The organism is Nocardia kruczakiae NBRC 101016 (assembly GCF_001612965.1).
GTDB lineage: Bacteria > Actinomycetota > Actinomycetes > Mycobacteriales > Mycobacteriaceae > Nocardia > Nocardia kruczakiae.
The window spans coordinates 1-56,838 of the sequence record NZ_BDBL01000008.1 but is presented as its reverse complement, the minus strand read 5'-3'; the positions used below and the strand labels follow the sequence as shown (position 1 = coordinate 56,838).

The window sequence follows — 56,838 nt, the reverse complement described above, 5'->3', positions numbered from 1 at the left end:
ATCACGGCGAGCGGATCGGACGACTGCCCGATGTCGTGCACGGCGAGGCGGCGTGCCTGCAGTACATAGGCCTCGCGCCGCCACCTCCCGTTGATCGCCCGATGGGCGGCGGTGCCGCGGTGCGGAACGGAACTACCCTGGCGTGCAGAATTTTTCAGCTCACGAACGCAGTCGTCGTGGCTCGAGGTTACCGGTTCGCTCGCGGGCGACCGATCGGATCCGGTGACAGGTGCGAGACCCCGTGCCAGGTGCACTCCCGCCGCCGCTGTCACCCGAAGTGATTCGTCGAGCAGCGCCCACGGTGCGCAACTCCGGGCGATCTCCTCGGTCACCAGTTCCGGGATCGTGGGCAGGTCCGAGCGCTCGGTGGAGGCCTGCAACACCGTGAAAACACGTTCGTAGACAGTGCGGTCGAACGGCAGTGCGAGTGTCGCGGTCGACGCCCCGGTTCCGAGCGCGGGGGCGACCGGCAGGCGGTGCACGGTCAGGCCCAGTTCCTGTGCCGAGTCTCCCGAAGCGTTGTGCCACAGCGTAATTCCTGAATGGGTGCCCGCTCGCTCCGTGATCAAGGTGCGCAGTTCGCGGGCGGCGTCATCGGCTCGGGCGGTGGCGCACGAATCGAGTAGTGCGGCGATGGCGGTGGTGTGGTCGGCGGCCGCGCGCGCGGATTGGGGTCGCCGGAGCCACGCGGTATCGATCAGCGCCGCGAGTTCGCCGGCCGTGGAGCGATCGGTGAGATGGTCCTTCAACGCCTGCGTGGTGCGCCCGGCCGCGAGGTGATGGATGTCGTGCAATGTGGCTGTGGCAGTGGGCCGGTCGCGTACCGGGTCCGGTGCTCCGGACACCGTCGCGAGTTCGAAACAGCGCTGGAAATACAGGTCCTGCGGATTGCCGTCGGTGATGCGCAGTGCCCGTCGGACCTGTTTGAGGAGGGTGAACCACGCCGCGGTCGCCCGCAGGACGTCGGCGGCGGCATGGACGCGGGCCGCGAGCAGCGTGGCGCCGTCCGCGGTGAGTATCGGCCCCGCGCAGGCGGGATGCTGGACAGGCCGGATCACCAGCGGGTCGAGGATCAGTTTCACGGTGCGGCGCAGCGGTCCGCCTTGGGCGCCGCTGAGCGCCTCGACGCCCTCGATACCGCGCCACACCTCGTCGAGCACCATGGCGCGCGGTCGTCGCATTCGGTCAGATTAACCGACTGCCGCCCCCGTGGCCGGGCTCGAATACCACCACCATGGCCAGGGCTCGAATACCACCACCATGGCCGGGCTCGATGCCACCCCGGCGGCCTGGGCCCGGACGCCACCCCGCGGCCTGGGCCCGAATGCCGCCGCGTCGGCGCCCGTAAACCTGGGATCGGTAGGCGGCGAACCGTTCCTACCTTGTGAACAACGGCCCGATCCCAGGGCCGGACTCACCGAGAACGAAGGAACGAACACCATGCGCACCAAGCAGATCCGGATCGCCGCCGCCACCCTCGCCGCCGCCGGCCTGACCCTGGCCCTCGGCGCCTGCGGCGACGACTCCGGTACCGCCGCCCCGGCATCGACCACCGCGGCACCGGCGACCCAGACCCCGGGCGGCAAGTCGGCGGCCCTCGTCGATGGCAAGGCGCTGAGCGCGAACTTCGACACCACCTGCGCCGAACACGCCGGAACCCTCGCGCTGGCCTTGACCGACACCGCCAACCCCACCTACGGCCAGCTGAGCGTCAGTGCCACCCTCACCGCCCAGGGAGGCACCGTGCAGGCGGTCGCCATCGGCGGCAGCAAGGGCGGCGCCTCCGGTATGCCGTATGCCGTCGGCTTCGGCAACGGCCAGCCCGGCGGCTCGGCCACCGTGTCCAAGGACGGCAAGACCTACAAGGTCACCGGTGAGGGTGTCGCCGCCCCGGATATGACGAACCCGATGGCCGGCCCCGCCACCGCGAAGTTCGAGATCACCTTCGCCTGCCCCACCATCGTCAACGGCTGAGCAAGGAGGAATCATCGTGCGCAGCACAGTACGGGCCGGTGCCCTCGCCTTCGCCGCCTTCGCGGTCGGCTTCTATCTCTGGCACGGCTTCACCTACCGGACGGCCGGCCCTTGGGAGCCCGGTTTCGTGGCCTGGCTCAACGGTTTTCTCGCACTGCCGATCATCGCGCTCACCACGGTGGTGATGGTCTTCGCGTTCACCGGCGAGGGCGTGCTGTCTGCCCTCACCGGCCGCAACAGCGCCGAGTTCCGCAACGGCCTGCTCGGCCTCGGGACCGTCAAGTCGGCTCGCGAAACCGGGCTCACCGTCAACGATCAGCCGCAGCTGCGCATCGAGTTCAGTGTCGAGGGTGCTCACGGCGAGGTCTTCGATTCGACCGCCAAGATGATCGTGCCCCTCGCCGAACTGGCCCTGCTGCGCCCCGGCGTCGTACTTCCGGTGCGCTATCTCCCAGGACGGACCGACAAGGTGGAAGTCGACCGATCCGGCGACAGCGCGTCGGCGCAGCAGGCGATGAACGAATCGCTGATCCGCAAGGGAGTGACCACCCGGGCCAAGCTCGATATCGCCGGCCGCGGCGTGGCCGCGCAGGCGGTGGTGCAGTCGCTGTCGGTGCCCGGCGAAATTCGCAACGGCTACGCGAAGATCGACCTCGGGCTCGCGATCACCCGGCCCGACGGCAGTACCTTCAGCACCCACGCGGAGAAGTTCCTCCCACCAGCGAGCGTCTCGAACGTGCAGGTCGGGCGAATCGTGCAGGTGCATTACCTTCCGGAGAACGAGCAGGAGGTGGTCATCGCGATCCCGCTCAACGCATGAACCACACGGAGTTGCCGCCCTTCGCCGAACCGTCGCTGCGAAGGGCGGCACAGTCTTGCCGGCGGCAGGCGGATCGCGTTGTTCGCCAAATCGTTGCCGCCGACGCGCGCCGGGGCAAAACTTGGTGCATGACGAAAACAGTGGCCGACCCCGTCCCTGGCGAACCCGTCTCCACCGGGCGTGCGGTGCGTGCCACCGTTCCCCGCTCGTCGCTCGGTGAATTCCGTCCCGCCCCCGATCGCGATCCCATCGCGATCCTGGAGCGGCAGGCCGCGACCCGGATTCCCGACCTGGTCCCGATTCGCTATGCCCGAATGGCCGCGGGGCAGTTCTCGTTCCTGCGCGGCGCTCCCGCGATCATGGCGGCCGACCTCGCCACGATCCCGCACACCGGGTTGACCGTTCAGCTGTGCGGGGACGCGCACCTGTCGAATTTCGGGATCTTCGCCTCAGCGGAACGGTCACTGGTGTTCGACCTCAACGATTTCGACGAAACCCTGTCCGGCCCCTTCGAGTGGGACGTCAAACGGCTGGTGGCGAGTGTTGTCGTGGCGGCCAGGGAAAAGGGCTCGACCGACGAAGAGGCCACCGCCGCGGCCCGGATAGCCGCGACGGCCTACCGGGAATGTATGCGGCGCCTGGCCGGCATGGACTCCCTCGATGTCTGGTACGAGCAGGTCGACGAGGACACGGTGGCGAATATGGTGAGCCGAGCCAAGTTTCGCGAGGGTGTGGACCGGGCCTTCGAAGCGGCCCGCAAACGCACCAGCCTCGGGGCGCTGAGCAAACTCACCTACACCGACGCGCAGGGAGCGCTGCGCATCCGCCATCGGCCGCCGCTGCTGACACCGGTCGACTACGTCGACGCGCAGACCGTCGAAGAGGTGTTCACCGCCTACCGGCGATCACTACCGGAGGAACGGCGGGTGCTGGCCGATCGCTACCGCATCGTCGACTACGCGCACAAGGTGGTCGGGGTGGGCAGCGTCGGCACCCGCTGCTACGTGATCCTGACCGTCGATCGTGACACCGGCGGCCCGCTGTTCCTGCAGATGAAGGAGGCCGGAAAGTCGGTTCTCGAGCCGTATCTCGCGCCGAGCCGCTTCCAGCACCAGGGCCACCGCGTCGTGCACGGTCAGCGTCTGCTGCAGACCTCCGGCGACATCTTCCTCGGCTGGGTCTCCGGCCCGAACGACCGCAACTACTACTTCCGGCAGTTGCGCGATATGAAGGGCGGCGCCGACATCACGCAGATGGCGAAGACCGCCCTGCGCGACTACGCCGGAATCTGCGGCCACACCCTCGCGCGGGCACACGCCCGTTCCGGCGACCGCATCGCCATCGCCGACTACCTCGGCGGGGGAGGGGCCTTCGACAAGGCGATGACGCGGTTCGCCCTGACCTACGCCGATCAAACCGCCGCCGATCATCGAGAACTGTTGCGCGCCATAGACTCCGGACGGGTGCGAGCGGCGGCGAACCCGTATTGAGACGGCTCGCCCGGCTGCGTTGATCGGGGGTTGTTCGGGGTCCCGGCGCGGCCGACGTGGGCCGTCGGGGTGTGTTTCGCCTGGGAAGCCGGTTACTCGCCCGTATGGCATGTGGCCTCTACTGTGCTCCAGGACAACGGTGTCAGCGAATCGACCGCATATCCCCGAACGGAATTGTCGCTGTGCCCGACACACTCACCGCTCCCGCTCCCGCCGCCCACTCGCTCGGATCTCGCGCCGAGGTCATCCACCGCTTCCTGGTCAAACCCGCCGACGCCGGCATCGTCGGCACGGTGGACGGCGGCAAGCTGCTCGAATGGATCGACAAGGTCGCCTACGCGGGCGCTGCCCAGTGGAGCGGTCACTACTGCGTCACCGCCTACGTCGGCAATATCCATCTCGACCGCCCCATCGAGGTCGGCGAACTGGTCGAACTGCACGCCAACCTGGTCCACACCGGCCGCACCAGCATGCACATCCTGGTCACCGTCTACTCGACCGACCCGACCCGCGTGAAGCCGGTCCAGAGCGCCCAATGCCTGACCATCTTCGTCGCCGTCGATGGCGATCGCCGCACTGTCGAAGTGCCGCAATGGAATCCGGCCACGCCCCTGGAATTGCGGCGGCACCGCCAGGCGAAGGTCAGAATCGCCGTCCGCAAGGAAATCGAAGCCGCGATGGCCGCCCAGCGCTACACCGCGGAAGGGACCGCGCCCAGCGCGACCCTGCGCTTCCTCGCCGCTCCCTCCGACATCAACTGGGGCGGCAAGGTCCACGGCGGCCGCACCATGCAATGGATCGACGAAGCGGCCTACGTCTGCGGCGCGAAGTGGGCCGGCCAGCACGTCCTGACGTCGTACTTCGGCGGTATCCGCTTCTACCGGCCGATCGTCATCGGCCACGCCGTGGAGGCGACGGCCCGGCTGATCCACACCGGACCCCGCAGCATGCATATCAGCGTGCACGTCACCTCCACGGACCCGCACTCCGGCGGACCGGAACTGGCCGCCCACGGCCTGGCCGTGGTCGTCGCCTTGGACCCGGACGCCAAAGCGCGCTCGATCCGGCAGTGGATCCCGGCTTCCGACGAGGACATCGCCCTGGACGCCCACGCCCGTCACCTGATCGGATTACGTTCGCTGGTCGAGGATTTCACGCCGGCGGATGCTGTTCCGGAAGACGCCGAGCCGAACCACTTCCGGATCACGGCGAACCAGCGCTGAGTCCGGGAACGCCGATGCGGTAGCCCCGTGTCGCCGTTGCACATCGGTGAACTTTTCGTGCAAACCTCGGCGAAAATGGCGGAAAACTCGCAATAGTTCCGAGGTTTGCACGATTAGTGCGGGGCAGCACCGTCCAGGACAACGCATAGCTGGGTTACAACATCAGTCTTTCCGGACGCCGTCTGGTTCGATCTCGGACGTGGCCTCAACAGCCGGTGAGCGCCCCGTTCTCAGGCGCACGTCAAGAATGGGGCTTTCGCCGGTTCACAATGGGCGCCAACGGAACTCGTCCCCGTCGCGGAACGCGCCGAACGATTCCGCGAGCTCCCCGGTGGCGCTGCACATCACCTGCGTCCGGTTCTCGATGTCGAGGGCATGGCGCAGGCTCGGCGCATCCACCGTCTGCCACATCGTCTCCTTGGTCATCCACACCGCGAGCGGAGAGTTGGTGGCGATCTCCTCCGCCTTGGCGATCGCCCGGTTCAGCAGCTCGTCCTCGCCGACGACCTCGAGGACCAATCCGATCCGCTCGGCCTCGTCGGCATCGAAAACCCTTCCGGTGAGCAGCAATTCGGCCGACCGAGACGCGCCCACCAATCGTGGCAGGTGATAGCTGGTACCCATATCGCAGGCCGAGATCCCGTGCCGGATGAACACCGCCCCGAAGCGGGCACTACGACTCGCGTACCGGATATCGCAGGCCAGCGCGAGCGCGAACCCGCCACCGACCGCGGCCCCGTTCACCGCCGCGATCACCGGCTGCCGCAGCCGATGGATCTTCTCGAACGCCGAGGCCATCAACTCCTGGCTCGCGTAGATCTGCGCGACCGGCGACTGCACCGCACCCAGCAGCGCCGCGGTCGGACTCGCATCGGTGGCCGTGAAGTCCTCCGGTTTCGACTTCAGATCGGCACCGGAGGAGAACCCGGCTCCCGCGCCGGTGATGACCAGCGCCCGCACCTCCGGTTTCCCGTTGATCTCGTCGAGCACCCGATGCAATTCGGCGACGGTCTGATTGTCCAGCGCATTGCGCCGGTGCGGCCGGTCGATGGTCAACACCACCACACCCGAGGACCGATAGTCGATATTCAGCGCGGACATGCCTGCCTCCTTCGCGAGTCAGCGCGGAACCGTGCCGCCGTCGATGACGAACGTCTGCCCGGTGATGAAACTGCCTGCGTCCGAACACAACAGCAGCGCGGGCCCGACCAGTTCGTCCGGCTCACCGAGCCGCCGCAGCAACGGTGCCGCCGCCATCGCGTCCACCACTTCCTGCGGATTGTTGCGCACCATATCGGTATCCACCGCACCCGGAGCGATGGCATTCACCCGAATCCCGTCGCCGGCGAATTCGGCGGCCATCGAGCGAGTGAACGACAGCAACGCCGCCTTCCCCGCCGAATACATCGCCAGCCCGCCCGAGAACCCGAACGCCCCGATCGACGCGAAGTTCAACACCGCCGCATGCTTGCTCGCCCGCAGATACGGCAACGCCGCCTGCACCAGAAACAACGGCCCCTGCACATTCACCGCGAACGACTTGTCCACCGCCGCCTTCTGCATGACCTCCAACGGCTGAGCCAGCGCATTGGCGGCATTGTTGATCACGATGTCGATCCCGCCGAACGTCTCCACCGTCTTCGCGACCAATGCTTGCAACTGGTCGATCTCACCGAGATGTGTGGGCACCCCGATCGCCTCGGCCCCGAGTTCCCGTAGCCGCTCGGTGGCTTTCTCGCAGGCCTCCGGCTTCCGACTTGCCACAACCACATTGGCCCCCGCACACGCCATCCCCTCGGCCAGCGCCAGCCCGATACCCCGCGTACCGCCGGTGACGATCGCGGTCCGCCCGCTGAGATCGAAAAGTTCCTGGAATGCGCTGCGGTCCACTGAGCCGGCCTCTCTCGCGGGTAACACGGTGTGCCCGACGCTGAACTGACGACGGACGCTGTCAGTTCTACCAGCGCACCTCACGCCGACGTCGCCGTTATCCGAATTCCGCATCGAAACAGAAGCTGATCTGCGCCGTCACACAGGCGATCCCCATCCGGCTCTGCGCGACGGCCGTCCGCTGAACTACGGTGGAGTCCGACCGAACGCCCCGTCACCGGGAGGCGCCTTGCGCTCCACCGCCCGCACACTGCCGATCCTGCTCGTCCTCTTCGCGGCCGCCCTCCTGCTGCCGGTACGCGCAGGCGCCGACGCTGCCATCGACGACACCACCTCCCACCGCATCGACGAACTCGTCGCGTTGCGCTCCGGCGCGACCGGAGTGAGCAAAGGCGAACTACTCGACCTACTGTCCCAACAATTCCTGGGCACCCCCTACGCCGCGAACACCCTCATCGGCTCGCCAACCCAGCCCGAACAGCTGGTAGCCGACTTCCGCCAGGTGGACTGCTTCACCTTCCTCGACTACGTAGAAGCCCTGAGCCGAACCACCGACCGAAACCGCTTCGAAGCCAACCTGATCGACACCCGCTACGCGGGAGCCCAAGTCGACTACACCCACCGCAAACATTTCTTCACCGACTGGGCGCAGGTTGTTGACGTCGCCGCCACCGACATCACCGCGAGTCTGTCACCCGCCGCAGTCACGGTTCCCAAACACCTCAATGCCACGGGAGACGACAGTGTCTACCTACCAGGCATCCCGGTGGTAGACCGCGACATCACCTACATCCCAAGTGGGGCAGTAGACCGGGGCGTCATCAACGGGCTCCGAACCGGCGACTACATCGGCGCGTACGCCGACCAGCCCGGACTCGACGTCACCCACGTCGGAATCCTCATCAGCACACCGAGCGGCCCCGTCTTCCGAAACGCGTCGTCACTTGCCGCCAACAACAAGGTGGTGGACACCCCGCTGGGCGATTACCTGCAGACCGTTCCCGGCATCGTCGTACTGCGACCGCGGCCAGCGTAGAACTCGGCTCGGACCGGCGACCGGCATACCTTGGCCCTATGTCCACGCCGCGGATCGAACCCCCAGACCTCCTGAGGCACATGACGTGGTAGGAATTGGAGCAATTGCGCGAGGAGATTGCGGATCAAATCGAGCTGTAGGATGGACGAGTGTTGTGAGTGCGGCGCGGGCTTGTCGAGCACCAGGCTTTCACCCGACGCGTGACGAGTGCTTTCGAACGTTGCGCCCGAAAAGAGATGTCGAACCAGTCCGATACCTGCTGGTGCGTCGAATCGCAAACCAACGTATTCCTCTCTGCCGCCACGGTTCGTGCCGACGCCTCGAAACGGACATGGAAAGCTCCCGCAGGCGTGCGTCCGCTCCGCTCGGTCAACTACCTCCTCGCAGGAGAGTGGACAGCAGAAGACGAGGAGGGGAGTCAATCGAATTCGCTTCCCGGTCAGCATCCCGTGGTCCGAACGCGAGTACGCAGCCGAGTTGCATATCGGGGCACCGGTCTGGCGCGATGACGTGGCCGTTGGCGAGACACCCGGCATCGGCACGCTTGCGATGAAGGGCACTAGCTGGGCCCTTTCTGTGTCGACGTGGGGGTGGCCCGGATAAGATTCGGCCATGCAATTGCGTTGCGCATCAGCGAAATTCGCTCCCAAGCTGAGCCGGTCTAAAGCGTTGACAAGGTCGGCGTTCGGAGGCTTCTCAAAGCCCATTCTCGCCGTCCGAAGGTCCGAAAGCGCCTGCTATGGTGAGTGACGATGAACTGCGTAGGCGCTTCAAGTCAGGCGCGTCGAGCCCACGGATCACCTCGATCCGGTTCCCGCATTTCAAGGCCCTTGAACCCAACCTGCAGATCGACTTCACTTTTCCCATAACGGCATTGGTTGGTCAGAATGGATCAAACAAGTCTTCGATACTGCATGCGTTGGATTCAGCGCCGGAAGGGCGAAGTCTCGCCAATCATTGGTTCTCGACGAAGCTGGATCCAATCGGACGCCTCGATAGTAAGTCGCAACACCGATTCGTTTATACGTACGATATTCGAATCGGCTCCGAGGAGCACATCGCTGAAGTGCGAAAGTCGCGAGTGACAAAACCCTTCCGGAATGAATGGGTGCCGAAGTTATTGCTGGGACAGCGCGATCCTGATTATTGGGAGCCGACGAAGCGTGTAGATGTGGACGGTATGCGTGAGCTTCCGGCGGATAAAAGATTGCAGCCATATCTAACGAGAGATCGTTGGAATGCAATCAAGAAGAATGTAGTCTACATCGATTTTCGCGGTGAGCTGTCGGCATATGATAAGTTCGTGCACCATGCCGCGCCTGACAAATGGACGCAGAACCCGACCGGTCGGCGATATCGCGTTATAACCCGATCTGCTGAATTGGCTTTAGCGTTCAAAGAGTTGAAGCTGACAAGCGATAAAATTATCTCTCCGCCGAGGTTGATAGATGCCGCCTGCGTTGCGGTCATTTCCCAAATTCTCGGCAAGAAGTTTTCGGAGATTCGGGTCGTTAAACATCGCTGCTACGGTGTGATAGGGCATTCGGCGCAGATGAAATTTGGAGACCGCAGCTACTCCGAGGCGCACGCCGGGAGTGGAGAATTCGCAATAATTAGATTGGTTGACGAGATCTCCCAGGCGCCGAACAAAACCTTAATCCTTCTTGATGAGCCGGAAGTATCGCTTCATCCCGGCGCTCAGGTGGCATTGATGGAGTATTTGCGCCATGTTTGTCGAACCCGGGGACATCAGGTTGTCTTGTCTACGCATTCGCCGACAATTGTGGACGGGTTGCCGCCCGAGGCAGTGAAACTCCTGGGAACGAACGGGAGAGACAGTACAGTCAGGCTCCTCAGTCAGAGTACGCCGTCACATCATGCCTTCTTTAATTTGGGTTATGTGACAAACCGTCCGTCTGGAAAAGTCCTTGTCGAAGATGCGTTCGTTGTTGAGGTAGTCAAATCAGCGATGCGCGCATTCGACGCGAGTTCGCTTCCCTATGTCGATCCCGTGGCGCTACCAGGCGGCGCAAGTCGGATTATTCAGACTACCATTCCGAGCTTTGCGGCGGCAGGCGCTACGGGCGTCTGCGTGTTGCTTGATGGTGATCAGTTTCCGGACGAGTGCAACGACGACGAGTCGACTCCGGCGTATTCCGTACGGCTGCCGGATTGGAACCGGATCGATTCGATGGCAACCAAGGCCGACTCGGCGGATGAAGCAGCGATTCTGGTCGAAAAATGGCGTGCACTGGTAACTGAGCTATTGGGTCCCAAAGTGCATTTCGATATTCATGGCCGTACGGACGACAAATATCGCTCGGATCTCAACGAGATAGAGGAGATACATCGAAATCTAAAGTGGTGCGCGAAGCACATGAAATTTCTTGCAGGAAAGGTTCCAGAGGCTGCGCTCTTGCATGAGCTAGACAGTGCGTACGATCCGCATACGCCGACGAAGGAAGCAAAGGGTCATTTTGTGGACCTTACTGTGAAAGAGCTAGGAAAGGAATCTGATTATGAAGCACCTACGTCTGCCGACATCTTAGCAACTCAGCAGCGCAGACTGGCTGAATTGGTCAAGTCGCGAGGCAAAGAGAGTCTATTGTTGGCGTCAGCGTTCAGAGCAGTCGAGGCGGTCTTGTCTCCCGGGCATGGATGATGTATTGATGCTTCGGCCGGCACAGAAGTAGTTGAACGTGGCTTGAGTTAACGGGCACGCAGTAGCGCTGACTGGTGGTGCCCGGCGCACGGGAAGGGGCCTCGCACGGATGACCGAAGTTTTCAAATGAGGTTCAGCCTCAGTCGCGCTGTGTAGTGTTTGGATTCAAGCGGCGAGGTAGGTCAGAATTCAGAGGAATCGATTAGCCGCGCTCAGGAGGGGCAGATGGTCGACGCTGTCGACGACGCGTATGAGACGTTCGAGATGCTTCTCGATCGGAACACTCCTGAGGAGGCGGTCAAACGGCTGGTGAGGCTCGGGACACCTGCGGAGATAGTCAAGCAGGTTCGGGAGCGGCATGAGCAGCGTCTCCTTGCTATTCGTGAGATGGAGGAGCCGCGCTCGGTTGTTCTGGGCAATCGGTACACCTGGTACACCGGTCCGCAGGCAGGAGACAAGTTCTGGCCGGCCTTGCAGCGCATACTTCAGCGACAAGGGTGGAGTGACGGCTCGATCGACAGTCTGGACAAGTCTTCGAATCGGATCGTGTCGTTGCTCAATCATCCCCTGGAGCCGCGGTTCTCGGCTCGCGGACTGGTCGTCGGCTACGTCCAGTCAGGGAAGACGACGAGCTTTACTGCAGTGATGGCGAAGGCCGCTGATCGGGGCTACAAATTGTTCATTGTGCTGGCCGGGATTCACAACGGGTTGCGCCGGCAGACGCAGGTACGGCTTGTCCAGCAGCTCATTCAGCCTAATCCGGCCTCCTGGACTCAAATCACCTCCCCCGAACACGATTTCGTGCCCCCGGCGAATCCAGCGAGCTTCTTCGGCGCTGCGAACAGAACACACGTGCTGTGCGTGGTGAAGAAGAACGCGCCCGTCCTACGGAAGTTGGTGCGATGGTTGCGGGATGCGCAGGACTACCTTGGTGATACGCCCGCTCTGATCATCGACGATGAAGCGGACCAGGCCACAGTCGCTACGGATGCCATCAATCCGTTGATCATGGACATGATCAGTACGCTGCCGAAGGCCGCGTACGTGGGATACACGGCGTCGCCTTTCGCGAATCTTCTGATCAATCCCGTCGACGAGAACGATCTCTACCCGCGAGACTTCGTCGTCAACCTGCCCAAACCTGACGGGCACTTCGGTACCGAGGTGCTCTTCGGTCGATATGCACTCGACGGCGAAGACCCGAACGAGGTCTTCGACGGGTACGACATGGTCCGTACGGTGCCGGACGAAGATGTCCCTTTGGTCCGGCCGAAGACCAGAGCGGAGACCGAGGGTTTTGTGCCGGTACTGACCGACTCGCTGCGGAATGCGGTGCGGTACTTCTGGCTGGCAACGGCCGCGCGCCGAGTACGAGGAACAGGAAATCCTCACTCCACCATGCTCATTCACACCAGTGTGCGGACTTCGGTTCATGACAGTTTTCGCGGTCCGTTGGAAGCGTTCCGGGAGAAGGTTGCTTGCAATCTCGACGATTCAGCGTTGCGTTCTGAGTTGAGGGCGTTATGGGACTCCGAAACAGCGCTGGTACCCGCGAAGGAGTTCGGCGAAACCAAAGTCGAATTCGATGAGCTGATTCAGCAGTTGCCTGGAGTGCTCGAGGACTGTCGAATCATCATGGACAACTCCGGCAGCACCGACCGGCTTGACTATGAGAACGGGCCAGTGGTGGCGATCGCGGTCGGGGGAAATACGTTGTCCCGCGGCCTCACACTGGAGGGTCTACTGGTCAGCTACTTCGTTCGGGCTGTATCGGTGTACGACACGCTGCTGCAGATGGGGCGCTGGTTCGGCTACCGCCATGGATATGAAGATTTGCCTCGTATCTGGATGACCGAGGAACTCGAGGACTGGTTCCGGCATCTGGCGACGGTAGAGGCAGAGATGCGGCGGGACATCGACATCTATATGACCGAGGACAAGACGCCATTGACGTTCGCTGTGCGGCTGCGGACACATCCGGCGCTACGGGTGACAGCAGCAGCGAAGATGCAGGATGCGGTGACCGCTGCCGCAGGCTATGGCGGTCAGCGTGTCCAAACCCGGTACTTCCGGAAGGACCGCGATTGGTTGTTGGGCAACCAGAAAGCTGCCCGAAATCTCGTTTCCGCGGCCGTGGCGGCCCGCAGGTCGGTCGAAGGTTCGTCGGAAACCGGCCGATTCCTCTACCGAGGAGTATCCAGTGATTACGTTCTCGAGTTCTTAGCCAGCTACAAGTTTCACGAGAAGTCTCAGGAGTGCAATGCGGCGATGATGTCCCGCTACATCAAGGCGCGCATCCGGAACGGTCACTCTTTGGGCCGCTGGAACGTTGCGATCATGGGTACCCCGCTCACCGGCTCCGATGCTGCGTTTGTCTTTGCCGACGGTGTGGAGGTTGGCCGAGTAGTCCGTTCAGCCTTCAAGAGCGAGCCAGACCTCTGTGATATCAAGACATTGATGAGCCGTAAGGACGCCGCCCTCGATCTGGAGGGCGATATTCATAAATGGTCGGAGAAGGAAATCCGTGCGGAGCGCCTCAAGCAGCTTCCCGATACCGGCCTTATCGTTCTGTATCCGATCGACAAGATCTCGCATCCTGACCGAAATCAAAGTCGGCGTACGTCATTGGACGCACCTGAGCACGTTATCGGTGTCGGGTTCATGTTTCCGGAACCTCGAAACGCGGATTCGACAGTGCCCTGGGAGGTCGACTACATCTCGGCTGATCTGTCTGCGGTCCCTGGTGGTGCAGAGGTCGAGGACGAGGACTTCAGTCTGGTCGTCGCCGAGGCGCAGGCGTGAGCGGAGATCTCCGCCAGACCCTTGAAGATCACTGGGCGATGCTTGCTGTTGCTCGGTTGAGTTCTCCGACAGCAATGCGAGTGTCAGACCTGCCAGTGGAGACCAGCCGAGGTCATGTCGCCGCAGGAGTCGATCCTGACGGCCACCGCCATCTCCTCGTGCCGATCGACTCCCGTCAGTCGGTGCGGAAAGGCCTGGATGGCCCGGTATTGCGCTTGTCAAGGAAGCCGCTGGAGACCGACAGTTCCTATCAGGTCTATGCCGATCTCGCATGTTTGGACACGGAGTTCGACGACGTGTTCGCGACCTTCTGCGCGGTCTCGCTTGATGAGATCGCAGCGGTGCCGCGGTATCCGACCAAAGGGCTGTACCGTGCGCTGGATAAGTGGCGGATGCTGTTCCAGCGCTCGGGGACACTACTCGGACCTGAGCAGATCGCCGGACTGTTCGGTGAGCTCGTGGTGCTGTGCCGCCTACTGGAACTGGACCCGAGCGCGTACCGCTGGTGGGCAGGCCCGGCCGGCCATCGGCACGATTTTGTCGCGGGCGCTACGGCGGTAGAGGTCAAGGCCTCGTTGCGGCCGGGCGGACGTAATGTCCGAATCCATGGATTGGATCAGCTGGATCCGCCTGCCGGAGGCGAGTTGCTGCTTGCGTATTTCAAGTTGGAACCGGCTCCCGAGGCAGCTTCGCTGCAGGATCTGGTAGAGCAAGCAATCGACTTGGCCGACGACGAAGGCGCCCTCTTCGGCCTGTTGTCGCTTGCGGGGTACCAGCGTGCCGATGCTGATCACTACCGAGACAGGCGCTTTCGGATTGCCGAGCAGCGCTGGTACAGAGTTGACGGTAACTTTCCGAGGCTGACGGCCGACATGCTGGTAGCAGCGGCGGTCCCCATCACCGTTAAAGACGTCGAGTACACGATCGACCTGGGTGGAGAGCCGCCTTTTCCGTCGGAGGAGGGTGCGGTTTTGCGGTACGTGCAGCGGATGGCTGAGGAGCCAGAGTGAGTCTGCCGGAGTGGTATTCCCAGCCGTTCCCGCCCGAAGGTGCGAGTGCGGCCGAGGGGATTCGCAACCAGCTCGGAAAGCCAGAATTGGACTACCTCACCATCCTGGTTCGAGAGGCGGCGCAGAACAGTTGGGACGCTCGTATCGATGATGGAACGACGGTCGAGTTCCGTATGGATCTGCAGACCATCAGTGCCGCCAACGCCGAGGCATGGCGTCAGAACCTGCTTCGCGGGGCCCCCGCGGATTCGTACCTTCCCCTCCGTAAGTCATTGCAGGCTCCGGTAATCCGAGTGCTGTCCATTTCGGACAGGGGCACGGAGGGCCTGGGCGGACCAACCCGTGCCGACGATGTCGTCGACGATCAGGATCGAGACTTCGTATCCTTCTTGCGCAACATCGGCGAACCGCGAGACAAGGTGCTCGGCGGAGGGACGTATGGGTTCGGGAAAGGGATTCTGTATCTGGTCTCGAGGCCGGGGACCATTTTGATCCATACGCGATGCAATTACGAAGGCCGTTTCGAAACCCGGCTCATGGGCGCTTCGCTCTGGAAGAGTTATCAAGCGTCCACCGTGGACGGGCACAAACGGTTCACCGGAAGGCATTGGTGGGGAGACGGTTCCGGGGAAGTGATCGAGCCACTGGTCGGTGCGGAGGCAGATAGCGTCGCCCGACAGCTAGGTCTGCTCCCATTCGGTGAGACTGAGACCGGAACAACGATAACGATCGTCGACCCGGAGCTTGACGATCGGGAGCCCAGTCTTGTGGCGGAATACTTGGCGGAAACCATCGCGTGGCAGCTATGGCCGAAACTACTTTCGCGCGAGGTCAGGAATGGTCGTCCGCCGATGCGGTTCACGGTGACCTGCGACGGGATCGAGTATCCGGTTCCCGACCCGGCTGGTCGTCATCCGTTACGGCTGTTCGTCGCAGCGTATGAGCAGATGATCGGTTCGAGCGGTCGCGAAATACGGAGCCTGCGACCGAAGCGACTACTCGGGAGACTTGGGCTCGAACAGCGAACTGTCCCTCCGTTTCAGCCAACCGCGGCAGCGGAAGCAGCCGGTATCGAAGGGCATATCCATCATGTGTGTTTGATGCGTCCGGCCGAGCTGGTCGTGACCTACTGGGCGGGCCCGAAACCGTCGAGTGAACTGAGCTCCTATGCAGGAGTTTTTCGTGCAGATTCGTCGATGGACCATGTTTACGCGGAGGCGGAACCACCAACCCACGATGGGTGGAATTTTCAGTCGCTCGAGGATCGAGATCATCGGTCCTTCGTGCGTACGACCTTCACACGGTTGAAGGAAGCTACCGACGCGATCGTCAATGCCGCGGTCGGAAATCGTGCTGATGTGGCAGACGTGTCGCTCGGAGCTGCCAGCGACCGGTTCTCACCGCTTATCGGAGGTGTCTGGGGAGTTGGTGGGGCGACTGATTATGGTCGACCGGGAGAGACCCGTGCACCTGCCGGCCCGAAGGAACGCGGAAGCCGCGGCAATCGCGACGAACGAGAAAACCCAGACAACCGGGCTGATGAGGACAGTGCGGCCGAAGGCCGACACTCTTCGCATCCGAGCGGCGAGGTGACCGGAACAGGTAACGGATCTGATGGCGGTGCACCGCGCGGGCCGACTCGGCGGCCGAGAGTCGACTACGTCGGGTCACCGTATCTGGACGAGTTCGCGGGAATGGCCGTAGTAGTTCAGGACTTTCGGCTGCCGACCCCAACGCTTCAGCGTGTATCGGCTGAGCTAGCGGTGGCGCTGACTGCCGACGGAGGTCGGGAAACCGAACCGCCCGAAGGCGCACCACAGCCCGAACTGATCGGCTGGGAGGACGAAGACGGAACGCTTCGTCGGGCAGAGAGCTTCATGGCCGGTGGTGGCGACATCCGAGTGTGGAAGGCGATAATCAAGCCTGCGCCGGACACCATGACCGATATCAAGATTCGAGTGGCGGCGGTGAGCAGCTGATGCGGGTATTGCCGTACCGAATTCCGGCTGATCACGTTGTTCGACCTGAAGCGTGGCAGTTGGTGCTCGATGGTGCTGAGGTCCCGATGCCCGAGGCCTTTCCCCACTGGGACTATCAGACCGCGGTAGAGCTGCGCCGCACAGTGTCGGTCGATCTCGAAAGTACTTGGAGCGAATCAGGATTGGCGCCCGGCACGCCGTTGGCGCTGGCTGTTGTGTGGACCTCGACGGGTTCCAAACTGCGGGGTACGGCAGACCGACGCCTGCTGACAGCGTCAGGAGCAGTCGAGTTGCGGGTGCAACTCGCCGGTGCGGACCTGGGCGGAGTTCTGCTGCTGGATACCGCCCTGATTCTGGGGCGGCGCAGGGACGGAGAAAGTCGTCCGACAGCAGCTCGGCGAGCCGGGTCCGTGCTGTGGAGCGACAGGGCAGCGCTCCGGTTACAAGGCGATGCGCCTCAATTCCCGATGGCCATAATCGATTTCGAGAAAACGATCTACCCTGTCGATGCTGCCTGGCATCTGGAACTCTATGCGCTCGACTCCGCGACGATGGGTTCGTTGCTCCTGCTGGTCAACGAAAAGAAGACTGTCGTCGCCGATGCGCTCAAGAACGCAGCGAAGCCACGCCAGCAGGACAAAATTGTCCTCGCGGTGCTCTATGCCGACGTCGCGCGAATGATGATCGAGCACGCACTCCGGAACCCGGACTTCACCGACGACTCTACATTTCCCGACGAAACCTTGGGTGCCACAATCCAATCACTGTTCGGTCGCCTGTTCCCTGAACGTTCGGTTCGTGACGTACGAGCGCAGATCGAGCGAGCCCCCAGTTGGTTGTCGACCGAGGTACAAGCTTCGCTCAACTTGTTCGAGGGGGTCGCATGAGCCTGTTGTATCCACGGTTGCTGCGGGCGCGAGCGATAGAGTTGACGCAGGAGTACCGAGATCTGGATCTCAAGTCGCTTGCTGCCAGATGGTCCCCTTCGGACGATTCCGCGGTGTATGTCGCAACCGGAGGAGCACGAGCTCAGCCGGACCAATTGGTGGAGCTTCGTCGAACTGTGCTGGAGCTGGCTGAGAGTTCCGGGTTTCCCAATCCGCCTTCGCCGGAGCAGAAGACCACCTTCGACCTGGCGTTGGCCGAGGCGCTACACCGAGGCATGCGTTTGGCGCCTGCTGAAGCCGCGTCCGGAGACATCTGGGCATTCCTCGCGCTGATCTTGATGCCCGACATTGCCCACTGGCGCTATCCGAAGCCGCCGGCCGACCGTGTGCGCGGTTCAGACCTCACGCGGCATGTTTTCGGACGCCTGTGGTGGCGAGCCCAACTCGTACACAGCCCGGGCGACCCGAATCCATATGGGGCACTGAAGGTATTGGGGGAGTCTGCGTTCGATCAGATCTACGCCCGACGTTCAGCACTGGGTGGAAGTCCGCACCTGATCAAGTCGATTCTTCGGGTTTGGAACAATCTCGATCTTGCGGCGCTGAGTGAGCGAAATGTCCTGCGCGAGTTTCTGAAACGGCTCCTGCGGCTCGCGCCGTTCGTGCTCTTCGATGGCTTGACCGACGACGCACTGGATGGCGAGCTCCGCGTTGTCGCCTACGAGACGGTGCTAGGGATGCAAATAATCGCTGGTCTGTCCGAAGAAGAGGCCGCGGACCGTGCTAGCGCTGTCGTTGCGAGCTGTGTACTGGACGAGGATCAGCTGCAGGAGCTAGGTGACGCGGAGGCTGTCGGGTACGAACGCTGGCTGAACGAGGCACTCGAGCGTGCCGGCATAACGGGCGCCGACCTGGCAGCGAAAATCGGGGTTACCTCCGCGGCGGTCTCCGCGTGGCTCAACGGGCGGTCGACACCAGCGGGCCGTGCGCGCAACCAGATCGCTGCGATATTAGGTGAAGAGCTGACGACAGACTAGGCGTCCGCCCACAGCGGCAGAGGATTTTCAGCTGGTACGTCGGAATCGATCAAGCGCACGATCCCGTTTGTCGAACTCGGGTTATCGACGTCCCACGGCTCATCGACGGCCGCGTCCAGTTCAGCTGTGTCGATTCTTTTGCCCAGAGCGGCAGCAAGGACATGAACTGCCAACCGTGGAGGGATTGCGTTGCCGATCTGCTGCGACCTGTCTTTTCCGGCCCAGGGGTAGCGCTTCGGGAATGTCTGCAGCATCCCGGCTTCTTCAAGTTTGAAGCGCCGTTTGAGGTCTGAGTCGGTATTCGCCCTTACCAGGCGGTTTCGTGAGATTTTGCCGGTGACGGTCGCAGACGGAAGGTTGCAGTTGCGCCGTCCACGAAGTTTCGGGTCGCCACCAGTGCCATAATTCGAGACCACGTCAAAGTCCCCCAGGTCTTCAGGAAGTACATCGCGCATCGACCGCCATTCCAGCAGAGCCGGGTCACCGTCCTCCTTGGCGACGCCCTTCGTGTAGCGGCGGTGGGTCGCTTTCGGCAGTTCGGCTGCACCGGAGAGGCGAGCGATCAGGATCGCCCGTCGGCGGGTCTGGGGTACTCCGTACTCCTCGGTCCTGAGGATCCCATGTGCCACTGAGTATCCAAGACTCGTCAGGGCGCGTCCGACCTGTTCCCAGATCGGTAGGACCTGTGGGACTTGCTCCAGAACGATGGCGTCATAGGGTCGGTCGGCAGCGTACGCCTCCAACGCCCACCGCAGCGGTTGCAGCACAAGTCCGGTCCGCTCGTCGCCGGTATCCGTGTTGAGCTGCCATAAAGCCTCATCTATGTCCCGCATCGCGATCATGTCGTCGATCATGTCGATGATTGGACCGATCCATTGTCGGCCGACTCCGCTTCCGGCGACGGTGTACGTCTGACACGGAGGGCCGCCGGTCAAAATCCGCGTTACCGCAGCGTCTTTCGGCGCAAAGTCCTTGTCCGAATGCTTGGCCACATCACCTTGTTCGGTTTTCAGCCCCGCTGCCGCCCGCGTGGCGCAGGCGTTGTCGTCCCACTCGATGCCTATAGCGTCGATCCCAAGCCACCGCGCTGCTACGTCCAGCCCTCCCGGGCCTGCGAAAAGATCGACCATGTGGAACTGAGAACTAGTGGTCGGCCGTTCGGAGGACATGAGGGAATCCTATCGGCGATGTGCGGGCGAGGACAAAGATCGGTTCGACTCCAGCGTGGCTCTGATCGCTTGACCGAGCGCGCGACCGACCGGCGGTGGGGTGGCGTGTCCGATCTGCCGATATCGGGCGGTCTTTTTGCCCGCGAACTGCCAGCTGGTAGGGGAGAAGCCCTGCAGAATTGCGGTCTGTTCAACTGTGAGCTGAAGCATACCTGTCCGTCCCTGGGACGGGACCCATCGAAAGTCCGGTGTCGGTACCTCGTTCGCGAGACTGCCTGCGTAGACGCCCATACGCTCCCAAGCCTTCTTGGTGCCGCTCGGCCCGAGGTCTGCGCCACCCCGATTCATCGACCCGCCAACAACGGTGGGTGCGATAGCAGTCGCCTGGTCCGCCCATTCATCGGCTCCAAGCCAGCCGCCGGCCGACATCGAGTCCCGTAGAGCTTCGCCCACCGAGACACGGCGCAGCGAGGTCGTTGGCGCGGGAACTTTGATCCGCTCGACGGGAACGCCTTTGACGGCAAGGAGAACCCCTTGCTTCCGGTCTTGGGGAACGCCGAAATCGGCGGCATTCAGCACTATCCAACGCAAGCCATAGCCCAGATGTTGAAGCTCTTCGCCGATGAAATTTCGGATCGGCTCATACTGGGGAGCGGTGACCATCTCTGAAACATTCTCGATGACAATCGATTTCGGCTGGATACCGTGTACCAGCCAAACGGTCGCCTTGAGTAGTTCCAATTCATGGTGAGAGCCACGGCTGCGGCCGACAGTTGCTGCCGCCTGGACGCGTGGCAGTCCGGCCGAGAGCAGGTCGACGTCATAGGTCTGCTCGTGCTCGGACGGATCGAAGTGGAGAAGGTCCATCTGCCATACGTCCCAGGTGGGCCGATTCAACCGGAGCGACTCGCATGCCACGGGCAGGTTATCGAGAAGTAGGGTTGGCGAGAACCCGGCTCTTTCGAGACCCGATGCGAGTCCCCCCGCACCGGCGCATACATCAACGAAAGTCAATGGTGTGACGGCGCCTGCAGACGTGGTTGTTTGTGTCGGGGCAGGCGACTGCACAATCTCCTCCTGGGAAGGACTTCATGAGACAAACCAAGTCGACATTATCTCGTAAACTGTTGGGGTTCTAGATGTTTGGTGCGCTCATCCTACCGCTCTAGTCGTCTGCACAACGATCGACGCGGCGTCCGAGGTCTCTGGGGCCTCCACTCCGGCGATGCCGTGGAAGATCCGTTATGGCCTAGTCGGGGGTGCGCACGAAACTACTGCGGCCTCGAGCGCTCCTGCAGTGGTGGCAACATCCGATAATGTCGTCTGACATGAGTCGTTGGCTGCGTTGGGCCCGAGAACAAGACCGGAACTCCGGGAGTTGAGGTGATTCGCTCAGTTGTCTTCGACGTAGGTGAGACCCTCCTCGACGACACTCGCGAGTTCGGTCGGTGGGCTGACTGGATTGAGGTCCCCCGGCACACCTTCTCTGCGGTGCTGGGAGCGGTGACTGCAGCTGGGCGGAACAACGCCGAGACGTTCCAGTACTTTCGGCCGGGGTTCGATCTCGAACATGAACGCTGGCTGCGTGAGGCCGCGGGCCGTGGAGAGGATATCGAGGAAGGCGATCTGTATCCGGACGTGCGATCTGCGTTGTCTGCCTTGCAGAAGCGTGGGATTTGGGTCGGTATCGCCGGCAATCAGACTGCTCGAGCGGCGCAGCTGCTGCGCTCGCTGAATCTTCCGTGCGACGAGATCGCCACGTCAGGGGAGTGGGGAGTCGCTAAGCCTGACTCGAGTTTCTTCGACCGCGTTGCCGAGTTCGCGCCCGGCTGCCGGGACGAGATCCTGTACGTCGGTGATCATCGGGACAACGACCTGATCCCGGCACGTCGGGCCGGCATGCGGTGTGCCCTGATACGGCGCGGGCCATGGGGATATCTGTGGGCGGATGATGTCATCGCGGCGGGGGAGGCCGACTGGGTTGTCGGCTCCCTCACCGAGTTGGTGGAAGCGATCAGCTAAACACTCAGGCGCGCAAGCATTTCCTTCACGCGGGGATGCCAGTTGGTGTGTTGGGGTGCGATGGAGCGGGCTGTGTGGATGGACTGCATGGCGCCGTCCCGATCTCCAGCTTGGATGCGCGCCCGTGCTAGGTCGATGTGGAAGTGCGAGCGACGCTCGGCGGGGATGTCGTCGGGCGGCGTCCAGTTCTGAGCGGCTGTGAGCGCTCCACCGATGTCCCCGAGTTCCACGCCCAAGGAGACCTGGTGAATACGGACGGACGAGCGGCCGAACGCTGTGCCCAGATAGGTCGATTCCGGGACCATTCGCGCAGCGCGGGTTGCTTCCGCGATGTGGTCGTGAGCCGTGTCTGCGCGGAACTCGCAGCCGGCGACGACAGCGGCGCGCATGTGTAGTGAGCCGTAGGTTGCGGCGGCGCGGAACGATTGGGACGGGTCGATTCGATCTGCTGCCCGTTCGAGTAGCTTCCGGCCGGTCGCGAGGTCCATGTTGTTGAAGAACAGTTCGGTGCGGACGTAGGCGGTCGTCGCAGCGAGTAGTGGGTCGTCGCTGTCCCGCGCGGTGGTCTCCATCATGCCGATGATGCGGGCGGACAGATCAGCGAATCCATACTTGTCCGCGATCGCGTCGGCCGCTCGATAAGCCTGGATGAGAAGATTATTCACATAGTTTCGGAGTAGTTCTGGGGAGAGGCGGGCTCGGTGCAGCTCGTCCAGCAGGGACGGGAGCTCGATGGCTAGGCGGAGATAGTTCGAATCGAGGCGGTCGCGGACAGCCGACGCCACAGCCGCGTGCAGCAGATCGAGCGAACGGATCGGTCCATCGGGCGGGGCGTCGTGAGTGTCGAGCGCCTTCCGTAGATCAGGAAGGCGGATTTGTACCGCTGTTGCCGCAGTGTCTGTCGTTCCGACAACGGTCGAATGTGGTTGCAGCGCTTCGTGGAAGCGTGCGACTTGGTTGGCATCGAGACGCCGATAGCTGGTGTCCATGGCGTCTGCGAACTGCCGGACGAGAGTGATTGTCTCTCCGCGGCTTTCCCACTTCCGGACGACGGCCTCACTGAATCCCAGCCGCTCGGCGAATTCGCGCTGAGTTATACGCAGCGCCTCGGTACGCAGCGCGCGTACCTCCCGTCCGGTCCACTTCGTCACGCTCATTGCGATCCCCCTCGCTTTGGCTCGACGGTCCGTACTTGCAGCGTAGCGGCGCCGTAGCGGTTCCGTGCCTTCGGTTTCTGGCGTTGCTCCGTGAAGCTCGAATCGGCCCCGCCGCCGGGTCGATGTCCGGAGATCTGTGACGCCATCCACAACCGGCGGTGATCCTCGGCGGCGGGTGCTTACCAACGAAAACCGAAGGAGCCGAATGTATCTCATCGTGATTGCCGGGAGGCCGGTATGACGCTTCCTACCGCTTATGTTGCGGCAGCTGAACTGCCGAAGGGGCCGCCTCGGGCGCTCGGTTATATCGATCGGACGTTGCCGGGGTGGCCGGCGAATGAGCAGCGGGTGCTCGGGCATGCGGTGAAGTTGGGGTACTCGTTGGTGCGGGTGGTGTTTCGGACCGCGGGGGATATCGATGATCCGATCATGCGGCTGCTCGATCGGATCGGTGGGTACAACGTTGCGGCGGTCGTGGTTCCGAGTGTGGAGCATCTCGGGGTGCGGCTTCGAATTGTCTGCGCGGCATGCGATGTGGAGGCGGTTGAACCGGAGGTTACCTATGCACGGGTGCGGCCGACGATCTCTTCGGCGCCGGCCTCGGCTCAGCGTGATTCGCAGCCCGAGGTGGGCGATTGAGATGTCGGGGTTGATCGCTTCGGTTGTGACGGTTGTCGGTGTGGCGGCGTTGGTGGCTGCCGGGGTTTCCTGTGCTTGGCCGGATGTCGGGGGCGATCGGAGGTTCGGCGAAGCCACCCGTCTCGCGGTGAAAGTCGTTGTGCGCCCTGACATCCTGTGGTTCTCGTTGACGCACGCCGCTCGGTCGCCGGTGCCGACGGTGGTGGAGGCGCACGAGGATATGCAACTGCACGTGGAATGTGATCCTGCCTTGTGCGCCGCGAAGGCGGTGGCGATGAGGACTCTGGTGGCTGCTGGGCGAGTGCGGCCGGACCGATCGCGGCGGCTGTGAGCGTCAGCGCCTTGCTTCGCGCACGGCGGATTGCCCGGCCGGTGGTCGGGTGTCAGGCCGCGCTGGTGTCGGGTGGTCGCGAGCGCGATTGCAACCAACGCTGGTGCTGTTCGCGTTCGCGTTGGCGGCGTTGCTCCCGTGCGCGTTCGTCGCGCAGGTGGATGCGCGTGAGTATCGCGGCCAGGAGTTCGTCGGGGTGGTGGCGATGGTTGATGCGGGGCGTTCGGCTGGGGTCGATGTGTTCGGGGGCGATCCATGCGGTGCGGCCCGGGAACGGGGAAAGCTCGTCCTGTGCAATGGTTTTCCAGCCGCCGGGGCCGTCGTGGATCAACGAGTGGCAGGCGTCGCAGGCCAGGACGAGGTTGGTGATGTCGGTGGGGCCGCCCTTGGCGTAGTCGCGGATGTGGTGGGCGGCGCAGAGGCCGGCGGGGGCGTCGCATCCGGGGCGGGAGCAGCCGCGCAGGGCGGCGATCAGTGCAAGGCGCTGGGTGCGGGAGGCGAGTCGTTTCATGCGGCCCAGATGCAGGGGGAGTCCGGCGTGGTCGAAGATCGCCAGGTACGGGCGGGATCGTTCGGCCAGTCGCAGTGCTTCGCGGATCGGGACGACGCCGCCGGTGGCGGTGGTCGCGGCGCCCGAATCCTTCTCCAGGTCTTCGAGTTTCATCGTCAGCACGGTGGTCACGGGCATGCCGCGGTGGCGGCCGAGGTCTTCGGCAACCAAGCCGGAGCGCAGGACCGCTGCGAGGGCGTCGTGGTTGCGCTGGGCGGCAGTGCGGTGATCGGCTCGCGCTGCCTCGGCCAGCGCCGCAGGGTCGGCGGTGTCGATATCGACGGCGGGGCTGTTCGGGTCCTCCGGGTTGCAGACACCGGGGCGGGCATACTTGGCCAGCAGTGGATCCAGGAGGGCGCGCAGCACGGGATCGATGTCGCCGCGTATGGGGGACATGCCGTCCGGGCGTTGCCGGCCTACGACGATGCCTCGCATTCGGGCGCGGTCCAGGTCGGTGGTGAGGCGGCCGTCGGGGTCAAGGTAGGCCAGGATTCGGTCGCCGACCTTGCCGATGTCGTCCGGCGAGCCGGATCGTGCGAATTCGGCCAGCAGATGTTCCGCGGCTTCGCGATCCGGGTCGGATACGCCTCGGGGTACGCGGTTCATGACCTGCGCGATCCCGCGCACATGATCGGCGGAGATGTCGCCGTGTGTCAAAGCGGCTGCGGTGCAGGGCAATTGCGGGTCTCGCAGTTCGCCGTCGAGATCGTGGAAGGTTCCTACCCAGCGGGCCGAGTTCACGCGGCTGCCCGCGTCCGCGCTCGATACCCGCAGCGTCTCCATCAGGAACCGCTTCACCGTCTTCGCGCCGGTCCGTGACGGCAGGGATCGCTCCTCGGCTTCGATCAGCAGGCGATGCTGCAGCGCTGTCAGCCGGCGCGCGCAGCTCTCCACATCTCGCATCGCCTGGATCAGTTGTTCATCCGACAGCGGCATCAGCGATCGTTCGAACAGATCGGAAACCGCGGCGAGCAGCGGTCTCGCGACCTGCTCGTCGACGTCCCCCGTGTTCGAATGCATGTTCGAATTCTACCAAGAAGGGCGGAGGTGTGCACCCCCTCGGCCTGTGTGGATTTCGAAGTCCATTCTGAACAAGTGACCGAAAAGTCCTGTGTTGCAGCGAGTTTCACTGGCGCACACGGCGCACCGCGCTGCGGAGCCGACACTCAGGCAATCTGCGTCAACAACACCACCCCCAGGACGAACATCGTCGCCGCGACGAAGACGTCGAGCACTCGCCACGCCGCGGGCAGCGACAGGACCGGCGCGAGCAGCCGAGCCCCGTATCCCAGCCCGGCGAACCACACTCCGCTGGCCGCCATCGCGCCGACGCCGAAGGCCCAGCGCAGCGATCCGTGTCCGGCGGCGACCGAGCCGAGCAGCAGCACGGTGTCGAGGTAGACGTGCGGGTTGAGCCAGGTCATCGCCAGGCAGACCAGGATCGCGGTGCGGATGGACGCGGTGGAATCGCCGGTGGTCGCGAGGGCAGCAGTCGCGGGGCGCAGTGCGCGGCGGGCTGCGACGGCGCCGCAGGCGATCAGGAAGCAGCCGCCGGCGAGTCCGACGACGGTCAGGGCGGCGGGATAGGCGCCGACCAGTGCGCCGAGACCGCCGACCCCGCACATGATCAGAATGGCGTCGCTGGCGATGCAGATGGCGACCACCGCGGCAACGGCTTGCCCGCGTGCGCCTTGGCGCAGGACGAAGGCGTTCTGCGCGCCGATGGCGACGATCAGGGATAAGCCGGCACCGAATCCGGCCAGGGCTGCCGAGAAGATACCGCTGTTCACGCCGCCGACGGTATGGGTCCTGACATGATCAGTACAGCTAAAGTTTCTTAACTATCATTAGCGACCGTGATGTCCGAGCTTCCGGTCGATCAGGTCCGCACGCTGCTCGCGGTCGTCGACGAAGGCACATTCGACGCCGCCGCGGCCGTGATGCATCTGACGCCCTCGGCGGTGAGTCAGCGCATCAAGGCACTCGAACAACGCACCGGCCGCGTTCTGCTGATGCGCACGAAACCCGTCCGGCCCACCGAATCCGGCCAGGCGGTCGTGCGTTTCGCGCGTCAACTTGCCGCATTGCAGGAGGCGGCGCAACGAGAGCTGGGGATCGCCGGAGATCCCGAGTCCACCACGCTGTCCATCGCGGTCAACGCCGATTCGCTGGCGACCTGGTTTCTGCCCGCGCTGTCGCGGGTGCCGCAGGATCCGCCGGTCTGTTTCGATCTGCATCGCGAGGACGAATCCCACACCGCCACGCTGCTCCGGGAGGGCACGGTGATGGCGGCGGTGACATCGCTGGCCGAGCCGGTGACCGGATGTACCGCACGGTTGCTGGGCCTGGCGCGGTACCTGCCGGTGGCGAGTCCGGAATTCGTCGAGCGTCATTTCGAGGCCGGACCTCTGGAGCAGTCGCTTCCCGACGCTCCGGTCATCGTTTTCGATCGCCGGGACGAATTGCAGGATCGCTACGTCCGCACCGTCACCTCCGGCAGGGCGGTGGCGAGCCGGCTCCGCCATTACGTACCCACCTCGGAAGGGTTCCGCGACACCATCGTCGCCGGGCTCGGGTGGGGGCTCGTGCCCGAAACGCACGCCGACCCATTGCTGCGGACGGGCGCGTTGCGGAATTTCGCGCCGGGGCAGTGGGTCGATGTGCCGCTCTACTGGCAACAGTGGAAGTTGGATGTACCGGCCCTCGCGCTCGTCGCGCAGACGATCGGTGTTGCGGCGGCCGACTATCTCCGGCAGTGAAAAAGTGTCTCTGATGTGCCGCTGGTTTCGTCAGTCGATCAACTGTGGTGCCACCGCCCGGGAACTGCCGGGAACCGCTCGCGGCGATGCGGAGGTGAGCAGCGCGGTTCCCGCCGCGAGCAACCAGATGATCGTGAACCCGGAAACCGTTGCGGTAGTGCCCCATCCGTTCGCCGCGTAGAAGTTCGCCGGAGTGTTCCCGAAGAACATCGACGGTGCGAACGCGACGTTCACCACCGCCAGGGCCGCGGCCGAACGCCCCGCCCACGCGGGCAGAATCCGTGTGCGCAGGATCGTGACAGCGGCCGTGGTCATGAACAGGGCGGTCAGGAGCCGGGTGACCGTTCCGTACAGCACATAGGTGCCGGACACGGTGACAGTGGGATCGATCGGCTCCGGCGCCTGGATCGTGGCGCCGATCTCGAGGCCCATGGAGACGAAAGCGACTGTCACCCACATCAAACCGGCGGTCGAGGCCAGTGAACCGAGCCATTCGTAGCGTCGGTCGGCGGCCTTCACCAGGTGCCCGAAGGCCGACATGAACACCACCGCCCCGATCAGCCCGACGAGACCGATCAGGCCGCGCGTCAGGATGTTCCAGTCCGGGGGCGGGCCCTCGTAGACGAAGTAGAGCGGCAGTTCGACGAGCATGAGCGCGGCGCCACAGACCGCGGCGATACCCGCGGTGCGGCGGAGGGTTTCGGTGTGCACGGATCGTCCTTCCGATCGGCGGCGATAGTAAATATATGCCTTATACTATATCGACCATACTAAACTCCCGAAGGAAGAATTGTCGACGACGGGATGCGTGCTGATGACCGATCGGGAGGTGCCCGACCATCTGGCCCGGCTCTGGCGGCTGCCGGTGGACGCCAAACTGGGCCGTCCGGCCGCACTCGATGTCGATCGGGTGGTCGCGACGGCGGTGGAGCTGGCCGACCGGGACGGTCTCGCCGCCGCCACACTGCCGAAAATCGCTGCTGCTCTGCGGGTTACACCGATGTCGCTCTACCGCCACATCGGATCGAAGGACGAACTACTCGTACTGATGGCCGATGCCGGAATGGGTGCCCCGCCCGAATTGCCCAGCGGCTCATGGCGTTCGATGCTGCGCGCCTGGGCACTCGCACAACTCGATGTGCATCGAGCCCGCCCCTGGCTGACCCAGCTGCCGATCACCGGGCCGCCGAATGGACCGAACACCGTGGCCTGGATGGACGCGGGGCTGCGCGCAGTGCGGGAAACCCCCCTGGACTGGCCGGCGAAGGTCGGGGCCATCATGGTGGTCAGCGGATACGTCCGCGAGGCGTTCGTCACCGCCCGCCAACTCGAACACGCCATGGCGGCAGCCGATCTCGACCCTGCCAGTGCCCTGCACGACTACAGCCGTCAGCTGCGTGCGCTGGTGGATCGAGAGCGGCTGCCGGATATGGCCGCATTGCTGGCCTCGGGACTGTTCGACGCCATCGGACCCGCCGAGGCAGAGCCGGACTCGGACTTCGCCTTCGGCCTCGACCTGATCCTCGACGGCGTGGCGGCGACGATTGCCGGAAGCGGCCGGTAATGACAAGCGGCCCGGCGCCGTGGAGGCGCCGGGCCGCGAACAGCGTCGGATCAGCTGCTGCCGAACCAGCCCGGAGGAACGACCTGGCGGAAACCGTTCCAGCCGTTGCCGTGCCGGTCCCACGGGTTGCAGTCGTTGCCGTGGCGGTGACGGTCCCAGTCGCCACGACGGTCCCAGTCGCCTCGGTGGTCGGGCCGGTCCCAGTCGCCGAGGCCGCCGAACGGGCCGTGCCCGTGACCCGGGTGTGCGATGTCGGTGGCCGCCGGGGCGCCTACCACGTCGGCCTGGGCCGGAATGGCAAGCGCGGCAAGTGGCGCCGTGACGATGGCGCCGGCGACGGCGAGGCGCGCCGCCGTGCGCTTGGTGCGATGTTCGGTTCTGGCAATCACGGTGAATCCTTCCAATCAGTTACACCGAACGCAGTCTCTCCTAAATCGGACACCGCGTCACGGGTGGTGGCACGAGATTCAGGGCCGAATCGGCCGCGGGGATGACGGGAACTCGGGGTTGCCCCCGAGTCCTGCGATTCAGCTGCTGCCGAACCACCCCGGCGGGTAAACCGGCCTATACCAGGAGTAGTACGGCCGATACCACGGATTCCAGCCGTACCAGAGCTCCATCGGCATCGGATCGAACGGTGTGATTCCCGGGTAGTACCAGCCGACCGAGCTCGGCTCGCTCGCCGGCACCTGCGCCGAACTCTGCCCGGCGGTCGCGGTGACCATCCCGATCAGGATCAGTCCCGCTATCGCCGTCCTCGCCAGGATTCGGCGTACCCGGACGGATGCGGCAGTCGCGAACACGACCAGCCCCTTTCAACTCGCCTGTCCCGCAACCCTCGCCGATTTCGGCGCGGACGTCACGGCCGCGATACGCCCAGGGCTGAGAAGAGGCTCAGCTCACATCCCGCGCCTCGCCGTCCGGATTCGCCGGATCGATGTGCCAGCTGCGGATCCGCCGCGGATGGATGCGAATGACGGTGTGCGCGAACCAGTCCGGCGCCACCGGAGGCGCATCGACATCGAGAATCTCGCCGACGCCGCGGATTTCGACCCCGCGCCCCCAGCCGGGCTTCACCTCGGCCGGATCGTCCGGCGTCATATCGTCCACAACCAGGCTCACATTCGGATTACCTCGCACATTGCGGTACCGCTGGGCGCTCGGGCTCGGCCCGCCGATATCGATCGTGCCGTCCTCGTTCACCCGGAACCCGACCGGCACCAACTGGGGCCGCCCGTCCGCCGTCACAGTGGCCAGCCGGCCCAGCGATTGGGAAGTCAGATACGCGTGTTCGGCCGCGGTGAAAGTCATGCCGCTACGCTAAGAGCTCGAGTGCGGTTGAGGTCAAGGGTGCCGCGCCGTCCGGTCAGTCGGCCACTTTCGTGAGATGAATGTGGGTGACGTCGTCGCCCGGCCTGGCGGGGGAGACGGCGTACTCGGGGAGGTCGCCGAGGTCGTCGTAGAGGCGCTCGCCCGTGCCGAGGAGGGTAGGGACGAGGGCCAAGTGGAGGTCGTCGACGAGGCCGGCGCGGAGGAAGCTGCGGACGGTCGTGGCTCCGCCGCCGAGGCGGACGTCCTTGCCTTCGGCGGCGGAGAAGGCTTGTTCGAGAACGTTTTCGGACGTGTCGTCGACGAAGTGGAAGGTGGTGCCGCCCTCCATCTCGAGCGCCGGGCGCGGGTGATGGGTGAGCACGAAGACCGGGTGGTGGTAGGGCGGGTTGGATCCCCACCAGCCGGTCCAGGACTGGTCGGGGCCATTCCCCGCGCACGGGCCCGAACATGTTGCGGCCCATGATGGTCGCGCCGATATTCGCCGCACCGGCGGCGAGGTGTTCGTCGTCGATTCCGGTGCTGCCGCCCTCCCGGCCGATCATCCGCCGGCCGAGTCGGGTGGCGAAAACCCATTCGTGCAGGCGCTCACCGCCGACGCCGAGCGGATGATCGGGACTTTGGCCGGGACCCGCGACGTACCCGCCGTGTGCTGGCCCGCCGACCAGGCGAATGCGGTCAGGGTGGGATCCAACGGGGCCGCGGTGAGTCGGTTGCCCAGCGTGGACAGCGTGTAGGTGCCGATACCCAGCACCACCTCGAGGGCTTGTTCGGGGGTGTATCCGTGGGACAGGAAGTCGCTCGCACGCTCGTCGGGGACGTTGCCGGCGGTGTCGACCACGGTGAGGGTGAACTCCTGAAGTGCGGCCAAGCGGGGGTCGGGGAGGGGGCGCTGGTCGCGCAGCGCGGCGATCAATTCCGGGTCGGCGCCGATCGAGGTCAGCCTCGCAGTGTGCATGGCGACGCACAGATGGCATTCGTTGCGCGTGGCCATCGTCATGACCAGTACTTCGCGCGACAGTTCGTCGAGTGTGCCGCCTTCGAACAGGGCGTTGAGTTTCATGAAGCCGTCGAGCAGTCGGGGTGAGGTCGCCATCTTCGCCACCGCGGCCGGGAGGTAGCCGAGGTGTGCGGCGCTCGCGGTCATCGTGCGACGGGCCTCGGCGGGTGCGGAGTCGAGGGTGTGAGTGGGGAAATGCATGGTGCGATCCGTTCGAGGTAGACAACCAAGTTGTCTAAACAGTAAACCTGGTTGTCGAATAGGGCAAGCCTCGGACCGGTCGGGTGACGCCGGTCAGCCCCCGAACCACCCCGCGACATCGAGCCGGAACGATTCCGGCGGAACCATCGTGCGCAACGCGCTTTCCATATCCCGCACGCGCTGGGCGCCGAGCTCTTTCACCCAGCGGCGTCGCAGCCGCTCGAAAATCTCGGCCGACTGCCGGAGTGCGTCGATCCCGCGCGGGGTCAGGCAGACGATCTTGCGTCGGGCGTCCTCGGGATCCTCGACGCGTTCGGCATAGCCCAGCGCGGTCAGCCGCTCGACCGTCTTACCCGCCGCCTGTTTGGATACGCCCAGCTTGCGGCCGATATCGCTGGCCGTCGCACCCTGCACGCCGATCGCCTGCATCGCGAATCCGTGGGCCGGACGCATGTCGGGGTGCCCCTGCTGCGCCAGTTCGGCGTGCAATTCGTCGATGAGCGAGCGAAACCCCGCGAACAGCAGTAACGGCAGCTCGAATCCGGGGCTGTCGATCGGGGCCCTCCCGCGCTTTCCGACAACCATGTTGACGAGAGTAGTCCAGCGGCGGAGACCGATACACCGACGCCGCCGGTGGGCGCGTGTCACCGGTCGCGGCCGGTCCGGTGGTGTTCAATACACCTGGAGCGCTCGGAAAACGAGCCCCTTGTTCTGTCGAATGCCCGGAGGCGCGATGACCACACGGCCACACCGGATTCCCGACCAACCTCGCGCGCCGCGCCGTCGTCGCGGTCTCGTGCATCGGCTCGCGCCGTGGCTGGCTCTCACCGCGATGCTTGCGGCGTGCAGTGGCCCCGGCGCCGATGTCACCGAATCACACGCTCCCGCAACGATTTCGACCGCTCCGCTGAACTCGGTCGCCGTGGTCACACACGGCAGCCCGGGCGACGCGTTCTGGAATGTGGTGAAGAACGGTGCCGAGGCGGCCGGGAAGGATCTGGGAATCCGGGTCGACTACAACTCCTCGGGCGACCCGGGGGAGCAGGCCAAGCTGGTGGACAACGCGGTCGCGCAGCATGTGGACGGACTCGTGGTGTCGATGGCCAATCCGCAGGCGCTGCGCCCGTCCATCGAGCACGCCGTCGCGGCGGGGATCCCGGTCGTCACGATCAATTCCGGCGAAGCCGACAGCGCGGCCGCCGGCGCGATCGGGCACGTCGGGCAGAGTGAGCGTCAGGCCGGGACGGCCGCCGGCAAGCGCCTGCGCGATGCCGGCAAGACCAGGATGCTTTGCGTCATTCACGAGGCGGGCAATATCGGCGCCAACGACCGCTGCGCCGGCGCGATCGGCGGATTCGGCGGCAACGCCACCACGCTGCAGGTCGACATCAACAACCCGGCCGATGCGCAGTCGCGGATCAAGGGAGCCCTGCAGGCCGATCGCTCGATCGACGCCGTGCTGACCCTCAATTCGCAGATCGCCGCCCGCGCGGTCGACGGGGTTCGCGAATCCCACTCTCGCGCCGCCGTCGCCACCTTCGACCTCAATCCCGATGTGGTGGAGGCGATTCGGGCCGGCACCCTGCTGTTCGCGGTCGACCAGCAGCAGTACGAACAGGGATATCTACCGGTGGTGATGCTGCGGCTGTATCGGCGCAATCTCAATACGGTCGGTGGCGGGATGCCGGTGCAGACCGGGCCGGCCTTCGTGGACAAGAACAACGTCGACGCCATCGCCGCCCTGGTGGCGCAGGGCACGCGCTGAGCAGGGAGCTGTCATGACCGAGACCGCAACGGTTTCCGAACCCGCCGCGCCGATCGGGCCGTCACTGCTCAACCGGCTGATCGTCCGGCCCGAGATCGGCGCCGGTCTGGGCGCGCTGGTGGTTTTCGTCTTCTTCGCCGTGATCACCGACCAGTTCATCAGCCCACTCGGGGTGGCCACCTGGCTCGACGACGCCTCGACACTCGGCATCATGGCCGTCGCGGTGGCACTGCTGATGATCGGCGGCGAATTCGACCTGTCCGCGGGGGTGATGACCGCGTCGACGGCGTTGGTGACCGCCATGCTCGCGGTGCACGCCGGATGGAACGTGTGGTTCGCGCTGGGCGTCTCGCTGCTGTTCGCCCTCTCGGTCGGCGCGCTGAACGGCTGGCTGGTGATGCGGACGGGCCTGCCCAGCTTCATCGTCACGCTGGGCACATTCCTGGCTCTGCAAGGTCTCAACCTCGGCGTCACACGGCTGGTGACGGGGACCGTGCAGGTGTCGGGTCTCCGGTCGGCGCCTGGATACGCCTCGGCCGGTTGGGTTTTCGCGGCGACGACGAATCTCGGTGACGCCCGCATCCAGGCCTCGGTGCTGTGGTGGATCGCGGTCACCGCGGTGGCGACGCTCGTGCTGGTGCGCACCCGCTTCGGCAACTGGATCTACGCGGTCGGCGGTTCGCTGCCCAGCGCTCGTGCCGTCGGCGTACCGGCGGCACGGACCAAGATCCTGCTGTTCATGGGCACCGCCTTCGCCGGCTGGATCGTCGGCTCCTGCAATCTGCTGCGGTTCGCGAGCGTGCAGGCGAATCAGGGCGTGGGGCTGGAATTCCAGTACATCATCGCCGCGGTCGTCGGCGGTTGCCTGCTCACCGGCGGATTCGGATCGGTGCTGGGTGCTGCCATCGGCGCGCTGATCTTCGGCATGGCCAGGCAGGGGATCGTGTTCGCGCGCTGGGACAGCGACTGGTTCATGCTGTTCCTCGGTGTGCTGTTGCTCGCCGCGGTACTGGTCAACAACGCCTTCGCCAAGCGCGCGGAAAGGTTGCGCCGATGACCACTCGACACAGCGACATCGAACAGCCGGCCTCCGCGCCGCTGATCGAGACGGTCGGCATCGGAAAGAGCTACGGCGGCGTCGTCGCCCTCGCCGACATCTCGATGGTCGTCCGGGCGGGGGAGGTCACCTGCGTGCTCGGCGACAACGGCGCCGGGAAGTCGACGCTGATCAAGATCCTCGCCGGAGTTCACCGCCACGACGCCGGTGAACTGCGCATCGACGGTGAACCGACCCGGTTCTCCTCGCCACGCGAGGCATTGGACCGCGGTATCGCCACCGTCTACCAGGATCTGGCGGTCGTACCGCTGATGAGTGTGTGGCGCAATTTCGTGCTCGGCTCGGAACCGACCAGGGGCGCCGGCCCCTTGCGCCTGCTGGACCGTGCGACCGCGCGTGACATCGCGCGGACGGCGTTGTCGGACATGGGAATCGAGATTAGCGATCTGGAACAGCCCGTCGGCACACTGTCGGGTGGGCAGCGCCAATGTGTCGCGATCGCCCGCGCGGTCCACTACGGCGCGAAGGTCCTCATTCTCGACGAACCGACCGCCGCGCTCGGTGTCAAACAGTCCGGCGTGGTGCTGCGTTACGTCGCGCAGGCCCGGGATCGTGGCCTCGGAGTCGTGTTGATCACGCACAATCCGCATCACGCCTACCCCGTCGGCGACCGATTCCTGCTGCTGCGGCGGGGCCGCGCACTCGGCGGCTACGACAAGTCGCAGATCGATCTTCCCGAGCTCACCCGGCAGATGGCCGGCGGCGCGGAACTGGAAGCGCTGCAACATGAATTACGTCGCCCGCCGCCCGGGTGAACGCTGTCGCACGGACGGCCGCCGGCGCTGGACTGATGGTGGTGCTCCGGTTACCCTCTGCCTGCCCCGACGTCGAGAAGTGAGTGAGAAGCGTAGTTGAACGGCACGGTGAAGTGGTTCGACAGTGAGAAAGGCTTCGGTTTCATAATCCCGGATGGTGGCGGAGACGACGTTTTCGTCGAATACACCGAGGTTCACGGCGACGGTTTCCGGCGATTGGTCCAGGGCCAGCGGGTCGAGTTCGACGTACGCCATACCAAGGCGGGCCCGGAAGCCAAGGGCGTCCGAATCGAGCAGATGCGCCGACTGTGGCCCGACCCACATGAACTGTGACCTGTCGGGCAGATCACTTTTCCGGAAATCGGGTTAACGCACCTTCAAAGGCCCTCGATATGTTGATCGTCAGTTTGTACGACTGAATTGAAACAACGAAGAGGTATTTATGATCCCCGTTATCATCGACACCGGTAGTGCTGCTGTGAACGGCCTGTTCGACACCCTGGGTGCGGCCTTCCACGGCCTGGTCAACACCCTGTGGACCGGCTCTTTCGGTGGCTGATCACTGATTTCGGTCGCTCGACGCGACCTCGGGTCGACCCCGGACCGTGGTGTCCGGGGTCGACCCATTTCTATGGTCGAACGGTCCGCTCGCATGATTCCGAGCGTCCGTGGCGGCGCGACGAGCGGCGTGGCCCGAGCTATCACGGGACAATCACGGCGGCACCGCTCGAAAAGCAGGATTTTCGGCTCGTGCGCGGTTTCCAGCCCGCGGGAGGACCGCTGTGGTGGCGCGAGGGCGCGGTCCATGGCAGGCTTGAACATCGAGAACGGGCCGACCGTGAAGTTGGTCGGCTCGGCTCGTCTACAGAAGGTATGAAATGGCGCAAGGCGTAGTGAAGTGGTTCAACAGCGAGAAGGGCTTCGGGTTCATCGCTCAGGACGACGGTGGTCCCGATGTGTTCGTGCACTACTCGGCTGTGAGCGGTAGTGGATTCCGGTCCCTCGACGAGGGGCAGCGCGTGGAGTTCGAGATCGGGCAGGGCCAGAAGGGCCCGCAGGCTCAGAACGTCAGCGTTCTCTGATCGAGTCCGCTGACTGCGCGCCACTTTACGTAGCGTGAACTGTCCGCGACTTACAGTGGAGCCCCGCATCTTTCGAGGTGCGGGGTTCTTTCGTATCCGGGGCCGGGTGCGGGGTTACCGACGCTCGGCCGCGGTCTGAGGGCGCCTGCCTACCGGGCGGTACACCGGCGCCGAAGCGCGACCATTAAGCTGGTCCGCGGTAAATGCCGACCTCTTTCCCCAGGAGTGCCCCACAGTGAGCCAAAATGGCCGTCCTGTTGTTCTGATCGCCGACAAGCTCGCCCAGTCGACCGTCGATGCGCTCGGTGACGGTGTCGAGGTTCGCTGGGTCGACGGCCCCAATCGACCCGAGCTGCTGGCCGCCGTGCCCGAGGCCGACGCGCTGCTGGTCCGTTCGGCCACCACCGTCGACGCCGAGGTGCTCGAGGCCGGCAAGAACCTCAAGATCGTCGCCCGCGCCGGCGTCGGCCTCGACAACGTCGACGTGCCCGCGGCCACCGAGCGCGGTGTCATGGTCGTCAACGCGCCGACCTCCAACATCCACACCGCCGCCGAGCACGCCGTCACCCTGCTGCTCTCGGCAGCCCGCCAGATCCCGGCCGCCGACGCCACCCTGCGCGAGCACACCTGGCAGCGCAGCAAGTTCAACGGCGTCGAGATCTTCGGCAAGACCGTCGGCGTCATCGGCCTGGGCCGCATCGGCCAGCTGTTCGCGCAGCGCCTCGCCGCCTTCGAGACCAAGGTCATCGCCTACGACCCTTACACCTCCCCGGCCCGCGCCGCCCAGCTGGGCATCGAGCTGCTGAGCCTGGACGAGGTGCTCGAACGCGCCGACTTCATCTCCATCCACCTGCCCAAGACTCCTGAGACCAAGGGCATGCTGAACAAGGAGACCCTGGCCAAGACCAAGAAGGGCGTCATCATCGTCAACGCCGCCCGCGGCGGTCTGATCGACGAGCAGGCCCTGGCCGATGCCATCACCTCCGGCCACGTGCGCGCCGCCGGTATCGACGTATTCGAGACCGAGCCGTCCACCGACAGCCCGCTGTTCGAGCTGCCGCAGGTCGTCGTCACCCCGCACCTGGGCGCCTCCACCGCCGAGGCGCAGGACCGCGCCGGCACCGATGTCGCCAAGTCGGTGCAGCTCGCCCTCGCCGGCGAGTTCGTGCCCGGTGCGGTGAACGTCGCCGGTGGCGCGGTCAGCGAGATCGTCGCGCCCTGGCTGGACATCGTCCGCAAGCAGGGTGTGCTGCTGGGCGCCCTCGCCGACGAGCTGCCGGTCTCGCTCGAGATCCAGGTGCGCGGCGAGCTGTCCTCGGAAGAGGTTGCGGTGCTGGAACTCTCGGCGCTGCGTGGAGTGTTCTCCGCGCACATCGAGGACGCGGTCACCTTCGTCAACGCCCCGTCGCTGGCCGCCGAGCGGGGTCTCGAGGCCTCCGTCACCACCCACAGCGAGAGCCCGACCCACCGCAGCCTGGTCGACCTGCGCGCCGTCTTCGGCGACGGCCGCACCCTGAACGTCGCCGGCGCTCTGACCGAGCCCGCTCAGGTCGAGAAGATCGTCAACATCAACGGCCGCAACTACGACATGCGTGCCGAGGGTCTCAACCTGGCGATCCTCAACTACGACGACCGCCCCGGCGCCCTGGGCAAGATCGGCACCAAGCTGGGCGAGGCGTCCATCGACATCCAGGCCGCGCAGCTGAGCCAGGACATCGACAAGGAAGGCGCGACCGTCATCCTGCGCGTCAACGAGTCCGTCCCGGCCGATGTGCAGTCCGCGATCGCCGAGGCCGTCGGCGCCGCGAAGGTGGCCCAGGTCGACCTGAGCTGAGTCGTCGGGCCGACATCGGCTCGGCCGCAGTACGTGACAGTGCGCGCGAATCCAACCGCTATGGTGCGGAGCAGGATTCGCGCGCATTGTGCGTTTCGACCGTGTTGGGCCTTGTCGCGCTGTGTAGCTGTGCGACCCTCAGTGCGGGAGTGGCTTCGCGAGGACGCGCGCCGACTTCGGGTGGTGGTCGCGGTCGGCCTGCACCGTGATTCGCGGGAGCCCGTGCCGTCCGATCTCACTCATTGGGAGCGGCTTGCCCTGGTTATCGGGGTGATCGAGGGGACCGATAGTGTGGCGGTGTCGGCGATCCGGCCGGGCGTTACGCCGCCGATCGACCGCCCTTGGCTGATTCGGCCGCATACGTGTTGCGAGCCGCGAGCAGGAACGAACGGAGCGTTGTCATATGAAGCTGGCTGTCATCGCCGGTGACGGTATCGGGCCCGAGGTCATCGCCGAGGCGCTCAAGGTACTCGACGTGGTCGTGCCCGGGGTCGAGAAGACCGAGTACGACCTGGGCGCCAAGCGCTACCACGCGACCGGTGAGGTGCTGCCGGAGTCGGTGCTGCCGGAGCTGAAGCAGCACGACGCCATCCTGCTGGGCGCGATCGGCGATCCGTCGGTCCCCAGCGGCCTGCTCGAACGCGGTCTGCTGCTGCACACCCGCTTCGCGCTCGACCATCACGTGAACCTGCGTCCGTCGAAGCTGTACCCGGGCGTCACCAGCCCGCTGTCCGGTGACCCGGAAATCGACTTCGTCGTCGTGCGCGAGGGCACCGAGGGCCCCTACACCGGTACCGGTGGCGCGATCCGCGTGAACACCCCGCACGAGGTGGCCACCGAGGTCTCCACCAACACCCGATTCGGCATCGAGCGCGTGGTGCGCTACGCCTTCGACAAGGCCCAGCAGCGCCGCAAGCACCTCACGCTGGTCCACAAGACCAATGTGCTGAGCTTCGCCGGTGCGCTGTGGCAGCGCACCGTCACCGAGGTCGGCGCGGAATACCCCGAGGTCGAGGTCGCCTACCAGCACATCGACGCCGCGACCATCCACATGGTCAACGATCCGGGCCGCTTCGACGTGATCGTCACCGACAACCTGTTCGGCGACATCATCACCGACCTCGCCGCGGCGGTGTCCGGTGGCATCGGCCTGGCCGCCTCGGGCAACATCGACGCCTCCGGCACCAACCCGAGCATGTTCGAACCGGTCCACGGCAGCGCCCCCGATATCGCCGGCCAGTCCAAGGCCGACCCGACCGCCGCCATCCTGTCGGTTTCGCTGCTGCTGAACCACCTCGGCCGCTCCGAGGAAGCCGCCCGCATCGAAGCCGCGGTAGCCAAGGACCTCGCCGCCCGCACCGGCACCGCGTCCACGGTCGAAATCGGCGACCGCATCGCGGCATCCATCTGAGTTCTGCAGCCGATCCCCCTGCCGCGCAATGGATTGCGCGACAGGGGGATTGTCGTGGGTGCGGCTCCACCACGTTGCGACCGGCCGGATGCTGGGAAGCGACGGACAGGAAGGGTGCGGATTCCTCCGTGCCGCGGCGTGGCCGGACATGACGTCGGTCCAGCGCAAGGTCCGCGCATACGCGGCTCTCGGGATTCCGCAATATTGGATCATCGAGCATCAGCCGCATATTCGAATTCATCGCTCCGCGCTCGGCGATGACGGCTACCGATGGGAGCCGGCAGTCCCCGAGGGAAGCCGGTTCAGTGCGGATATCGAGGCGGGCAAGGTTTTTCGCATCGAGTTCGACCCAGCCGCGCTGATCGAGATTTGATCCTGCAGCCCGCATCAGAGGGCGGGCGTCGATCAGGAACGGCTCGACCTCGGCGTTCCGGCTTCGCCGCAAGCAGTGTCCAGTGCCTCTCGGGTTGTAGGTACAACCTCGAAAAACGTTGGCGGCGTTGGGTTTCCCCACGGGCTCGCTCCGTACTGTGACGAAAAGGGGTGCGGCCGTGGGGAACCCGGGGGTCAGCGGTTGCGGGCGATCGGCACCATGGGGACGGCGGCCGCGGCGATGATCGCGGCGACCAGATAGGTGGCCGGGAAACCGGCGGCGGTGATGAGGGCGCCGAAAATCGGTGCTACAGCGGCGGATGCCAGGTTCTGGCCGGTGTTCTGAATGCCCAGGCCGCGGCCGCTCCAGTACGGACCGGCGATCTCGGCGACGGCGGTGAACGCCAGGCCGTTGTCCGCCACGGTGATCACCGACGCGGCGAACAGGATCGGGATCGCCGCCCACCACCAGTGCAACCAGGCCGCGCCGGCCAGGGCCGCCATCGAGACCACGGCCGCGATCGCCACGGTGTGCAACGGACGCAGGCGGCTGCCGACGCGGTCGGACCAGACACCGGCGCCGATGCGCCCGGCGGCGCCCAGGATCTGGGTCGCGGTGACGATCGCCCCGGCCACCGGCAGCGACAAACCGGCGTCGCGATGCAGCCACAGCAGCGCGAACGTCCACAGAGTGGCCTGCGGAATCACCAGCAGCACCGACACCGCGTGGATGCGCCACAGTGTGGAATCGCCCCGATACGGGTTGTCGGGATGCTCGCCGTTGCTCGCCGGGCGGGGTGGGTCGACGATTCCGATCAGACAGCCGATCGCCGCGACGCCCGCCATCGCCGCCGGAACCAGAATCGCCGTGGAAAACCCGTGTGCGGCAGCGACAGCCGGTATCGACATCGCCGCGATCGCGACACCCAGCGGCTGTGCGGTCTGCCGGATCCCCATCGCCAGTCCGCGCTGATCGACCGGGAACCAGCCGACGATCACCCGCCCGCTCGCGCCGTTGGTGCTGGCGGCGCCCATACCGGCCAGAAACAGCAGCACACCCAGCGCGCCGTAATTGGTCAACGTCGCAGCAGCCACACCAGCCACACACATCACGACCGGACCGGCGACCAGAACCGAGCGCTCGCCGACTCGGTCGACGATGTACCCCCAGGCGATCAGCGTGCACACCAGGCCGACCGTCGGCATCGCGACCAGCAGACCCGCTGTGGCCAAGGGCATTCCGCGATCGGTCAGCGCCGGCAGCAGAAACGGGGTGCCGTGCACGATGACCGCGCTCGAGCTCTGGGCGAAGACTCCGAGGGCGAGCATGGTCCACCGCCGGGTCGCGCGCACATCTGTCACGGTGGTCATCACCCTCACCTCGAATCTCATATTTTGGGATCGGCATCTTACTCTGTGAACCGGCTCTCACCGTACACCCAGGATGTGCCCGGTAGGCAACTCGAAATTCGTCACATCCGCCCGTCGCAGACCGGGTGGTCGGCCGTGTTCGGGCAGGTGGATAGACTCTTCGCCATGCGTCTAGGTCGTGTTGCCAGCCCCGATGGGGTCGCGTTCGTGAGTATCGAAACCGACGGTTCCGACGAGATCGCTCGTGAAATCGCCGAGCATCCGTTCGGTACCCCGACATTCACCGGCCGTACCTGGCCGCTGGCCGATGTGCGACTGCTGGCTCCCATTCTGGCCAGCAAAGTGGTGTGCGTCGGAAAGAACTACGCCGCGCACGCCGCGGAGATGGGCGGGCCGGCGCCGGAGGATCCCGTGATCTTCCTCAAGCCCAACACCGCCATCGTTGGACCGAACCTGCCGATCCTCTTGCCGCCCAATTCCTCTCAGGTCGAATACGAGGGCGAGCTGGCGGTGGTGATCGGCCGCCCGTGCAAGGACGTGCCGGCCGCCCGGGCCGCCGACGTCATCCTCGGCTACACCGTCGCCAACGATGTCACCGCGCGTGACCAGCAGCGCCACGATGGGCAGTGGACGCGCGCCAAGGGATACGACACCTTCTGCCCGCTGGGACCCTGGATCGAAACCGAACTCGATCCGGGCGATCTCGAGATCACCACCGAACTCGACGGTGAGGTGCGCCAGCGCAGCCGGACTTCACTTCTGCTGCACGACATTCCGAAAGTGATCGAATGGGTCACCAGGGTGATGACATTGCTGCCCGGTGATGTCATTCTCACCGGGACGCCGGAAGGTGTAGGACCGATGACGGATGGGCAAACCGTATCCGTGACGGTTCAGGGCATCGGTACTCTCACCAATCCTGTTGCCGCCAAACGTTGATCGAGAGAAGGAATATGACTGACGTACGGGTCCGATTCTGCCCGTCACCCACCGGAACACCGCATGTCGGCCTGATCCGCACCGCGCTGTTCAACTGGGCGTTCGCTCGCCACCACGGCGGCACCTTCGTCTTCCGCATCGAAGATACCGATGCCGCACGCGATTCCGAGGAGTCGTACCACGCGATTCTGGACGCGTTGCGGTGGCTCGGACTGACCTGGGACGAGGGGCCGGAGGTCGGCGGGCCCTACGGTCCCTACCGTCAGTCACAGCGGCGTGAGCTTCATCTCGATGTCGTCCAGAGGTTGCTGGCGGCCGGTGAAGCCTATGAATCCTTCTCCACCCCAGAGGAAGTCGAGGCCCGTCACCGCGCCGCCGGACGCGATCCGAAGCTCGGCTACGACAACTTCGACCGCGATCTGACACCCGAGCAGATCGCCGCCTACAAGGCCGAGGGCCGCCCGGCGGTGGTGCGGCTGCGGATGCCCGCCACCGATCTGGTGTGGAACGATCTGGTTCGCGGGGAGATCACTGCCAAGGCCGGGACGGTGCCCGATTTCGCGCTCACCCGCGGCACCGGAGATCCGCTCTATACGCTGGTGAATCCGGTCGACGACGCACTGATGAAAATCACACACGTGTTGCGCGGGGAGGATCTGCTTTCCTCCACCCCGCGTCAGCTCGCGTTGTATGCCGCATTGCAGCGGATCGGGGTGGCGGAGTTCACGCCGGAGTTCGGCCATCTGCCCTTCGTGATGGGCCAGGGCAACAAGAAGTTGTCCAAACGTGATCCGGAGTCGAATCTCTTCGCGCATCGGGATCGCGGATTCATTCCTGAAGGTTTGCTGAATTACCTGGCTTTGCTCGGATGGAGCCTCACCGAGGACCGCGATGTCTTCTCGATGGCGGAGATGGTCGATGCGTTCGAGATATCGAAAGTAAATTCGAATCCGGCGCGCTTCGACCAGAAGAAGGCGGATGCGATCAACGCCGAACACATTCGTTTGCTGGATACCGGGGATTTCGCCCGCAGGTTGCGGGAGTTCCTCACCGCGCAGGGCCACATCGGCGCCGAAGTGGACGACGGAGTTTTCGCAGCGGCGGCCGAGTTGGTGCAGACCCGGATCGTGGTTCTCGGTGATGCGTGGGATCTATTGAAGTTTCTGTTCGTGCCCGCCGAGGAGTTTGCTGTCGACGAGGCCGCGGCGCAAAAGAATCTGGGCCCCGACGCGGTGCCGGTGGTGCAGGCCGCCGTCGCGGCGCTGGACGGTGTTTCCGAATGGACGCCACCCGCGCTCGAGGAGGCGCTGAAAAAGGCTCTGGTGGACGATCTGGGGCTCAAACCGCGTAAGGCCTTCGGTCCGGTACGAGTGGCGGTCACCGGATCGCACATCAGCCCGCCGCTGTACGAATCGCTGGAGCTGCTCGGCCGCGAGGTGACCATGCGGCGGCTGCGGGCCGCGCTGGCGTAGGAGCCGCGCCCGGGTGCTACCCGAATCGGTCGCTGCGCCGGGCGGTCGCGGGTTCGTGACCGCCCGGGGGCGCCCGTCGGGCCGTACCGGCGCTGAAAAGTGGCTCTGACCAGACGATTTGTATATATCGGGGAGGGGTTTGGTACTCTTCTTCTCGGCCCGGAACGAGGGCCTCGAACCGGCAGGGGAGAGGCTGAAAGCCCAGGTCATTGGGGTATGGTGTAATTGGCAACACAGCTGATTCTGGTTCAGCCATTCTAGGTTCGAGTCCTGGTACCCCAGCGGAGAATGTTGATTCGCTTCGTTCGGTCGAGTCGGAACAGCATCCCCGGCGATTTGGTCGCCGGGTCTCGGCCGGTTAAGCTTGCCGAGCCTCCTCGATCGAAAGATCCACGGAGATCTCCCCTCGGGGAAGTCCTCTGGCCCCGTCGTCTAGCGGCCTAGGACGCCGCCCTCTCAAGGCGGTAGCGCGGGTTCAAATCCCGTCGGGGCTACATTCGAAAGCCCTCCAGCGCGAGCTGGAGGGCTTTTCTCGTTTCCGAGGTCTCTTGCCGGCGTGCGGTCAGTCCTGCACCGGCCAGGTGGATCCACCCGGCGGCATCGCGGGCATACCGAGCTTCCGGTGATCCCAGCTGCGCACCCGTTCCGGCACGACACGGATCGCGACGCGCTTGTTCAGCATCGCCTCCACCATCGGGCGCAGTTCCTCGGTGTAGGGGCCGGTGTAGCGTTCCCAGACGCTGACGCCGACCTTGAACAGCGCCTCCGAATCCTCGACGATCTCCGCGCGGCCCTCGATCGAGACCCCGCGCAACTGGTCGTAGGTATCGCCCGACTCGACCAGGACGGTGACGCGCGGATCGCGCCGCACATTCACCGCCTTCTGCGACTTGCCCTTCGTCTCGAACCAGATCTCACCGTCGACCAGGCCGTACCACATCGCCGTGAGATGCGGCGTTCCGTTCTTGCCCAGGGTCGCCAGCGTGATGATGCGGCTGCGTTCCAGAAATTCGGTGATCTCCGTCTCGGACATCACGATCTGTGCGCGTTGGTTCACTCCCATGCGGTCACGATACTTTACGGCGTATGGCCGGGATCACAGCGCGCGGACCGGGGTGGTCAGAGTCGCTTGTGCAGGGCGTCGGCGGCGGCCACGAGGTCGGCGGCCCAGCGCGCACCCGGGCGCCGGCCCATGCGATCGATGGGGCCCGATACCGAGACCGCGGCGATCACCTGGGACGACCCGTCGCGGACCGGCGCGGAGACGCTGGCCACACCCGCGGACCGTTCGGCCGCGCTCTGCGCCCAGCCGCGACGGCGGACCTCGGCCAGGGCGCGCTCGCCGAAGACCGCGTCGGCCAGGACACCGCGCTGCAGGTCCGGGTCGGCCCAGGCCAGCAGGACCTTCGCGGCCGATCCGGCGGTCAGCGGCAGGCGGGCGCCGACCGGGACGGTGTCGCGCAGGCCGGAGGTGGGTTCGAGAGCGGCCACACAGATGCGGGAGTGCCCGTCGAGCCGGTAGAGCTGCACGCTCTCGCCGGTGATCTCACGTAACCGGGGGAGGATGACGGCGGCGGCGTCGAGCAGCGGGTCCTCGGCGGTGGTGGCCAGCTCCGACAGCGCCGGTCCGGGCCGCCACGATCCGGCGGCGTTGCGGGCCAGCATGCGATGGGTCTCCAGCCCCACGGCCAGCCGATGCGCGGTGGCCCGGGGCAGTCCGGTGCGGGTGCACAGCTCGTTGAGTCCACACGGCTGCTCGGCCACGGCGTGAAGCACGGCCATGGCTTTGTCGAGCACCCCGATACCGCTATGCTGTCTCATAGAACGATATTAGCGTCTCGCATAGTGAGATTGGCAAGTTCGTCGAACACCAAAGACGCACACCGGCCGGTGGACCTCGACAGGACGCCCACCTCCAAGTTTGTGGCCCGCCTCGGTTCTGGACTGACGGAGCGAGGGAGCGCAGCGACTGAGTGGAGGAGGGAAGAACCGAGGCCCTGGGGGCCGCAAACCGCGGCGGCGAAGCCGTCGCAATAGGCACAGGAGGTTGTCATGGCCGAACGGCCACGCACGCTGGCGGAGAAGGTCTGGGACCAGCATGTCGTCGCACGGGGTGCGGGGGAGGGCGCGCAGCGCGAACCCGATCTCATCTACATCGATCTGCACCTGGTGCACGAGGTCACGAGCCCGCAGGCCTTCGACGGGTTGCGGGCGGCGGGTCGTCCGGTGCGCCGGCCGGATCTGACCATCGCGACCGAGGACCACAATGTGCCGACGGTCGATATCGATAAGCCGATCGCGGATCCGATCTCGCGCACACAGGTGGAAACCCTGCGGCGCAATTGCGAGGAATTCGGCGTCCGGCTGTATCCGATGGGTGATATCGAACAGGGCATCGTGCACGTGGTCGGTCCGCAGCTGGGTTTGACGCAGCCGGGCATGACCGTGGTGTGTGGTGATTCGCACACCTCCACCCACGGCGCATTCGGCGCGCTGGCGATGGGTATCGGCACCAGCGAGGTCGAACATGTGATGGCGACGCAGACGTTGTCGCTGCGGCCGTTCAAGACCATGGCGATCAATATCGACGGCGAGTTGCCGCCCGGCGTCACGAGCAAGGACGTGATTCTGGCGGTCATCGCGAAGATCGGCACCGGCGGCGGGCAGGGCTATGTGCTCGAATACCGCGGCGAGGCCGTGCGCGCCATGTCCATGGAGGCGCGGATGACGATGTGCAACATGTCGATCGAGGCCGGCGCCCGGGCGGGCATGGTGGCCCCCGACGAGGTCACCTACGAATTCCTGAAGGGCCGCGAACACGCCCCCACCGGCGCGGACTGGGATGCGGCGGTGGCCGCCTGGGAGGCGCTGAAGACCGATCCGGACGCCACTTTCGACGCCGAGGTGCACCTGGACGCCTCGTCCCTGACGCCGTTCGTCACCTGGGGCACCAACCCCGGTCAGGGCGCCCCGCTGGGCGATGTGGTGCCGAATCCGGAGGATTTCGCCGACGAAAACGAGCGAGCGTCCGCTGAGAAGGCGCTGACTTATATGGATTTGGAGCCGGGTACTCCGCTTCGTGAGGTGTCCGTGGATACGGTTTTCGTGGGGTCGTGCACCAACGGCCGGATCGAGGATTTGCGGGCCGTGGCGGACGTTCTGAAGGGCCGCAAGGTGGCCGAGAGCGTGCGGATGTTGATCGTTCCGGGCTCGATGCGGGTGCGCGCCCAGGCCGAATCCGAGGGTTTGGGCGAGATTTTCACCGCCGCCGGCGCGGAATGGCGGCAGGCCGGCTGCTCGATGTGCCTGGGAATGAATCCGGATCAGCTTTCTCCCGGTCAGCGGTGTGCTTCGACATCGAACCGCAACTTCGAGGGTCGTCAGGGTAAAGGCGGCCGTACGCATCTGGTTTCGCCGCAGGTCGCGGCCGCGACGGCGGTGCGGGGCCGGTTGTCGGCGCCTGCGGATCTGAACTGATCGGCCGGAATTCACCTCAGGACTACAGGAGCAACTATGGAACCGTTCAAGGTGCACAAGGGGATCGGCGTGCCGTTGCGCCGGTCGAATGTCGATACCGACCAGATCATCCCGGCGGTCTATCTGAAACGGGTGACTCGAACGGGATTCGAGGACGGTCTGTTCGCCGCCTGGCGTTCGGATCCGGGCTTCATTCTCAACACCAGCCCGTTCGACCGGGGAAGTGTGTTGGTCGCGGGTCCGGATTTCGGTACGGGATCGTCGCGAGAGCATGCGGTTTGGGCATTGATGGACTATGGCTTCCGGGTGGTGATCTCTTCCCGCTTCGCCGACATCTTCCGGGGCAACGCGGGTAAGGGCGGCTTGGTGGCCGCGCAGATGTCACAACATGATGTCGAATTGCTCTGGAAGTTGATCGAAGAACATCCGGGCCTGGAATTGATCGTCGATCTCGAGGCGCGCACTGTGGCCGCTGGAACCATCGTGTTGCCCTTCGATATTGACGACTACACCCGGTGGCGGCTGCTGGAAGGTCTGGACGACATCGGACTCACACTTCGGCAGGAAGAGGCCATCGAGCAGTTCGAAAAGGCAAGGCCGTCTTGGAAACCGACCACCATTCCAGCGGCTATTTCCGGGGACTGAACAGTCTCGAGTGTTAGCTGAGAGCAACCAATCGAGGTTGCTGCGCGTGTGCCACGCCACATGAAATTTGGCGTGGCACATAGACTCTTGCCCATTCAGGGTTTACCGTGGTACCTAGTCGGTCCGACGACGGGCCATTAGTCTGCGGAGGATTCAATGAACAAGGCGGAACTGATCGATGTTCTGACCGAGAAGTTGGGTACTGACAGGCGCACGGCCACTGCGGCAGTCGAGCACATTGTCGACACGATCGTGCGTGCGGTGAACAAGGGTCAGAGCGTCACAATCACCGGATTCGGTGTATTCGAACAGCGCAAGCGGGCGGCACGGGTGGCGCGTAATCCCCGCACCGGCGAGACGGTGAAGGTGAAGCCCACTTCGGTGCCCGCGTTCCGCCCGGGTGCGCAGTTCAAGGCGATCATCTCGGGCAAGCAGAAGATCGCGGCGGCCGGTCCGGCCGTGAAACGCGGTGTGGCAGCGCCGGTGTCGGGTGCGGCGAAGAAGGCCGCCGCCAAGAAGACCACGGCCAAGAAGACCGCCGCGAAGAAGACCACGGCCAAGAAGGCGGCTCCGGCGAAGAAGACGACCGCCAAGAAGGCAGCCACGAAGGCGCCCGCGAAGAAGGTGACCGCGGCGAAGAAGACGACCGCGGCCAAGAAGACGACCGCGGCCAAGAAGACCACGGCCACCAAGGCGACAGCCAAGAAGACCGCGGCCAAGAAGACGACCGCGGCCAAGACCGCGGCCAAGAAGGCTCCGGCCAAGAAGACCGCTGCCAAGCGCACGGCGACCAAGCGCACCACGCGGCGATAGGCGAGTGACGCGACGACAATGACCCCGGTCCTTTCGGTCCGGGGTCATTGCGTTTCAGTGGGTACGCAGATTTCAGTGGGTACGCAGGGACCGATCGAGGTGATCGGCGGCGACCAGCCGTCCGTCGGCGACCGACAGCACCCACACGCTGCCCTTGCGGTTCCGCGCCGGCGGCAGGGTGAGACCGTCGTCGTCGGCCCAGCGTTGCAGCAGATCCGGAATGACCTTGCCCTGACTGCAGACGAGCGGAACGACGCCGGGGGAGACCAGTTCCCGCAGCCGGTCCACACCGGCCTGCGGTGCTGCGGCATAACCGCTTTCCGACAGCAGCGGCTCGCGGGCGATGTCGAGGCCGAGGGCGTCGGCGACCGGCGCGACGGTCTGCACACACCGCAGCGGAGGCGCCGAATAGATCGCTCCCGGACCGAAGGCGAGCAGATTCGGCGTCAGCACCTGAACCTGTGCGCGACCGGCCTTTTCCAGCGGCCGCTCGTCGTCGGGACCGCTGAATCGGTCGCGGCGGCCCGCTTTCGCATGCCGCACCAGCACCAGGGTCGCGGTATCCGGCGGCAGGCGCAGGAAATTGCGGATGATTCGGCGATCCATCGGGTAGGACAGTTGATCCATCACCCGGTCCACCCGATGCCAGCGCAGCTGGTCGACTTCGGAATTGGTGACGAACTCGCCGTCGACGGGAGTGGCTGCCCAATAGTCCACTCGTTTGAGTTTGCGATGCCCGGGTACCGGATATGTGACCCGACCGAGATAGCGTCCCAGACGGCAGTTCAGGCCGGTTTCTTCGGCCACTTCGCGCACGGCCGCGACCATTGCGGTTTCGCCGGGGTCGAGCTTTCCTTTGGGCAGCGACCAATCGTCGTATTTGGGCCGGTGTACGAGGGCCACCTCGACCGGGCCGCCGTCGCGGGGCCGCCGCCACACCACCGCGCCGGCGGCGATGATGTTGGCGGTCACCCGCGGATCCGAGATGGTGTCGCCTGTGCTGCTCTCATCCGCATCCACCTTGCCGTCGCTCATCGACCCGCCGGTGTCGCCGAGGCGATCGAGGGCGGTGTCGCCGTCGTCCGGGGACCGATCGAAATCTCGTGTCGCCGAGGATTTCACTGCTGGTCCGGCCTCCGCAGTCGCATGAGGAAATCCTGATGGTCACGCACCTGCACGCCGCGGCCTTCGGCGTCGGGGCTCGGCTGGGCCGCCCAGCTGCCGTCGGGCTGCAGCACCCAGCATCGGGTCGCGGGATCGAGTGCGGAATCGAACACCACCGCCAACCGCTCGCGCAGCTTCGGGTCCTTCACCTGTGCCATGACCTCCACGCGCCGGTCGAGATTGCGGTGCATCATGTCGGCGCTGCCGATCCAGTATTCGTCCTGGGCCTGGAAATGCATGATGCGCGAATGTTCCAGGAACCGGCCGAGAATCGAGCGCACCTCGATGTTGTCGCTCATCCCGGGCACACCCGGCCGTAGCCCGCAGATGCCGCGCACGACGATCTGCACCGGAACCCCGGCCTGGGACGCGCGGTAGAGCGCGTCGATGATCTGCTCGTCGACGATCGCGTTGGCCTTGAGGCGAATACGAGCCGGCACGCCCTGGCCGGCCAGTTCGGTCTCGCGCCGGATCCGCTCCACGATGCCCGAACGCACACTGCTCGGCGCGACCAGGAGATTGCGGTAGTTGGCCTTTCGCGAATAGCCGGTCAGCGAGTTGAACAGGTCGGTGAGGTCGGCGCCGATTTCCGGTGCGGCGGTGAGCAGTCCGACGTCCTCGTAGAGCCGCGCGGTCTTCGGGTTGTAGTTCCCGGTCCCGATATGGCAGTAGCGGCGGATGGTGGCCCCTTCGCGGCGCACCACCAGACAGGTCTTGCAGTGCGTCTTGAGGCCGATGAGGCCGTAGACCACGTGCACGCCCGCCTGTTCCAGTGCGCGTGCCCATTTGATGTTGGCCTGTTCGTCGAAGCGGGCTTTGATCTCGACCAGCGCGACGACCTGCTTACCGGCCTCGGCGGCATCGATGAGCGCGTTGACGATGGGAGAGTCGCCCGAGGTGCGGTAGAGGGTCTGTTTGATGGCCAGCACCTGCGGATCGGCCGCGGCCTGCTCGATGAACCGTTGCACGCTGGTGGAGAACGAATCGTAGGGGTGGTGCACCAGCACATCGCCCTCCCGCAGGGCGGCGAAAACATTTCGCGGCGTTTCTCTTTCACCGAATGCGGGCGGGGTGGCCGGAACGTAGGGCGCATCCTTGAGCAGCGGCCGGTCGATGCCGTAGACCTGCCACAGGCACGACAGGTCGAGCAGGCCCGGCACCTGGATGACGTCGCCCGGATCGACGTCGAGTTCGCGCAGCAGCAGCTCGAGCATGTGCTCGGTCATATCGTCGGAAACTTCCAGGCGCACCGGCGATCCGAAGCGGCGGCGGGCCAGTTCGCGTTCGAGCGCCTGCAGCAGATCCTCGTCGCGGTCCTCGTCGACCTCGAAGTCGGCGTTGCGGGTGATGCGGAACGAATGGTGTTCCACCACTTCCATTCCCGGGAAGAGCTGATCGAGGTGGGCGGCGATCAGATCTTCCATCGGCAGGAAGGCGGCCAGCCGGGGCGGCGCCGCGATGTCGGAATCGCGCCGCCCGCCGGAAGTTTCGGCCCGGGTGCGGCGCACCCGGACGAAGCGATCGACATTGTCGGGCACCTTGACCCGCGCGAAATGCTCACCGCCGGTCTCGGAATCCTTCACCGTGACAGCCAGATTCAGGCTCAGGCCGCTAATATAGGGGAAAGGGTGGGCGGGATCGACCGCGAGCGGGGTCAGCACCGGGAAGACCTGGTCGAGGAAATACCCCGACAGCCGTCGGCGCTCGTCGTCGTCCAGATCGGCCCAGCCGATGATGTCGATACCGTCGGCGGTCAGAGCCGGGCGTACCTGGTCGAGAAAAACCCGGGCATGCCGCCCGGCCAGTTCCTGGGTGCGCTCGGCGATGAGGGTGAGCTGTTCGCTGGGCGACAGGCCGTCGGCGGAGCGGACCGAGAGCCCGGCCTCGGCGCGGCGTTTGAGGCCGGCCACCCGCACCATGTAGAACTCGTCGAGATTCGAGGAGAAGATGGCGAGGAATTTGGCACGTTCCAGCAGCGGTTCCGAAGGGTCCTCGGCCAGGGCCAGCACGCGGGCGTTGAAATCCAGCCAGCTCAGTTCTCGATTGAGGTAGCGATCGGCGGGCAACTGCGCCGCGGCGGCGGTGGTGGGCGGTGGCGTGGCCGCCGGCGGGGCCGCCGGTAGCCGGGGCTGTTGCGGGACGGTCTCCGTTTCGCTCACGCTCACGATCATTCCTTACGGCTCGGGTGGTGTCGCGCTCGACACCACCGTGGTGCGGCCTCGCATAGAGGCCTGGCGATCATCTAGCACACATGTGACGGTGCGGCACACCTCCGAATGAGGTTCTCGTGAACACCTACCGGCCAGCCGATGTCGCGCAACAGCGCGGCGGTGGCCGTGCCGACCCCGAGCGACAGCGCACGGTCGAGATCCTCGGCGGTGTCGACGTCGAGTCGCAGACCGGGCCAGTGCCCGCCCAGTTCCACCGCACCGGATTCCCGGTGGCGGCGCGCGGAATCCGCCCCGAAGCGGGGCAGCAGGGCGGCGGCATCGCCCGCCGCCGACGGGGCGAGCGAATCCGCCGCGTGGGTGTGGCCGGCCGCGCGGACCAGCAGCGCCGCGGTGCCCCGGCCGGTGTGGTCGACGATCACGGAGCGGCCGGTGGCGGGGGCGGCGGCGAGCATCGTCCGCAGCTCGTCGGCATGCACGGCCGGCAGATCTGCTTGCAACGCAAGCAGATCGACGGCGCCGTGACGCTCGCGCACAGCCTCGGCGGCCGATGCCAGCGCGGTGTTCAGGCCGTCGCTGTCCGAGTCGGGCTGGGCGGTATCGGCCGGAGCGGCCAGAGCGGCCGTGGACGGGTCCGGATGCACCGCCGCACCGAGTTCGCGCACGACGGTCGCGACGCGCTGATCGGGTGTCACCACCGTGACCGAGCCGAGCCCCGCGGCCAGGGTCGCGGCGACCGTATCCGACAGCATGGCCAGCACCAGCCGCGAGCGTTCACCCGCCGGCAATCGGTCGGCGAGTCGGCTCTTGGCTCGGTCGAGGTGCTTGACCGCGATCACGGCGTGGACGGCATCCGGACGCATGCGTTCATGGTCGCACGTTCCGGGTGCCCGCCGCCGCGAAGCATTGTCGGGCCCACAGCCCGGCGGCGGTGACCGATCGAACACGCGAACCCCCGAGTACCGGGTACTCGCGTCGCGGCGAGTGGCATATTGAAACGATGACGAGGGCGGCAGTGATGGGTGCGGGATCCTGGGGTACCGCATTCGCGAAAGTGCTCAACGACGCGGGTACCGAGGTCACGATGTGGGCGCGGCGGCCCGAGATCGCGAAGGCCGTGGCGACCGAACATCGCAATCCCGCCTATCTGCCCGATGTGTGGCTCGACGGGATCGCGGCGACCGATGACTACCGGGTGGCCCTCGACGACGCCGACATCGTCGTGCTGGCGGTTCCGTCGCAGTCCTTGCGTCCCAATCTGGCGCACTGGCGCGCGGCCGTCCGCTCCGATGCGACGCTGCTGAGTCTGGCCAAGGGCATCGAGACCGGGACACTCATGCGGATGAGCGAGGTCATCGCTGAGGTGACCGGCGCGGATTCCGGGCGCATCGCGGTGCTGTCGGGCCCGAACCTGGCCCGCGAGATCGCCGCCGAACAGCCGGCCGCCTCGGTGGTCGCCTGCTCCGACGCCGCGCGTGCGGAGGCCGTACAGCATTCCTGCGCCACCGGCTATTTCCGGCCCTACACCAATACCGATGTGATCGGCTGCGAGATCGGCGGCGCGTGCAAGAACGTGATCGCGCTGGCGTGCGGGATCGCCGCGGGTATGGGACTGGGTGACAACTCCGTCGCCAGTCTGATCACCCGCGGGCTCGCCGAGATCATCCGGCTCGGGGTGGCGCTGGGTGCGAATCCGGTCACGCTGGCCGGTCTGGCCGGGGTGGGCGATCTGGTGGCAACCTGTACCTCGCCGCTGTCGCGCAACCGGTCCTTCGGTCATGTGCTGGGCGCCGGCGGTTCGATGCGCGCCGCTCAGGACGCGACACACGGGCAGGTCGCGGAGGGTGTGAAGTCGTGTACCTCGATCCGGGCGCTGGCCGAGACCCACCATGTGGAGATGCCACTGACCACCGCGGTGCACCGGGTCTGTCACGAGGGGCTCTCGGTGTCCGATGCCGTCGGGCAATTACTCGGTCGGCGGATCAAACCGGAATGAATGATTTCGGTCCGGCCGGGGTACGGTTCGGACTATGACAAACCGGATCAGGGTTGCGGTGGTGTTCGGTGGCCGCAGCAACGAGCACGCGGTGTCGTGCGTTTCGGCCGGCATGGTGCTGACCAACCTGGATCCCGAACGCTACGAGGCGGTGCCCATCGGCATCACCCGCGAGGGCGCCTGGGTGCTCAGCGGCGCCGACGCGCGCGCACTCGCCATTCGCGAGCGCGCGCTGCCCACGGTCGACTCGGCCGGCACCGTGCTGACCCTGGCCGCCGATCCGAGCCGCTCGGGCGCCCTGGTCGCGCTCGACGGCGCCGAAGCGGTGCTCGGCGTGGTCGACGTGGTGTTTCCGGTGCTGCACGGGCCGTGGGGTGAGGACGGCACCCTGCAGGGGCTGCTGGAGCTGGCGGGGGTGCCCTACGTCGGCCCCGGCGTGCTGGCCAGCGCCACCGGCATGGACAAGGAGTTCACCAAGAAACTTCTTGCCGCGGAAGGACTTCCGGTCGGCACGCAGGTGGTGCTGCGCCCCGGCACCGATTCGGTGAGCGAGGCCGACCGCGACCGGCTCGGCCTGCCGGTGTTCGTCAAACCCGCGCGCGGGGGTTCCTCGATCGGCATCACCAAGGTCGAGGACTGGATCGATCTCGATTCGGCGATCGCCGCGGCCCGTCTGCACGATCCGAAGGTGATCGTGGAAGCCGCCATCGTCGGCCGCGAAGTCGAGTGCGGCGTACTGGAATTCCCGGACGGCCGGGTCGAGGCCAGCGTGATCGCCGAGATCCGCATGCCCGACGGCGACATCGCCGAGAGCGAAACCGCCTCCGGCGCCCCGCAATTCTACGATTTCGACACCAAATACCTCGACGACGTGTGCGAGTTCGATATCCCGGCCAAGCTGAACGACGATATCTCGCAACAGATCCGGGAACTCTCGGTGCGGGCGTTCCGGGCGCTGGACTGCCAGGGGCTGGCGCGAGTCGACTTCTTCGTCACCGACTCCGGACCGGTGATCAACGAGATCAACACCTTGCCCGGCTTCACCTCCATCTCCATGTATCCGCGCATGTGGGATGCCACCGGAATCGACAATCGCACCCTGATCACCACCCTGATCGAGACGGCGCTGACCCGGGGCACCGGACTGCGCTGAGTGGCGGTGCGGCGCGCGTAATCTGGGTGGGGTGATTCTCGCGATGACGCTGCCCGGTCTCGCGCTGCTGATCATCGCGGTCGCGTTCGCCGAGGTGGGCTACCGGAAGATGACCGGGCGCACTGCGCTGCCCTGGATGCGCGAATCCGCCGGGCCGAGCGCGGCGGGGATCGGATTCGAGCAGTTCGACGCGTTGTTCGACGCGGGTAAGCGGCACGAATTCGAGGAGCGGCAGACGGTTCTCATGCACCGGGAGAACCCGGGCGACGGAACCCCCGGCGACACGGAGATCGACCTGAGCGCCGGACGGGCGCGGTTACCGCGTTCCTGACCGGCTCAGTTCGGCACGGGGCCCGGGTCGAGCGGCTTCGCGGGCAAGGACTTGCCGATCGTGTTCGAGATCTCCTGCAGGGGAGACGGTCCCGCCTTGGTGGGCATCGTCACAGCGATATAGGTGCCGCGGTCCACCGCGTACCAGGTGCCGGAGGTCACGCCGCTGGTCTGATCGCGCACCTCGAACCAGTTCACGCCGTTGACCACCTGCAGCGCGGAGGCCTTGGTGAATTCCAGCGGCCGGTCCAATCCGCAGCGCAGCACGATCGGATCGCCGCCGCCCGACAGCTGCCAGGCCGCGGTCGCGGGCGGAGCAGGTTGGGCCAGTTCGGATTTGGTGTAGTCGTCGCCGAGTGACTCCGGCAGCGCGGTCAGCAGGGTGGTGCAATCCTGGCTCGACGCGGCGGGCGCCGGTACCGAGCCCAGCGCCAACGGCTCGCGGCCGGCGGACTGGCGCGACATGGCCGCGATGACGAGGACGACGACGATCAGCGCGACCGGAAGGGCGACAGCGGTCGCGATCAGCGCCGGATGCAGCTGGGGGCCGGAGTCGTCGGTTTCGGGGGTTTCGGCCACGGCCGGCGCGGAGTTCTCGTGCCGTTCGGTAGCGGGTTCCGGGTCGGCCGCGGCCGGAAGGCCGGGCTCGGACTCCGGTCGGTCGGGCTGCGGGGTGTCCGCTGTCGGCCGGTCCGTCTCGCTACTCATCCGGGATTCGTCTCCACTCGTGCCGGGCGGGCGTCGCGCCCGGCTGATTGTCTGGAAATGCGTGTTCGAGGGTATCGAACGGCCGTCGGCGCGCTGCCGCGGCATCCGGGCGCCGCGCCCGAGCGGAGGCCACAGCGGGCCGGTGCCGCCGCCGAGGCACAGGGTAGCGTCGGACTGTGGTGTCCCCGGTGACCTGAACCGGGTGTGGAGAAGGAGAGCGACATCACCGAGAGCGGCCCGCGCACCGTGCGCGACCTGGGCGAATTCGCATTGATCGAACGGATGAACGCCGGGCGGTCGTTCGGTGGTGGCGTCGAGCTGGGACCCGGGGACGATGCGGCGGTGGTCGCGGCGCCGGCCGGGCGTTACGTGGTCAGCACCGACATGCTCGTGCAGGATCGGCATTTCCGGCTGGACTGGTCGCGGCCGGAGGACATCGGGGCCAAGGCGATCGCGCAGAATGCCGCCGACGTGGTCGCGATGGGTGCCACGCCCAGCGCTTTCGTGGTGTCGCTGGGCTGCCCCGCCGAGACGCCGGTGACGTTCGTCGACGGATTGGCCGACGGCATGTGGGCGGAGGCCCGGCGGGCCGGGGCCCCGATCGCCGGCGGCGATGTGGTCCGCAGTCCGCAGCTGGTGATCTCGGTGACCGCATTCGGTGACCCTCGCCGCCGGGCCGTGCTGCGCTCGGGGGCGCGCGACGGCGATATCGTCGCGGTCGCCGGCCGGCTCGGC

At 65.4% G+C, this 56,838-nt stretch carries 54 protein-coding genes and 2 tRNA genes (1 of these 56 only partly in view); 34 read left to right on the top strand and 22 right to left on the bottom strand.

The window, feature by feature from the left end:
• On the bottom strand, positions 1–1,163 hold the 5' portion of the coding sequence (locus NK1_RS08365; protein ID WP_063007977.1) for a hypothetical protein. It extends 241 nt beyond the left edge of the window; 1,163 of the gene's 1,404 nt are visible here — the first part of the coding sequence; it begins with the start codon at positions 1,161–1,163; its stop codon lies off the left edge, out of view.
• A gap of 277 nt (positions 1,164–1,440) precedes the next feature.
• Between NK1_RS08365 and NK1_RS08360 the strand changes: the two genes are divergently transcribed.
• The 4 genes from NK1_RS08360 to NK1_RS08345 all read left to right on the top strand — a co-directional run bounded on the left by NK1_RS08360 (position 1,441) and on the right by NK1_RS08345 (position 5,507).
• Positions 1,441–1,974: a lipoprotein LpqH gene (locus tag NK1_RS08360; protein ID WP_063008071.1), complete on the top strand. Its 534-nt coding sequence runs from the start codon at positions 1,441–1,443 to the stop codon at positions 1,972–1,974.
• Positions 1,975–1,990: 16 nt separating this feature from the next.
• Positions 1,991–2,794 carry a hypothetical protein gene (locus NK1_RS08355; protein ID WP_063007976.1) on the top strand — a complete coding sequence of 268 codons (804 nt, stop codon included), beginning with the start codon at positions 1,991–1,993 and terminating at the stop codon, positions 2,792–2,794.
• Between the two features lie 128 nt (positions 2,795–2,922).
• Positions 2,923–4,284 (top strand): DUF2252 domain-containing protein, encoded by a 1,362-nt coding sequence (locus NK1_RS08350; protein WP_063007975.1) that lies wholly within the window; start codon positions 2,923–2,925, stop codon positions 4,282–4,284.
• 245 nt (positions 4,285–4,529) lie between these two features.
• Complete coding sequence (locus tag NK1_RS08345; RefSeq protein WP_245660401.1) at positions 4,530–5,507, top strand: acyl-CoA thioesterase; 978 nt, start codon at positions 4,530–4,532, stop codon at positions 5,505–5,507.
• Between the two features lie 264 nt (positions 5,508–5,771).
• On the opposite strand, the gene NK1_RS08340 is transcribed toward NK1_RS08345, so the two are convergent.
• On the bottom strand, positions 5,772–6,608 hold the full coding sequence (locus NK1_RS08340; RefSeq protein ID WP_063007974.1) for an enoyl-CoA hydratase/isomerase family protein: 837 nt from the start codon (positions 6,606–6,608) through the stop codon (positions 5,772–5,774).
• An 18-nt stretch (positions 6,609–6,626) separates the two neighbouring features.
• On the bottom strand, positions 6,627–7,397 hold the full coding sequence (locus NK1_RS08335) for an SDR family NAD(P)-dependent oxidoreductase (protein WP_063007973.1): 771 nt from the start codon (positions 7,395–7,397) through the stop codon (positions 6,627–6,629).
• Between the two features lie 229 nt (positions 7,398–7,626).
• Here NK1_RS08335 and NK1_RS08330 point away from each other — a divergent pair, with 229 nt between their 5' ends.
• The 7 genes from NK1_RS08330 to NK1_RS35340 all read left to right on the top strand — a co-directional run bounded on the left by NK1_RS08330 (position 7,627) and on the right by NK1_RS35340 (position 18,810).
• Positions 7,627–8,433, top strand: a complete 807-nt coding sequence (locus NK1_RS08330) for a DUF1460 domain-containing protein (protein ID WP_063007972.1) — start codon at positions 7,627–7,629, stop codon at positions 8,431–8,433.
• A 739-nt stretch (positions 8,434–9,172) separates the two neighbouring features.
• Positions 9,173–11,095, top strand: coding sequence for an ATP-dependent nuclease (locus tag NK1_RS33530; protein WP_084460695.1), 1,923 nt, complete (start codon positions 9,173–9,175; stop codon positions 11,093–11,095).
• Between the two features lie 225 nt (positions 11,096–11,320).
• Positions 11,321–13,897 carry a Z1 domain-containing protein gene (locus NK1_RS08325; RefSeq protein WP_063007971.1) on the top strand — a complete coding sequence of 859 codons (2,577 nt, stop codon included), beginning with the start codon at positions 11,321–11,323 and terminating at the stop codon, positions 13,895–13,897.
• On the top strand, positions 13,894–14,907 hold the full coding sequence (locus NK1_RS08320; protein ID WP_157104144.1) for a PD-(D/E)XK motif protein: 1,014 nt from the start codon (positions 13,894–13,896) through the stop codon (positions 14,905–14,907). Before NK1_RS08325 ends, NK1_RS08320 begins: the two co-directional genes overlap by 4 nt.
• A complete protein-coding gene (locus NK1_RS34280; RefSeq protein WP_157104143.1) occupies positions 14,904–16,886 on the top strand; it encodes a hypothetical protein in 1,983 nt (660 codons plus the stop codon). The genes NK1_RS08320 and NK1_RS34280 overlap by 4 nt, the downstream gene beginning before the upstream one ends.
• Positions 16,886–17,773: a hypothetical protein gene (locus NK1_RS35345; protein ID WP_218023082.1), complete on the top strand. Its 888-nt coding sequence runs from the start codon at positions 16,886–16,888 to the stop codon at positions 17,771–17,773. Before NK1_RS34280 ends, NK1_RS35345 begins: the two co-directional genes overlap by 1 nt.
• Positions 17,770–18,810 carry a DUF6339 family protein gene (locus NK1_RS35340; RefSeq protein ID WP_084460694.1) on the top strand — a complete coding sequence of 347 codons (1,041 nt, stop codon included), beginning with the start codon at positions 17,770–17,772 and terminating at the stop codon, positions 18,808–18,810. Before NK1_RS35345 ends, NK1_RS35340 begins: the two co-directional genes overlap by 4 nt.
• On the opposite strand, the gene NK1_RS08295 is transcribed toward NK1_RS35340, so the two are convergent.
• Positions 18,807–19,979 (bottom strand): DNA cytosine methyltransferase, encoded by a 1,173-nt coding sequence (locus NK1_RS08295; RefSeq protein ID WP_063007966.1) that lies wholly within the window; start codon positions 19,977–19,979, stop codon positions 18,807–18,809. The two genes, NK1_RS35340 and NK1_RS08295, sit on opposite strands and share 4 nt — an antisense overlap.
• 9 nt (positions 19,980–19,988) lie before the next feature.
• Complete coding sequence (locus NK1_RS08290) at positions 19,989–21,047, bottom strand: DNA cytosine methyltransferase (RefSeq protein ID WP_063007965.1); 1,059 nt, start codon at positions 21,045–21,047, stop codon at positions 19,989–19,991.
• A gap of 315 nt (positions 21,048–21,362) precedes the next feature.
• Here NK1_RS08290 and NK1_RS08285 point away from each other — a divergent pair, with 315 nt between their 5' ends.
• On the top strand, positions 21,363–22,001 hold the full coding sequence (locus NK1_RS08285; RefSeq protein ID WP_063007964.1) for an HAD family hydrolase: 639 nt from the start codon (positions 21,363–21,365) through the stop codon (positions 21,999–22,001).
• Here NK1_RS08285 and NK1_RS08280 read toward each other — a convergent pair.
• Positions 21,998–23,158 (bottom strand): helix-turn-helix domain-containing protein, encoded by a 1,161-nt coding sequence (locus tag NK1_RS08280; protein ID WP_063905935.1) that lies wholly within the window; start codon positions 23,156–23,158, stop codon positions 21,998–22,000. The two genes, NK1_RS08285 and NK1_RS08280, sit on opposite strands and share 4 nt — an antisense overlap.
• Before the next feature lie 429 nt (positions 23,159–23,587).
• On the opposite strand from NK1_RS08280, the gene NK1_RS08275 reads away from it, so the two are divergent.
• On the top strand, positions 23,588–23,797 hold the full coding sequence (locus NK1_RS08275; RefSeq protein WP_157104142.1) for a hypothetical protein: 210 nt from the start codon (positions 23,588–23,590) through the stop codon (positions 23,795–23,797).
• A gap of 383 nt (positions 23,798–24,180) precedes the next feature.
• On the opposite strand, the gene NK1_RS08265 is transcribed toward NK1_RS08275, so the two are convergent.
• Positions 24,181–25,698 (bottom strand): HNH endonuclease signature motif containing protein, encoded by a 1,518-nt coding sequence (locus NK1_RS08265; RefSeq protein WP_063007961.1) that lies wholly within the window; start codon positions 25,696–25,698, stop codon positions 24,181–24,183.
• A 146-nt stretch (positions 25,699–25,844) separates the two neighbouring features.
• Positions 25,845–26,468 (bottom strand): LysE/ArgO family amino acid transporter, encoded by a 624-nt coding sequence (locus NK1_RS08260; RefSeq protein WP_063007960.1) that lies wholly within the window; start codon positions 26,466–26,468, stop codon positions 25,845–25,847.
• 69 nt (positions 26,469–26,537) lie between these two features.
• Between NK1_RS08260 and NK1_RS08255 the strand changes: the two genes are divergently transcribed.
• Positions 26,538–27,437, top strand: a complete 900-nt coding sequence (locus NK1_RS08255; protein ID WP_063007959.1) for a LysR family transcriptional regulator ArgP — start codon at positions 26,538–26,540, stop codon at positions 27,435–27,437.
• A 30-nt stretch (positions 27,438–27,467) separates the two neighbouring features.
• On the opposite strand, the gene NK1_RS08250 is transcribed toward NK1_RS08255, so the two are convergent.
• Positions 27,468–28,148 (bottom strand): hypothetical protein, encoded by a 681-nt coding sequence (locus NK1_RS08250; RefSeq protein WP_218023081.1) that lies wholly within the window; start codon positions 28,146–28,148, stop codon positions 27,468–27,470.
• A 103-nt stretch (positions 28,149–28,251) separates the two neighbouring features.
• Between NK1_RS08250 and NK1_RS08245 the strand changes: the two genes are divergently transcribed.
• Positions 28,252–29,001, top strand: coding sequence for a TetR/AcrR family transcriptional regulator (locus NK1_RS08245; RefSeq protein WP_063905940.1), 750 nt, complete (start codon positions 28,252–28,254; stop codon positions 28,999–29,001).
• A gap of 50 nt (positions 29,002–29,051) precedes the next feature.
• On the opposite strand, the gene NK1_RS08240 is transcribed toward NK1_RS08245, so the two are convergent.
• The 6 genes from NK1_RS08240 to NK1_RS08215 all read right to left on the bottom strand — a co-directional run bounded on the left by NK1_RS08240 (position 29,052) and on the right by NK1_RS08215 (position 32,116).
• Positions 29,052–29,390, bottom strand: coding sequence for a hypothetical protein (locus tag NK1_RS08240; protein WP_157104141.1), 339 nt, complete (start codon positions 29,388–29,390; stop codon positions 29,052–29,054).
• A gap of 138 nt (positions 29,391–29,528) precedes the next feature.
• Positions 29,529–29,804 carry a hypothetical protein gene (locus NK1_RS08235; protein WP_157104140.1) on the bottom strand — a complete coding sequence of 92 codons (276 nt, stop codon included), beginning with the start codon at positions 29,802–29,804 and terminating at the stop codon, positions 29,529–29,531.
• Between the two features lie 91 nt (positions 29,805–29,895).
• On the bottom strand, positions 29,896–30,312 hold the full coding sequence (locus tag NK1_RS08230) for a PPOX class F420-dependent oxidoreductase (RefSeq protein ID WP_063007956.1): 417 nt from the start codon (positions 30,310–30,312) through the stop codon (positions 29,896–29,898).
• 55 nt (positions 30,313–30,367) lie between these two features.
• Positions 30,368–30,694 carry a dihydrofolate reductase family protein gene (locus tag NK1_RS35335; protein ID WP_218023090.1) on the bottom strand — a complete coding sequence of 109 codons (327 nt, stop codon included), beginning with the start codon at positions 30,692–30,694 and terminating at the stop codon, positions 30,368–30,370.
• A 177-nt stretch (positions 30,695–30,871) separates the two neighbouring features.
• Entirely contained in the window at positions 30,872–31,531 is a 660-nt protein-coding gene (locus NK1_RS35330) for a carboxymuconolactone decarboxylase family protein (RefSeq protein ID WP_084460693.1), read from the bottom strand.
• 93 nt (positions 31,532–31,624) lie between these two features.
• On the bottom strand, positions 31,625–32,116 hold the full coding sequence (locus NK1_RS08215) for a MarR family winged helix-turn-helix transcriptional regulator (RefSeq protein ID WP_063007955.1): 492 nt from the start codon (positions 32,114–32,116) through the stop codon (positions 31,625–31,627).
• A 148-nt stretch (positions 32,117–32,264) separates the two neighbouring features.
• Between NK1_RS08215 and NK1_RS08210 the strand changes: the two genes are divergently transcribed.
• From NK1_RS08210 to NK1_RS08175, 8 genes are all read left to right on the top strand, one after another.
• Positions 32,265–33,296, top strand: coding sequence for a sugar ABC transporter substrate-binding protein (locus NK1_RS08210; protein WP_084460692.1), 1,032 nt, complete (start codon positions 32,265–32,267; stop codon positions 33,294–33,296).
• A gap of 13 nt (positions 33,297–33,309) precedes the next feature.
• Entirely contained in the window at positions 33,310–34,353 is a 1,044-nt protein-coding gene (locus NK1_RS08205; protein ID WP_063007953.1) for an ABC transporter permease, read from the top strand.
• Positions 34,350–35,168 carry an ATP-binding cassette domain-containing protein gene (locus NK1_RS08200; protein ID WP_063007952.1) on the top strand — a complete coding sequence of 273 codons (819 nt, stop codon included), beginning with the start codon at positions 34,350–34,352 and terminating at the stop codon, positions 35,166–35,168. The genes NK1_RS08205 and NK1_RS08200 overlap by 4 nt, the downstream gene beginning before the upstream one ends.
• A 96-nt stretch (positions 35,169–35,264) precedes the next feature.
• The gene (locus NK1_RS08195) at positions 35,265–35,501 is read left to right on the top strand and encodes a cold shock domain-containing protein (RefSeq protein ID WP_063007951.1); all 237 of its coding nucleotides are present in this window, start codon (positions 35,265–35,267) and stop codon (positions 35,499–35,501) included.
• A gap of 545 nt (positions 35,502–36,046) precedes the next feature.
• Positions 36,047–36,250, top strand: coding sequence for a cold-shock protein (locus NK1_RS08190; protein ID WP_030512990.1), 204 nt, complete (start codon positions 36,047–36,049; stop codon positions 36,248–36,250).
• Between the two features lie 235 nt (positions 36,251–36,485).
• Positions 36,486–38,084, top strand: coding sequence for a phosphoglycerate dehydrogenase (gene serA / locus NK1_RS08185; protein WP_063007950.1), 1,599 nt, complete (start codon positions 36,486–36,488; stop codon positions 38,082–38,084).
• A gap of 403 nt (positions 38,085–38,487) precedes the next feature.
• Positions 38,488–39,495 carry a 3-isopropylmalate dehydrogenase gene (locus NK1_RS08180; protein ID WP_063007949.1) on the top strand — a complete coding sequence of 336 codons (1,008 nt, stop codon included), beginning with the start codon at positions 38,488–38,490 and terminating at the stop codon, positions 39,493–39,495.
• A gap of 148 nt (positions 39,496–39,643) precedes the next feature.
• A complete protein-coding gene (locus tag NK1_RS08175) occupies positions 39,644–39,868 on the top strand; it encodes a Uma2 family endonuclease (protein ID WP_157104139.1) in 225 nt (74 codons plus the stop codon).
• A gap of 194 nt (positions 39,869–40,062) precedes the next feature.
• On the opposite strand, the gene NK1_RS08170 is transcribed toward NK1_RS08175, so the two are convergent.
• The gene (locus tag NK1_RS08170) at positions 40,063–41,238 is read right to left on the bottom strand and encodes an MFS transporter (RefSeq protein WP_063007947.1); all 1,176 of its coding nucleotides are present in this window, start codon (positions 41,236–41,238) and stop codon (positions 40,063–40,065) included.
• Between the two features lie 165 nt (positions 41,239–41,403).
• Between NK1_RS08170 and NK1_RS08165 the strand changes: the two genes are divergently transcribed.
• From NK1_RS08165 to NK1_RS08150, 4 genes are all read left to right on the top strand, one after another.
• Complete coding sequence (locus NK1_RS08165) at positions 41,404–42,177, top strand: fumarylacetoacetate hydrolase family protein (protein ID WP_036503906.1); 774 nt, start codon at positions 41,404–41,406, stop codon at positions 42,175–42,177.
• A gap of 14 nt (positions 42,178–42,191) precedes the next feature.
• Positions 42,192–43,649, top strand: a complete 1,458-nt coding sequence (gene gltX / locus NK1_RS08160) for a glutamate--tRNA ligase (RefSeq protein WP_063007946.1) — start codon at positions 42,192–42,194, stop codon at positions 43,647–43,649.
• Positions 43,650–43,859: 210 nt separating this feature from the next.
• A tRNA-Gln gene (locus tag NK1_RS08155) sits at positions 43,860–43,931 on the top strand.
• A 139-nt stretch (positions 43,932–44,070) separates the two neighbouring features.
• Positions 44,071–44,143: transfer RNA gene (locus NK1_RS08150), tRNA-Glu, on the top strand.
• A 68-nt stretch (positions 44,144–44,211) separates the two neighbouring features.
• On the opposite strand, the gene NK1_RS08145 is transcribed toward NK1_RS08150, so the two are convergent.
• Together NK1_RS08145 and NK1_RS08140 are read right to left on the bottom strand one after the other, a co-directional pair.
• Positions 44,212–44,712, bottom strand: coding sequence for a pyridoxamine 5'-phosphate oxidase family protein (locus NK1_RS08145; protein WP_063007945.1), 501 nt, complete (start codon positions 44,710–44,712; stop codon positions 44,212–44,214).
• Between the two features lie 56 nt (positions 44,713–44,768).
• Positions 44,769–45,470 (bottom strand): IclR family transcriptional regulator, encoded by a 702-nt coding sequence (locus NK1_RS08140; RefSeq protein WP_063007944.1) that lies wholly within the window; start codon positions 45,468–45,470, stop codon positions 44,769–44,771.
• A gap of 231 nt (positions 45,471–45,701) precedes the next feature.
• On the opposite strand from NK1_RS08140, the gene leuC reads away from it, so the two are divergent.
• The 3 genes from leuC to NK1_RS08125 all read left to right on the top strand — a co-directional run bounded on the left by leuC (position 45,702) and on the right by NK1_RS08125 (position 48,584).
• Positions 45,702–47,126 (top strand): 3-isopropylmalate dehydratase large subunit, encoded by a 1,425-nt coding sequence (gene leuC / locus NK1_RS08135; protein ID WP_063007943.1) that lies wholly within the window; start codon positions 45,702–45,704, stop codon positions 47,124–47,126.
• 36 nt (positions 47,127–47,162) lie between these two features.
• Entirely contained in the window at positions 47,163–47,771 is a 609-nt protein-coding gene (leuD, locus tag NK1_RS08130; RefSeq protein WP_063007942.1) for a 3-isopropylmalate dehydratase small subunit, read from the top strand.
• A gap of 156 nt (positions 47,772–47,927) precedes the next feature.
• Positions 47,928–48,584 carry an HU family DNA-binding protein gene (locus NK1_RS08125; RefSeq protein ID WP_063007941.1) on the top strand — a complete coding sequence of 219 codons (657 nt, stop codon included), beginning with the start codon at positions 47,928–47,930 and terminating at the stop codon, positions 48,582–48,584.
• A gap of 72 nt (positions 48,585–48,656) precedes the next feature.
• Here the strand turns inward: NK1_RS08125 and NK1_RS08120 are convergent, their stop codons facing one another.
• From NK1_RS08120 to cofC, 3 genes are all read right to left on the bottom strand, one after another.
• The gene (locus NK1_RS08120) at positions 48,657–49,619 is read right to left on the bottom strand and encodes an NUDIX hydrolase (protein WP_084460710.1); all 963 of its coding nucleotides are present in this window, start codon (positions 49,617–49,619) and stop codon (positions 48,657–48,659) included.
• Between the two features lie 83 nt (positions 49,620–49,702).
• Positions 49,703–51,919: an RNA degradosome polyphosphate kinase gene (locus NK1_RS08115; protein ID WP_063007940.1), complete on the bottom strand. Its 2,217-nt coding sequence runs from the start codon at positions 51,917–51,919 to the stop codon at positions 49,703–49,705.
• Positions 51,920–51,990: 71 nt separating this feature from the next.
• The gene (gene cofC, locus NK1_RS08110) at positions 51,991–52,779 is read right to left on the bottom strand and encodes a 2-phospho-L-lactate guanylyltransferase (protein ID WP_063007939.1); all 789 of its coding nucleotides are present in this window, start codon (positions 52,777–52,779) and stop codon (positions 51,991–51,993) included.
• Positions 52,780–52,916: 137 nt separating this feature from the next.
• Between cofC and NK1_RS08105 the strand changes: the two genes are divergently transcribed.
• From NK1_RS08105 to NK1_RS08095, 3 genes are read left to right on the top strand one after another with little or no spacing between them, the layout of a single operon-like run.
• On the top strand, positions 52,917–53,912 hold the full coding sequence (locus NK1_RS08105; protein ID WP_063007938.1) for an NAD(P)H-dependent glycerol-3-phosphate dehydrogenase: 996 nt from the start codon (positions 52,917–52,919) through the stop codon (positions 53,910–53,912).
• Between the two features lie 34 nt (positions 53,913–53,946).
• Positions 53,947–55,065 (top strand): D-alanine--D-alanine ligase family protein, encoded by a 1,119-nt coding sequence (locus NK1_RS08100; RefSeq protein WP_063007937.1) that lies wholly within the window; start codon positions 53,947–53,949, stop codon positions 55,063–55,065.
• A gap of 31 nt (positions 55,066–55,096) precedes the next feature.
• On the top strand, positions 55,097–55,396 hold the full coding sequence (locus tag NK1_RS08095) for a DUF6191 domain-containing protein (RefSeq protein WP_245660394.1): 300 nt from the start codon (positions 55,097–55,099) through the stop codon (positions 55,394–55,396).
• 5 nt (positions 55,397–55,401) lie between these two features.
• Here the strand turns inward: NK1_RS08095 and NK1_RS08090 are convergent, their stop codons facing one another.
• Entirely contained in the window at positions 55,402–56,103 is a 702-nt protein-coding gene (locus NK1_RS08090; protein WP_084460709.1) for a DUF3515 domain-containing protein, read from the bottom strand.
• Positions 56,104–56,385: 282 nt separating this feature from the next.
• On the opposite strand from NK1_RS08090, the gene NK1_RS08085 reads away from it, so the two are divergent.
• Positions 56,386–56,838: AIR synthase related protein (locus NK1_RS08085; protein WP_245660400.1), on the top strand; the 453-nt coding region annotated here is incomplete at its 3' end.

Bases quoted from the DNA above. Each gene is read 5' to 3' on its own strand.
- NK1_RS08140 (WP_063007944.1), bottom strand. From the start codon at position 45,470: ATGAGACAGCATAGCGGTATCGGGGTGCTCGACAAAGCCATGGCCGTG.
- NK1_RS08200 (WP_063007952.1), top strand. From the start codon at position 34,350: ATGACCACTCGACACAGCGACATCGAACAGCCGGCCTCCGCGCCGCTG.
- NK1_RS08175 (WP_157104139.1), top strand. From the start codon at position 39,644: ATGACGTCGGTCCAGCGCAAGGTCCGCGCATACGCGGCTCTCGGGATT.
- NK1_RS08265 (WP_063007961.1), bottom strand. From the start codon at position 25,698: ATGCATTCGAACACGGGGGACGTCGACGAGCAGGTCGCGAGACCGCTG.
- NK1_RS08340 (WP_063007974.1), bottom strand. From the start codon at position 6,608: ATGTCCGCGCTGAATATCGACTATCGGTCCTCGGGTGTGGTGGTGTTG.
- NK1_RS08100 (WP_063007937.1), top strand. From the start codon at position 53,947: ATGACAAACCGGATCAGGGTTGCGGTGGTGTTCGGTGGCCGCAGCAAC.
- NK1_RS08210 (WP_084460692.1), top strand. From the start codon at position 32,265: ATGACCACACGGCCACACCGGATTCCCGACCAACCTCGCGCGCCGCGC.
- NK1_RS08145 (WP_063007945.1), bottom strand. From the start codon at position 44,712: ATGGGAGTGAACCAACGCGCACAGATCGTGATGTCCGAGACGGAGATC.
- NK1_RS08120 (WP_084460710.1), bottom strand. From the start codon at position 49,619: ATGAGCGACGGCAAGGTGGATGCGGATGAGAGCAGCACAGGCGACACC.
- NK1_RS08325 (WP_063007971.1), top strand. From the start codon at position 11,321: ATGGTCGACGCTGTCGACGACGCGTATGAGACGTTCGAGATGCTTCTC.
- NK1_RS08360 (WP_063008071.1), top strand. From the start codon at position 1,441: ATGCGCACCAAGCAGATCCGGATCGCCGCCGCCACCCTCGCCGCCGCC.
- NK1_RS35345 (WP_218023082.1), top strand. From the start codon at position 16,886: ATGCGGGTATTGCCGTACCGAATTCCGGCTGATCACGTTGTTCGACCT.
- NK1_RS08275 (WP_157104142.1), top strand. From the start codon at position 23,588: ATGCGGCTGCTCGATCGGATCGGTGGGTACAACGTTGCGGCGGTCGTG.
- cofC (WP_063007939.1), bottom strand. From the start codon at position 52,779: ATGCGTCCGGATGCCGTCCACGCCGTGATCGCGGTCAAGCACCTCGAC.
- NK1_RS33530 (WP_084460695.1), top strand. From the start codon at position 9,173: ATGGTGAGTGACGATGAACTGCGTAGGCGCTTCAAGTCAGGCGCGTCG.
- leuC (WP_063007943.1), top strand. From the start codon at position 45,702: ATGGCCGAACGGCCACGCACGCTGGCGGAGAAGGTCTGGGACCAGCAT.
- NK1_RS08190 (WP_030512990.1), top strand. From the start codon at position 36,047: ATGGCGCAAGGCGTAGTGAAGTGGTTCAACAGCGAGAAGGGCTTCGGG.
- NK1_RS08255 (WP_063007959.1), top strand. From the start codon at position 26,538: ATGTCCGAGCTTCCGGTCGATCAGGTCCGCACGCTGCTCGCGGTCGTC.
- NK1_RS08090 (WP_084460709.1), bottom strand. From the start codon at position 56,103: ATGAGTAGCGAGACGGACCGGCCGACAGCGGACACCCCGCAGCCCGAC.
- NK1_RS08125 (WP_063007941.1), top strand. From the start codon at position 47,928: ATGAACAAGGCGGAACTGATCGATGTTCTGACCGAGAAGTTGGGTACT.
- NK1_RS08215 (WP_063007955.1), bottom strand. From the start codon at position 32,116: ATGGTTGTCGGAAAGCGCGGGAGGGCCCCGATCGACAGCCCCGGATTC.
- NK1_RS35340 (WP_084460694.1), top strand. From the start codon at position 17,770: ATGAGCCTGTTGTATCCACGGTTGCTGCGGGCGCGAGCGATAGAGTTG.
- NK1_RS08180 (WP_063007949.1), top strand. From the start codon at position 38,488: ATGAAGCTGGCTGTCATCGCCGGTGACGGTATCGGGCCCGAGGTCATC.
- NK1_RS08245 (WP_063905940.1), top strand. From the start codon at position 28,252: ATGACCGATCGGGAGGTGCCCGACCATCTGGCCCGGCTCTGGCGGCTG.
- gltX (WP_063007946.1), top strand. From the start codon at position 42,192: ATGACTGACGTACGGGTCCGATTCTGCCCGTCACCCACCGGAACACCG.
- NK1_RS08205 (WP_063007953.1), top strand. From the start codon at position 33,310: ATGACCGAGACCGCAACGGTTTCCGAACCCGCCGCGCCGATCGGGCCG.
- NK1_RS08280 (WP_063905935.1), bottom strand. From the start codon at position 23,158: ATGAGCGTGACGAAGTGGACCGGACGGGAGGTACGCGCGCTGCGTACC.
- NK1_RS08230 (WP_063007956.1), bottom strand. From the start codon at position 30,312: ATGACTTTCACCGCGGCCGAACACGCGTATCTGACTTCCCAATCGCTG.
- NK1_RS08295 (WP_063007966.1), bottom strand. From the start codon at position 19,979: ATGTCCTCCGAACGGCCGACCACTAGTTCTCAGTTCCACATGGTCGAT.
- NK1_RS08350 (WP_063007975.1), top strand. From the start codon at position 2,923: ATGACGAAAACAGTGGCCGACCCCGTCCCTGGCGAACCCGTCTCCACC.
- NK1_RS08115 (WP_063007940.1), bottom strand. From the start codon at position 51,919: ATGATCGTGAGCGTGAGCGAAACGGAGACCGTCCCGCAACAGCCCCGG.
- NK1_RS08105 (WP_063007938.1), top strand. From the start codon at position 52,917: ATGACGAGGGCGGCAGTGATGGGTGCGGGATCCTGGGGTACCGCATTC.
- NK1_RS08170 (WP_063007947.1), bottom strand. From the start codon at position 41,238: ATGACCACCGTGACAGATGTGCGCGCGACCCGGCGGTGGACCATGCTC.
- leuD (WP_063007942.1), top strand. From the start codon at position 47,163: ATGGAACCGTTCAAGGTGCACAAGGGGATCGGCGTGCCGTTGCGCCGG.
- NK1_RS35330 (WP_084460693.1), bottom strand. From the start codon at position 31,531: ATGCATTTCCCCACTCACACCCTCGACTCCGCACCCGCCGAGGCCCGT.
- NK1_RS08165 (WP_036503906.1), top strand. From the start codon at position 41,404: ATGCGTCTAGGTCGTGTTGCCAGCCCCGATGGGGTCGCGTTCGTGAGT.